The 45669-nt window shown below is 64.7% G+C and carries 39 protein-coding genes and 1 pseudogene; 20 read left to right on the top strand and 20 right to left on the bottom strand.

Annotated features, from left to right (window positions below; genetic code table 11):
• Positions 1-85: 85 nt before the first annotated feature.
• Positions 86-886 carry an SDR family NAD(P)-dependent oxidoreductase gene (locus SE92_RS14525; protein WP_063203525.1) on the bottom strand — a complete coding sequence of 267 codons (801 nt, stop codon included), beginning with the start codon at positions 884-886 and terminating at the stop codon, positions 86-88.
• A gap of 254 nt (positions 887-1140) precedes the next feature.
• Here SE92_RS14525 and SE92_RS14520 point away from each other — a divergent pair, with 254 nt between their 5' ends.
• Genes SE92_RS14520 through cyoD form a run of 4 tightly spaced genes read left to right on the top strand, consistent with a single transcriptional unit; the run spans position 1141 to position 4988 of the window.
• On the top strand, positions 1141-1974 hold the full coding sequence (locus SE92_RS14520; RefSeq protein ID WP_063196397.1) for a cytochrome ubiquinol oxidase subunit II family protein: 834 nt from the start codon (positions 1141-1143) through the stop codon (positions 1972-1974).
• Complete coding sequence (gene cyoB, locus SE92_RS14515; protein WP_063203524.1) at positions 1964-3964, top strand: cytochrome o ubiquinol oxidase subunit I; 2001 nt, start codon at positions 1964-1966, stop codon at positions 3962-3964. Before SE92_RS14520 ends, cyoB begins: the two co-directional genes overlap by 11 nt.
• Positions 3964-4605 carry a cytochrome (ubi)quinol oxidase subunit III gene (locus tag SE92_RS14510; protein ID WP_063196396.1) on the top strand — a complete coding sequence of 214 codons (642 nt, stop codon included), beginning with the start codon at positions 3964-3966 and terminating at the stop codon, positions 4603-4605. Before cyoB ends, SE92_RS14510 begins: the two co-directional genes overlap by 1 nt.
• Positions 4602-4988, top strand: a complete 387-nt coding sequence (gene cyoD / locus SE92_RS14505) for a cytochrome o ubiquinol oxidase subunit IV (protein WP_063196395.1) — start codon at positions 4602-4604, stop codon at positions 4986-4988. The genes SE92_RS14510 and cyoD overlap by 4 nt, the downstream gene beginning before the upstream one ends.
• Positions 4989-5209: 221 nt before the next feature.
• Here the strand turns inward: cyoD and SE92_RS14500 are convergent, their stop codons facing one another.
• Entirely contained in the window at positions 5210-5998 is a 789-nt protein-coding gene (locus tag SE92_RS14500; RefSeq protein WP_063196394.1) for a thermonuclease family protein, read from the bottom strand.
• A gap of 199 nt (positions 5999-6197) precedes the next feature.
• On the opposite strand from SE92_RS14500, the gene SE92_RS14495 reads away from it, so the two are divergent.
• The 4 genes from SE92_RS14495 (at position 6198) to SE92_RS14480 (ending at position 11138) form a co-directional block, all read left to right on the top strand.
• Entirely contained in the window at positions 6198-7796 is a 1599-nt protein-coding gene (locus SE92_RS14495) for a GMC family oxidoreductase (RefSeq protein ID WP_063196393.1), read from the top strand.
• A 7-nt stretch (positions 7797-7803) separates the two neighbouring features.
• The gene (locus SE92_RS14490) at positions 7804-8253 is read left to right on the top strand and encodes a hypothetical protein (protein ID WP_063196392.1); all 450 of its coding nucleotides are present in this window, start codon (positions 7804-7806) and stop codon (positions 8251-8253) included.
• Positions 8254-8334: 81 nt separating this feature from the next.
• Positions 8335-9354, top strand: a complete 1020-nt coding sequence (locus tag SE92_RS14485) for a S1C family serine protease (RefSeq protein ID WP_063196391.1) — start codon at positions 8335-8337, stop codon at positions 9352-9354.
• A 59-nt stretch (positions 9355-9413) separates the two neighbouring features.
• Complete coding sequence (locus tag SE92_RS14480) at positions 9414-11138, top strand: FAD-dependent oxidoreductase (RefSeq protein ID WP_063196390.1); 1725 nt, start codon at positions 9414-9416, stop codon at positions 11136-11138.
• A 131-nt stretch (positions 11139-11269) separates the two neighbouring features.
• Here SE92_RS14480 and SE92_RS14475 read toward each other — a convergent pair whose 3' ends face one another.
• Positions 11270-14746, bottom strand: coding sequence for an indolepyruvate ferredoxin oxidoreductase family protein (locus tag SE92_RS14475; RefSeq protein ID WP_063196389.1), 3477 nt, complete (start codon positions 14744-14746; stop codon positions 11270-11272).
• A gap of 163 nt (positions 14747-14909) precedes the next feature.
• On the opposite strand from SE92_RS14475, the gene SE92_RS14470 reads away from it, so the two are divergent.
• The 3 genes from SE92_RS14470 (at position 14910) to SE92_RS14460 (ending at position 18533) form a co-directional block, all read left to right on the top strand.
• Entirely contained in the window at positions 14910-15863 is a 954-nt protein-coding gene (locus SE92_RS14470; RefSeq protein WP_063196388.1) for a hypothetical protein, read from the top strand.
• Positions 15864-16156: 293 nt separating this feature from the next.
• Entirely contained in the window at positions 16157-16855 is a 699-nt protein-coding gene (locus tag SE92_RS14465; RefSeq protein ID WP_063196387.1) for a cysteine hydrolase family protein, read from the top strand.
• A gap of 10 nt (positions 16856-16865) precedes the next feature.
• Positions 16866-18533, top strand: coding sequence for a hypothetical protein (locus SE92_RS14460; RefSeq protein WP_063196386.1), 1668 nt, complete (start codon positions 16866-16868; stop codon positions 18531-18533).
• A gap of 52 nt (positions 18534-18585) precedes the next feature.
• On the opposite strand, the gene soxA is transcribed toward SE92_RS14460, so the two are convergent.
• The 7 genes from soxA to SE92_RS14425 all read right to left on the bottom strand — a co-directional run bounded on the left by soxA (position 18586) and on the right by SE92_RS14425 (position 24768).
• Entirely contained in the window at positions 18586-19365 is a 780-nt protein-coding gene (soxA, locus tag SE92_RS14455) for a sulfur oxidation c-type cytochrome SoxA (RefSeq protein WP_063196385.1), read from the bottom strand.
• Positions 19362-19679, bottom strand: coding sequence for a thiosulfate oxidation carrier complex protein SoxZ (gene soxZ / locus SE92_RS14450; protein ID WP_063196384.1), 318 nt, complete (start codon positions 19677-19679; stop codon positions 19362-19364). The genes soxA and soxZ overlap by 4 nt, the downstream gene beginning before the upstream one ends.
• Positions 19679-20146 (bottom strand): SoxY-related AACIE arm protein, encoded by a 468-nt coding sequence (locus SE92_RS14445; RefSeq protein WP_063196383.1) that lies wholly within the window; start codon positions 20144-20146, stop codon positions 19679-19681. The genes soxZ and SE92_RS14445 overlap by 1 nt, the downstream gene beginning before the upstream one ends.
• 8 nt (positions 20147-20154) lie before the next feature.
• Positions 20155-20595: a sulfur oxidation c-type cytochrome SoxX gene (gene soxX, locus SE92_RS14440; protein ID WP_157095882.1), complete on the bottom strand. Its 441-nt coding sequence runs from the start codon at positions 20593-20595 to the stop codon at positions 20155-20157.
• A 193-nt stretch (positions 20596-20788) separates the two neighbouring features.
• Positions 20789-22060 (bottom strand): NAD(P)/FAD-dependent oxidoreductase, encoded by a 1272-nt coding sequence (locus SE92_RS14435; protein WP_198172928.1) that lies wholly within the window; start codon positions 22058-22060, stop codon positions 20789-20791.
• A 60-nt stretch (positions 22061-22120) separates the two neighbouring features.
• Positions 22121-24307: a xanthine dehydrogenase family protein molybdopterin-binding subunit gene (locus tag SE92_RS14430; protein ID WP_063196382.1), complete on the bottom strand. Its 2187-nt coding sequence runs from the start codon at positions 24305-24307 to the stop codon at positions 22121-22123.
• A gap of 11 nt (positions 24308-24318) precedes the next feature.
• Entirely contained in the window at positions 24319-24768 is a 450-nt protein-coding gene (locus tag SE92_RS14425; RefSeq protein WP_063196381.1) for a (2Fe-2S)-binding protein, read from the bottom strand.
• Between the two features lie 299 nt (positions 24769-25067).
• Between SE92_RS14425 and SE92_RS14420 the strand changes: the two genes are divergently transcribed.
• Positions 25068-26669, top strand: a complete 1602-nt coding sequence (locus SE92_RS14420) for a B12-binding domain-containing radical SAM protein (RefSeq protein ID WP_063196380.1) — start codon at positions 25068-25070, stop codon at positions 26667-26669.
• Between the two features lie 4 nt (positions 26670-26673).
• Here the strand turns inward: SE92_RS14420 and SE92_RS14415 are convergent, their stop codons facing one another.
• Complete coding sequence (locus SE92_RS14415; protein WP_063203521.1) at positions 26674-28062, bottom strand: MFS transporter; 1389 nt, start codon at positions 28060-28062, stop codon at positions 26674-26676.
• 445 nt (positions 28063-28507) lie between these two features.
• Between SE92_RS14415 and cax the strand changes: the two genes are divergently transcribed.
• On the top strand, positions 28508-29608 hold the full coding sequence (gene cax, locus SE92_RS14410; protein ID WP_063196379.1) for a calcium/proton exchanger: 1101 nt from the start codon (positions 28508-28510) through the stop codon (positions 29606-29608).
• A 120-nt stretch (positions 29609-29728) separates the two neighbouring features.
• Here cax and SE92_RS14405 read toward each other — a convergent pair whose 3' ends face one another.
• The 5 genes from SE92_RS14405 to SE92_RS14385 form a co-directional block, all read right to left on the bottom strand.
• The gene (locus SE92_RS14405) at positions 29729-31456 is read right to left on the bottom strand and encodes a SulP family inorganic anion transporter (protein WP_198172638.1); all 1728 of its coding nucleotides are present in this window, start codon (positions 31454-31456) and stop codon (positions 29729-29731) included.
• 398 nt (positions 31457-31854) lie between these two features.
• Positions 31855-32766, bottom strand: a complete 912-nt coding sequence (locus SE92_RS14400) for an MBL fold metallo-hydrolase (protein ID WP_063196377.1) — start codon at positions 32764-32766, stop codon at positions 31855-31857.
• Between the two features lie 32 nt (positions 32767-32798).
• Entirely contained in the window at positions 32799-34004 is a 1206-nt protein-coding gene (locus tag SE92_RS14395) for an NAD(P)/FAD-dependent oxidoreductase (RefSeq protein WP_063196376.1), read from the bottom strand.
• A 142-nt stretch (positions 34005-34146) separates the two neighbouring features.
• On the bottom strand, positions 34147-35136 hold the full coding sequence (locus tag SE92_RS14390; RefSeq protein ID WP_084251810.1) for an alpha/beta fold hydrolase: 990 nt from the start codon (positions 35134-35136) through the stop codon (positions 34147-34149).
• 99 nt (positions 35137-35235) lie between these two features.
• Positions 35236-36180, bottom strand: coding sequence for a helix-turn-helix domain-containing protein (locus SE92_RS14385; RefSeq protein WP_063196375.1), 945 nt, complete (start codon positions 36178-36180; stop codon positions 35236-35238).
• Positions 36181-36428: 248 nt separating this feature from the next.
• On the opposite strand from SE92_RS14385, the gene SE92_RS14380 reads away from it, so the two are divergent.
• Positions 36429-37607, top strand: coding sequence for a helix-turn-helix domain-containing protein (locus tag SE92_RS14380; protein WP_349510037.1), 1179 nt, complete (start codon positions 36429-36431; stop codon positions 37605-37607).
• A gap of 20 nt (positions 37608-37627) precedes the next feature.
• Here SE92_RS14380 and SE92_RS14375 read toward each other — a convergent pair whose 3' ends face one another.
• From SE92_RS14375 to SE92_RS14365, 4 genes are all read right to left on the bottom strand, one after another.
• Entirely contained in the window at positions 37628-37903 is a 276-nt protein-coding gene (locus SE92_RS14375) for a hypothetical protein (protein WP_063196373.1), read from the bottom strand.
• A gap of 14 nt (positions 37904-37917) precedes the next feature.
• Positions 37918-38349 (bottom strand): pyridoxamine 5'-phosphate oxidase family protein, encoded by a 432-nt coding sequence (locus SE92_RS14370; protein WP_063196372.1) that lies wholly within the window; start codon positions 38347-38349, stop codon positions 37918-37920.
• 231 nt (positions 38350-38580) lie between these two features.
• On the bottom strand, positions 38581-38757 hold the full coding sequence (locus tag SE92_RS36645) for a hypothetical protein (protein ID WP_018322718.1): 177 nt from the start codon (positions 38755-38757) through the stop codon (positions 38581-38583).
• An 85-nt stretch (positions 38758-38842) separates the two neighbouring features.
• On the bottom strand, positions 38843-39586 hold the full coding sequence (locus SE92_RS14365; protein ID WP_063196371.1) for an SDR family NAD(P)-dependent oxidoreductase: 744 nt from the start codon (positions 39584-39586) through the stop codon (positions 38843-38845).
• 139 nt (positions 39587-39725) lie between these two features.
• Here SE92_RS14365 and SE92_RS14360 point away from each other — a divergent pair, with 139 nt between their 5' ends.
• From SE92_RS14360 to SE92_RS14340, 6 genes and pseudogenes are all read left to right on the top strand, one after another.
• Positions 39726-40496, top strand: a complete 771-nt coding sequence (locus SE92_RS14360; protein ID WP_063196370.1) for a methyltransferase domain-containing protein — start codon at positions 39726-39728, stop codon at positions 40494-40496.
• A gap of 195 nt (positions 40497-40691) precedes the next feature.
• The gene (locus tag SE92_RS14355) at positions 40692-41693 is read left to right on the top strand and encodes a TRAP transporter substrate-binding protein (RefSeq protein ID WP_063203519.1); all 1002 of its coding nucleotides are present in this window, start codon (positions 40692-40694) and stop codon (positions 41691-41693) included.
• Positions 41694-41847: 154 nt separating this feature from the next.
• Positions 41848-42327 (top strand): annotated as a pseudogene (locus SE92_RS37470) (TRAP transporter small permease); the annotation flags it as partial.
• A 216-nt stretch (positions 42328-42543) separates the two neighbouring features.
• Positions 42544-43824 (top strand): TRAP transporter large permease, encoded by a 1281-nt coding sequence (locus SE92_RS37465; RefSeq protein ID WP_245324807.1) that lies wholly within the window; start codon positions 42544-42546, stop codon positions 43822-43824.
• Between the two features lie 122 nt (positions 43825-43946).
• On the top strand, positions 43947-45095 hold the full coding sequence (locus SE92_RS14345) for a GGDEF domain-containing protein (protein ID WP_063196369.1): 1149 nt from the start codon (positions 43947-43949) through the stop codon (positions 45093-45095).
• Between the two features lie 100 nt (positions 45096-45195).
• Positions 45196-45669: MBL fold metallo-hydrolase (locus tag SE92_RS14340; protein ID WP_157095881.1), on the top strand; the 474-nt coding region annotated here is incomplete at its 3' end.

Raw genomic sequence — 45669 nt, 5'->3', positions numbered from 1 at the left:
TCTCCGCGAGTCCGTCTGTCACCGTCCTTGTGGTGACTCCCCCTCACCCCAACCCTCTCCCCGCAAACGGGGCGAGGGAGAAGACCTACCCCCGTCTCACGCTCGCGCCGCCATCCACCGGCAGCGTCACGCCCGTGATGAAGTTTGCCTCATCGCTCGCCAAAAACAGCGCGGCGTTGGCGACGTCCCAGCCGGTGCCCATCTTCTTGCGGAGCGGCACCTTGCCGTCGCGTTCGGCTTCGACCTCGGCGCGGGTCTTGTGCCATTCGCGGGCGCGGGTGTCGACGGCCATCGGCGTGTTCATCAGGCCGGGCAGGATGACGTTGGCGCGGATGCCGTATTCGGCGTTCTGATAGGCGAGCTGTTCGGTGAAGGCGATCATCGCCGACTTCGTCGCCTTGTAGGCGACGTAAGGATAGGTCGTGATCGCGGCCATCGATGAGATATTGATGATGGCGCCGCTTCGCTGCGCACGCATGATCGGGATCACCTCTTTCGCGGCGAGGATGCAGCTCTTCAGATTGATGGCGACGACACGGTCGAACGCTTGTTCAGTCAGTTGCAGCAGCTCGGCGTCGCCGCCGGCAAGACTGACGCCGACATTGTTGTGCAGCACGTCGATCCGGCCCCAGCGCGCCTGCGCGTCCTGGACCATCGCCTTGATGTCGGACAACTTCGTCACGTCGGCCTTGAACGCTGTGGCGGTGCCTTGCGCTGCCGCGATCATCGCAACCGTTTCCTGCGCGGACTCCAGATGATGATCGACGCACAAGACCTTCGCGCCTTCGCGGGCGAAGGTCAGCGCGGTGGCGCGGCCGTTGCCCATGCCTTCGCCGGGGCTCTGGCCGGCGCCGACGACGATCGCAACCTTATCCTTCAAACGCATCATTTCGCTCCCCGGTCCGCTTCCCGTTCATTGCTTTATTTTCGTGCAGATTAGCAACGGCCTTGCGTGGAGAGAAGGGCGCCACTCCCGCGTTCATGTCATTGACATCACATGGAATTGCATGTTGCGGCCGGCCGATCGCGCATGGATGCCCCTTGCTGCTCCGGAACCGTTCCGAGGTCGCGGCGTTTGTTGCGGAGCCTGTCCCGCGCTAGGCTCTGTCCCGGGGCTTCCGAACCGCCAGTGGCTTGCCGATGAATCTGCTCGATCCGCAAGGGCCCGTGGCTGCGGCCAACAGCACGATCCTGGTCGATTCCGTCTTCATCATGCTCGTGATCGTGGTGCCGACCATTGTCGCGATCCTGGCCTTTGCGTTCTGGTTTCGCGCCTCCAACACCAAGGCGCGCTACCAGCCTGACTTCGTCTACTCCGGCCGCGTCGAGATGGTGGTGTGGTCGATCCCGGCGCTGACCGTGATCCTGCTCGGCGGCGTCGCCTGGATCGGCTCGCACCAGCTCGATCCCGCAGTGCCCGTGCCGGGCACCGGCAGCCCGGTGCGAATCCAGGCCGTCTCGCTCGACTGGAAATGGCTGTTCATCTATCCGGACCAGCGCATCGCCACCGTCAACACGTTGACGGTGCCGGCCGGCGCCGAGCTGAACTTCCAGCTGACGTCGTCGAGCGTGATGAACACGTTCTTCATCCCGCAGCTCGGCAGCATGATCTACACCATGAACGGCATGGTGACGAAGCTGAACCTGCGCGCCGACAACGAAGGCAAGCTGCAGGGGCTGTCGGCGCATTTCTCCGGCGACGGCTTTCCCGACATGATGTTCGACGTCAACGTGGTCTCGCCGCTCGCCTTTCCGGATTGGGTGGCGACCACGGCGAGGTCCGATGCCGTGCTGAACGAGGAGAGCTACAAGAAGCTGATGCAGCAGGGCATCGAGAAGGGCAGGCCGACCTATCGGCTCGAAGACCCCAGGCTGTTCGACCTTATCGCGACCCAGCACATTCCGCCAGGGCCCGGGCCGGAGCTGATCTCCGATGCCGGCCGCCCTCACAGTGGAGGCCACGATGCTCGGTAAGCTCGATTGGTCGGCCATCCCGTTCGACCAGCCGATTCCGCTCATCGCCGGCGCGGTGGTGCTGGTCGCGATCCTCGCGGTGCTGATCTGGGTCGTGGTGAAGGGACATCTGCCCTATCTCTGGCATGAATGGATCACCAGCGTCGATCACAAGCGGATCGGCGTGATGTACATCCTGCTGGCGTCGGTCATGCTGCTGCGCGGCGGGAGCGACGCCATCATGATGCGGATTCAGCAGGCCATCGCCTATCAGTCGCAGGGCTATCTGCCGCCGGAGCACTACAACCAGATCTTCTCGGCGCACGGCACCATCATGATCTTTTTCGTGGCGATGCCGTTCGTGATCGGGCTGATGAACCTCATCGTGCCGCTCCAGCTCGGCGTGCGCGACGTCGCGTTCCCGACGCTCAATTCGGTCGGGTTCTGGCTGACTGCGACCGGCGCGCTGCTGGTCAATCTCTCGCTCGTCATCGGCGAATTCGCGCGCACCGGCTGGCTCGCCTTTCCGCCGCTGTCGGGATTGTCCTATTCACCGGGTGTCGGCGTCGATTACTACGCCTGGTCGCTGCAGATCTCCGGCGTCGGCACGCTGGTGGCCGGGATCAATCTCGTCACCACGGTCCTGAAGCTGCGCACCAAGGGCATGAACTATCTGCGCATGCCGATGTTCTGCTGGACCACGCTGGCCTCCAACCTCCTCATCGTCGCGGCGTTCCCGATCCTCACCGCCACGCTCGCGATGCTCCTGCTCGACCGCTATCTCGGCTTCCACTTCTTCACCAACGAGGCCGGCGGCAACGTCATGATGTTCATGAACTTGATCTGGGCCTGGGGGCATCCGGAGGTCTACATCCTGGTGCTGCCGGCCTTCGGCATCTTCTCCGAGGTGGTTTCGACGTTTTCCGGCAAGGCGCTGTTCGGCTATCGTTCGATGGTGCTCGCGACCATGGCCATCTGTGTCGTCTCCTTCATGGTCTGGCTGCATCATTTCTTCACGATGGGGGCAGGCCCCAACGTCAACGCCATCTTCGGCATCGCAAGCATGATCATCGCGATACCGACAGGCGTGAAGATCTACAACTGGCTGTTCACGATGTATGGCGGTCGCATCCGCTTTGCGACGCCGATGCTGTGGTCGATCGGCTTCATGGTCACGTTCATCATCGGCGGATTGACGGGCGTGCTGCTCGCGGTGCCGCCGGCCGACTTCATGCTTCACAACAGCATGTTCCTGGTCGCGCATTTCCACAACGTCATCATCGGCGGCGTGCTGTTCGGCGCCTTCGCAGGTTACGAATATTGGTTCCCGAAGGCGTTTGGCTTCCGACTCGACGAGCGCTGGGGCAAGGCCGGGTTCTGGTTCACCTTCCTCGGCTTCTTCATCACCTTCATTCCGCTCTACGTCGCCGGCATGCTCGGCATGACGCGACGGATGCAGCATTATGATGTCGCCGCGTGGCGGCCCTGGATGATCGTTGCGGCCGTCGGCATGGCCGTGCTGACGATCGGCGTGATCTGCCAGATCGTGCAGCTCGTGGTCAGCATCCGCAATCGCGAGACGCTGCGCGACCGCACTGGCGATCCCTGGGACGGTCGCTCGCTGGAATGGGCGACCTCGTCGCCCCCGCCCGTGTTCAATTTTGCCTTCAATCCGGATGTGCGCGGCGAGGACGCCTATTGGGACATGAAGGTCCAAGCTCAGCAGCAATCGCTCGAACGCGACGGGCCGGAATATCGGGACATCGAGATGCCCAGGAATTCCCCGACCGGCTTCGTCTGCGCGTTCTTCGCCACCATCATGGGCTTTGCGCTGATCTGGCATATCTGGTGGATGGTGATTCTGGGCGGCCTCGGCGCATGGGCGACCTTCGTCGTGTTCGCCTGGCGCGACCATGACGAATACGTCATTCCGGCCGAGGAGGTCGCAGCGATCGACCGCGTCAATCTCGAGGAACGTCGCAGCCTCGTCAGCATGGCGGGGACGGCCTGATGACGATGACCGCAACCGCAAGCCAGGCGCACGCCGATCCCCATCATATCGGGCTCGTGGTCGAACATCCCGGACCCGCATCGAAGCGGATCGTGACCGCCTACGGCTTCTGGATATTCCTGCTCTCGGACATCGTGATGTTCTCCTGCTTCTTCGCGGCCTATGCGGTGCTGTCCGGTCAGACCGCGGACGGCCCGAAGGGCTCGGAGATTTTCGAGCAGAGGAATGTCGCGATCGAGACGGTCTGCCTGCTGCTGTCGAGCTTCACCTGCGGCATGGCCAGCATCGCCGCCGATATGCGCAACCGGTTCTGGTTCTATCTCGGCATGACCGTGACCTGCGTGCTCGGGCTGATATTCCTCGCCATCGAGTTCCGCGAGTTCGCCGATCTCGTCGCGCGCGGCTACGGCCCGTCCCGCAGCGCGTTCCTGACCGCGTTCTTCTCGCTGGTCGGCTGCCACGGCCTGCATGTCTCCGCCGGCGTCTTGTGGCTGCTCACCATGATGGCCCAGGTGTTCGCCAAGGGTTTTCGCGCCGATGTCCTGCGCCGGATGATGTGCTTTGCGCTGTTCTGGCATGCGCTCGATATCGTCTGGGTCGGAGTGTTCTCAGTTGTCTATCTGCTTGGGAGTGGCGCATGAGCGATCAGACGCATATGCCGGCCGGGCACGATCTCGCGCCGGGTGACGAAGAGCAACACAGTGTCGGTGCCCGCATCCTCGGCTACGTCGTTGGCCTTGTGCTGGCGCTCCTGCTCACCGCGACGTCGTTCTTCATCGCCGGCACCGATCTGGTCTGGCAGCCGTCGATCCCTGTCGCGCTGATCGTGCTCGCCATCGCGCAGATGGGGGTGCACCTGGTGTTCTTCCTGCACATCACCACAGGCCCTGATAACACCAACAACGTGCTGGCGCTGGCCTTCGGATTGATGGTGGTGTTTCTCGTGGTCGGCGGCACAGTCTGGATCATGGCGAATCTGAACGCCAACATGCCGCCGATGGACCAGATCATGCGGATGCAGTGAGATAAAGACCTGCCCAAAAAAGAAGAGCCGCTTGTGGTGACAAGCGGCCCAAGTCTAGGGAGGAAACGCCCAAGCAAGGACAATCCGAGGAGGATCGTCTGCCAAGGAAACGCCCGCGCAAGCGCTTGCGTACGCATAGAGATGCAGCAACTTTCGACTTTGTTCAATTCCGGATCAATACGGACCAGGACTACCACTCACGGGTGCGTGAACGGCTATGTTCACTTCGGGCGGCGGCAGTTGTAGGCCTTGCGAAAGCCGGCCGCCTGGGCGTCGTCCTCCGAGCAGAACCAGCGGTCCGGCTTGGTGGTCGCCGGGTAGCTCGGGCAGCCCCGCAGATGATAGATGCCGATATTGCCGGTGACGCGGGCACGCACCGCGAGCTTGCCCTTGATGCTGCAGCTCGGCGGCATCGTCAGCTCGTCCGGGAACAGTACCGCGCGGATTTCCTTGTCGCGGTCCTGGCGGCAGGCTGCGCCTAGGAGGGCGCCGTCCTTCTTGCCGTTGCGGAAGTCTTGCGGTGCAACAAAGCAACCCTTCCAGATGCCGGCCGAGGCGGTCTTGGCTTCGCCCGCCGCCGGCTTGACGTTCGCCTTGATCGGCTCCCGCGCCACGGCAAAACCGAGCTTGACCAGTTGCTCGTTCAAGCTCGCCTTGTCGCCCTCGGCGGTGCAGATGGCGCGGTGCCGCTTGCCAAAGCTCTTCTCCGGCCCGACATCGTCGCAGCGCACGGAGCGCTTGTTGATCAGCTTGGCCAGCTGGTCGCGCGCCTCGATACCGCAGGTCCAGGGGTCGGCGTGATCGTCGATACAGACCTGGTCGAGCTCGGGCGCGTCGACGCCGTCGAGCCGGTAGGTGACGTCGCCAAGCTGGATGGAGTTGCCGTCGCGGACCGTCGCGGCGCCGGTCAGCGCGGAAGCCGGCTCGGAGGACGCCAGGAATCCGGACAAAGCGAAAAACCCAACGAGCGCAAAAGCGCGGGCGGCGGCAAAAACATTTCGGAAGGACATACGGTCTCGCTATCGATTGGCTCGGTCGCCTGTTCCTAGCACCCGGATGTGGCGATACCAATGGTCTGCATCCTGCGAGGTGCGACATTCCGGCCTCGCGGCTTTACTCCCCGCCCGCTCTGATCCTATCGTTCGCCGGCTTGCGAACCGTGCAGGCCGAATCGCCCGAGAAGCGGCGAGGGCGGAGGAAAAGGTTGCGATGAAAGAGCCCGTGGACGTCCTGATCATCGGCGCCGGCGCATCAGGCGCTGCGGTGGCGTGGTCGCTGGCCGAGACCAAGATGCACATCCTCTGCCTGGAGCAGGGCGGCTGGATGAACCCGGCGGAATATCCGAGCACGGGCCGGGATTGGGAGGCCAAGTTCTTCGGCGAGTGGTCGTCGAGTCCGAATGTCCGCGGCCGGCCCGAGGACTATCCGATCAATGACGACAATTCGCCGATCAAGGTCGTGAACTATAACGCGGTCGGCGGCTCGACCGTGATGTACACCGCGCATTGGCCGCGGCTGCATCCCTCCGATTTCAAGGTGAAGACGCTCGACGGCGTCGCCGACGACTGGCCGATCGACTACGACGCGCTGACCCCGTTTTTCGAAGAGAACGACCGCATGATGGGCACCTCAGGCCTTTCAGGGGATCCGCTCTCACCGCTGACGCATCCGCCGATGCCACAGCAGCCGCTCGGCCTGTCCGGCGCCATCATCGGCAAGGCCATGAACAAGCTCGGCTGGCACTGGTGGCCGTCGGACACGACGGTCGCGACGATGGACTACGAGGGCCGCGCGCGCTGCATCAATCTCGGCCATTGCACGCCGGCCTGCGCGCAGGGCGCGAAGTCGTCGACCGACATCACCTATTGGCCGCATGCGATCCGAGCCGGTGTCGAACTGCGCACCCATTGCCGGGTCCGCGAGATCACGACCGACGAGAACGGCATGGCTTCGGGCGTGGTCTATTACGACAAGGATGGCGTCGAGCAGTTTCAGCCGGCGCATGTCGTCATCATCGCCTGCAACGGCGTCGGCACGCCGCGGCTGCTGCTGAACTCGGCGTCCTCGCGCTTCCCGAACGGGCTTGCCAATTCGTCCGGCCTCGTCGGCAAGAATTTGATGTTCCACCCCTATGCGCAAATCTACGGTTATGTAAAAGAGCCGACGGATAGCAACCGCGCGCCGCCGACCTGCCTCTGGAGCAAGGAGTGGTACGACACCGACCTGTCGCGCGGCTTCGTGCGCGGCTATGGCGTGCAGTTCGTGCGCGGGGCGGGGCCGGTGTTCGAGGCCGTCATCAGCGAGCAGAAGGGCATTCTGCCCTGGGGTGAGGATCACCACCGCGTCTTCCGCAAGCTGAACGGCCACCGTCTCGGATTTTCCGCGATCTGCGAGGATCTGCCGGAGGAGCACAATCAGGTCACGCTCGATCCCGTGCTCAGGGATAGCCACGGCATTCCCGCGCCGAAGATCGACTACAAGCTCAGCGAGAACAGCCGGAAGATGATGGCGCATGCGCTGGCCCGCGGGCGGGAGATTCTCGAGACGGCCGGGGCGACCGACATCTGCGTCAACTCGCCAATCCCGTGGGGCGGCTGGCACCTGCTCGGCACTGCGCGGATGGGCACCGATCCCGAGCGCTCGGTCGTGAACGAATGGGGCCGCACGCACGATGTGAAGAATCTCTTCATTGTCGACGGTAGCATCTTTGTCACATCAGGCGGCGTGAACCCGACCTCCACCATCCAGGCCCTCGCGCTCTACATCGCCGACCAGATGAAGCAGCGCCTGGCTAATTTGTTCGATTGAGGCCGTCATGTCCGCAGACAATCAACTCACGCCGCGGCAGCGCGATGATCTCCGCGTCATTGCGGCGATGATCATTCCCGCCAGCGACGAATACAAGGTGCCCGGTGCCGACGATCCCGCGATCCAGGCCGACATCCTGGCGACGCTCGGCCGTGACACGAAACCAATGACGGCTGCGCTGGATCATCTGGCGCGGCTTGCGGGAATGCCGCTCGCCGACCTTACGCCCGAGGCCCGCGACAGCGTCGCGCAAGAGTTCCGCAAGCACGGCGACGCGCCGGCCGCGACGCTCGTCCGCGTGGTGCTGCAATGCTACTACCGCGACGATCGCGTGCTGCGCTCGCTCGGGCTCGAGCTGCGCGCGCCGTTCCCCAAGGGCCATGTGCTTCCGGACGGCGACTGGTCGTTGCTCGACCCGGTCAGGGCGAGACCCGTTAGCCTGAGGCGAGCGCCCTAGCCATCTGGGCAGTCCAGCCCTGCGCATCTTGCGCGGCAGGGAGCAGGCCACCATCTGTGTGAGCCTTCAAGGACTCTTGCCATGCTGGACTTCACCTCAGATATCGCCGATGACGCGCCGTCATCGCGAACGGCGGCGGCTGCTCCGGTCGATGACGGAGCGCTGCTGGACGCCTATTCCAATGCCGTGATCGACGTGACCGACCGCGTCGGCCCCGCGGTCGTGCGGGTCGAGACCGGGCCCAAGGTGCCTGATAGACGCGAGCGCGGCGGGCTCGGCTCGGGCATCGTGATCTCGCCTGATGGCCTCGTGCTCACCAACAGCCACGTGGTCGGCACGTCCAAGGAGATCCGGCTGCGCGACGTCGAGGGCCATGTCGGCGATGCACAGGTGCTCGGCGTCGATCCCGACACGGATCTGGCGCTGCTGCGCGCCAACGGCGTGCGCCATCTGCCTTATGCTGCGCTCGGCAACTCCAAGACGTTGCGTCGCGGCCAGCTGGTGATCGCGATCGGCAATCCGCTCGGTTTCGAATCGACCGTCACCGCCGGCGTGATCTCGGCGCTCGGCCGCTCGATCCGCTCGGTCAGCGGGCGCACCATCGAGGACGTGATCCAGACCGATGCCGCGCTCAACCCCGGCAATTCTGGCGGCCCGCTGGTGTCCTCGCATGCCGAGGTGATCGGCATCAACACCGCCATTATCAACGGCGCGCAAGGCATCTGCTTTGCAGTCGCCAGCAACACCGCGCAATTCGTGCTGGCGGAGATCATCCGTCACGGCTATGTCCGCCGCGCCTATATCGGCGTTGCCGGACAGACCGCGCCGATCCCGCGACGTCACGCGGTGCTGGCCGGCATCGAAAACAAGATGGGCGCGCTGCTGGCGCAGATCGAGCCGGATGGCCCGGCGGCGAAGGCGGGCCTGCTCCCCGGCGACGTCGTGATCCGGCTCGACGGCGTCGAGATCAACGGCGTCGACGATCTGATCCGCGTGCTCGACCGCGACCGGATCGGCCGGCGGATCGCCATGGACGTGCTGCGGCTGGGCCGGCTGCGGGCGATCGACATCGACCCGATCGAGCGCAAGCCGCAACGCTAGCGCTCGATGGTCGAGGCGGAGTATGACGGTGTCATGCCTCGCTTCCCGATCCTCGCCGCATGATGCCGGCGCACGAGACCTACGACGTCATTGTCATCGGCGCCGGTGCCGGCGGCATGACGGCGGCGGCCGTGGCCGCTGCTGAAGGCTTGCGCGTGCTGGTGATCGAGAAGACCGCGTTCGTCGGCGGCACCACCGCCTGGTCCGACGGCATGGTCTGGATCCCCGCCAATGCCAGGATGAGGGAGGCGGGGCTCTCCGACAGCGTCGCGGACGCCGTGCAGTATCTGTCTAGCACTGTGCCCGAGCCCGCCAATGCCGGCCTGCGCGCCGCCTTCCTCGCGCGCGGGCCAGAGGCCGTCGCCTGGCTGGAAGCCAACACCGAGGTGCGGCTTCAGCCGGTGAAAGCCTGTCCTGATTGTTATCCGGAACGGCTGGGCGCGACGTCCGGCGGCCGTGTGCTGGAGCCGGTGGCGTTCGATGGCACGCGGCTGGGAGCTGCCTTGGCGCGATTGCGGCCGCCGCTGCCGGAGGTCACGCTGTTCGGCGGGATGATGGTCGGTCGTCTCGATAGTCCGCACCTGCGGAAGGTGGGAAGATCGCTGCGCTCGACCCTGCGCTCAGCGCGGCTGATTGCCGAATATGCATTGCAGCGTCTGCGCAGCCCGCGCGGAACGTCGCTGCATCTCGGCAACGCGCTCGCTGCGGGATTGTACGCCTCGCTGCTGGCGCGGCAGGTTGAAATTCTGTTCAGCGCCGACGTCGAGGATCTCTCGATGCAAGGTAACCGCGTCAGCGGCGTGGTGATCCGGCACGGCTCGCGCGACCGGCAGATCGCAGCGCGCCGCGGCGTGGTGCTGGCGACCGGCGGCTTTTCGCACGATGCGAGCTTGCGCAAACGCTTCTTCCCGGCCGGCGCCGGCTTTATCTCCGCGACCGCCCCATCCGTGACAGGCGATGGACTTCGGCTCGCGGCCACAGCCGGTGCCGCACTCAATACGGACGCGACTAGCCCGGCCTATTGGGTGCCGGCCTCGCTGTTCATCCGCACTGACGGTAGCCGCGGCGTATTCCCGCATATCGCGACCGACCGCGCCAAGCCCGGCGTGATCGCCGTCAATGCGGCAGGGCGGCGCTTCGACAACGAGGCGCTGTCGCACCACGAATTCGTGCGTGCCATGCTCCGCGACGGCAATGGCAAAGCGGACACGCCGTTCTATTTGATTTGCGACCGTGCGTTCCTGTGGGCCTACGGCCTCGGCCGCATCAAGCCGTTGACGCGTGGTGTACGGCGTTACGTGGCGCGTGGCGAGTTGGTCGCGGCGCCTGATCTCGCGCAGCTCGCAGCCAGGATCGGCATCAAGCCCTCCGTGCTGACGGCAACGGTTGTGAGCTACAACGAGGGCGCGAAGGAGGGCCGCGATCCCGAATTCGGCCGCGGCAGCACGATCTATCAGCGCCATCTCGGCGATATCAGCCACAAGCCCAATCCCTGCGTCGCGCCGGTCCTTCGCGCGCCGTTCTTCGCCATGCGGATCTATCCCGCCGATCTCGGCACAGCGATCGGCATGAAGGTCGACGCCCAGGCCCGCGTGCTGCGCACGGACGGCACGCCGATCGCGGGTCTCTACGCCTGCGGCAACGACATGGGCTCGATCATGAACGGCAACTATCCGGCGCCTGGCATCATGCTGGGACCGGCCCTGACGTTCGGGTATATCGCGGGACGGCATCTGGCGGTGGGGGCGATGGCGGCGCCGGCTGACGCGAAGACCGCTGTCTGAATGTCGTCTCCGCGATATCCACGCCATTGCGAGCGCAGCGAAGCAATCCAGGAATCTTTCTGTGGAGGCAGTCTGGATTGCTTGGTCGCAAGGGCTCCTCGCACTGACGTGGAGAGAGCTGGCCCCAGTTTCTACTCCGCTGCCGCGGCAAAGCGGCTGTTCTCGAGCTCCGCTTCCAGCCGCGCCGTCTCGGCCGCCGCGAGCTTGACGTTGGCCTCCTTGACGTGGCCGAAGCCGCGGATCTTTTCCGGCACGCGCGCAAGGCGCGCCAGCAGCGGAATCTGCTCTGCCTTCAGCCCGGCCATCCGCTGATCGATCATCGCGAGATAATCCGCGACCAGCTTCCGCTCGGTCCGGCGCTCCTCGGTACGGCCGAACGGATCGAGCGCGCCGCCGCGCAAAAACTTCAGTCTGGCCAGCACGCGGAAGGCGTGGAGCATCCAGCCCCCGAACTCCTGCTTCTGCAGCCGGCCCGTCGCCTTGTCGCGCTTGGCGAAGATCGGCGGAGCGAGGTGGTACTTCAGCGTGAAGTCGCCGTCGAACTTTTCGGACACTTTCTTCGCAAAGCTGCCGTCGGTGTAGAGCCGCGCGACCTCGTATTCGTCCTTGTAGGACATCAGCTTGAACAGGTTTTTCGCGACCGCCTCGGTCAGCTCCGTGGACGCCGGCGACGCCGCGCCCTCGGCCTTGCGCACCTTGGCAACGGCCGCAAGGTAACGGTCGGCATAGGCCTTGTCCTGATAACCGGTCAGGAATTCGGCGCGCGTCGCGATGATGTCGTCGAGCGACTTGGTCGGCGCGGCGGCGCGGGCCTTGAATTGCAGCACGCTGCGCACCCGCGACATGTCGTGGGCGGCAAGGCGCCCCCAGGTGAAGGCGAGCTTGTTCATCTCGATCGCCGCGCCGTTGATCTCGATGGCGCGGAGCAGGGCCTCCAGCGACAGCGGGATCGCGCCCTTCTGGAACGCGAAGCCGAGCATGAAGGGATTGGTGGCGATGCTGTCGCCCATCAGCGCCGCGGCGATGCCGGTGGCGTCGATGATGTCGAGGTTGTTGTCGCCGATGGCGTCGCACAGCACGGTCTGCATCGTGCCCATCTCGAAATCGAGATCGGGGTTTTGCACGAAGCTCGCGGTCGGCTGCAAATCGGCGTTGATATAGGCCTTGGTCACGCCGCGCTCGGCACGGCTGAGCGCGGAGGGGCCTGCCGAGACGATCATGTCGCAGCCGAGGATGACGTCGGCGCCTCCGGTGGTGATGCGGACCGCGGAGATGTCCTCCGGCTTCGGTGCAATGCGCACATGGCTCATCACCGCGCCGTTCTTCTGCGATAGGCCGGTGAAGTCGAGCGCCGAGCAGCCGCGGCCGTCGACATGGGCGGCCATGCCGAGCAGCGCGCCGATGGTGATGACGCCGGTTCCGCCGATGCCGGTGACGAGGATGTTGTAGGGGCCGTCAAGCTCGCGCGCCGGCGGCAGCGGCAGATCGGCGAACAGTTGGCCGGAATCCACCGCCGATGTCTTCATGCGCTTCAGGCTGCCGCCATGCACGGTCACGAAGCTGGGGCAAAAGCCTTCGACGCAGGAGAAGTCCTTGTTGCAGTTCGACTGGTCGATCTGGCGCTTGCGGCCGAACTCGGTTTCCAGCGGTTGCACCGAGACGCAGTTGGAGGCCTGCGAGCAATCGCCGCAGCCCTCGCAGACGAGCTCGTTGATGAAGGCGCGCTTGGCGGGATCGGGATAGAGCCCGCGCTTGCGGCGGCGGCGCTTTTCCGCGGCGCAGGTCTGATCGTAGATCACGACCGTGAGGCCCTTGATGTCGCGCAGCTCGCGCTGCACGGCATCGAGCTCGCGGCGATGATGGATGGTCGCACCTTGGGGGAAGTAATTGCCTTGCGGGTACTTGCCGGGATCGTCGGAGACGATCGCGAGCCGCTTGACGCCTTCGGCCCAGACCTGGTGCGCGATCTGCGCGACGTTGAAGGCGCCTTCGGCGGGTTGGCCGCCGGTCATCGCGACCGCGTCGTTGTAGAGGATCTTGTAGGTGATGTTGATGCCTGCGGCTGAAGCCGCGCGAAGGGCAAGAAGCCCGGAATGGGTGTAGGTGCCGTCGCCGAGATTCTGGAAAATGTGCTGCTCGGTGGTGAAGGGCGACTGGCCGATCCAGTTCACGCCCTCGGCGCCCATATGCGAGATCAGATCGGTGCGGCGGGTCGGCATGCTCAGGGCCATGCCGTGACAGCCGATGCCGGCCATGGCGCGGCTGCCCTCGGGCACGCGCGTCGAGGTGTTGTGCGGGCAGCCCGAGCAGAAGAACGGCGTGCGCGCGAGCTTGATCTGCGTGCTTGTAGTGACGGGATTGTCAAGGGCCTCGAGCCGGGCGAGACGCTGCTCCAGCACCGGGCTATGATGGCCGAGCTTGCGCAAGCGCGCCACCAGCGCGCCCGCGACGATCGTCGGCGTCAGCTCGCCCTCGCTCGGCAAGAGCGGCGCGCCAGTCTCGTCGCGCTTGCCGGTAACCGTCGGGCGCCTTGATGCATCGATGTTGTAGAGGATGCGCATCAGCTGGTCTTCGATGAAGCCGCGCTTTTCTTCGACCACGAGCACGTCCTGCAGACCTTCAGCGAAGCGCTTCGCGCCGCTCTCCTCAAGCGGCCAGGTCAACGCGACCTTGTAGATGCGCAGGCCGAGATCCTGGGCGTCCTTGTCGGTAATCCCTAAGTCGGCCAGCGCCTGGCGCAAATCGAGATAGGCCTTGCCGGTGGCGACGATGCCGAGCCTTGCGGGCTTGGAATCGAGCACGATGCGGTCGAGCTGGTTGGCCCGGGCAAAAGCCTGCACGGCCGCCATCTTCGGCCCGAACAGGCGCTTCTCCGCTTCCAGCGGCGGATCGGGCCAGCGGATGTTGAGACCGCCGGGCGGCATCTCGAAATCGTCGGGGAGCACGATCTTGATACGTTCGGGATCGCTGTCGATCGAGGCCGAGCTCTCGACGGTCTCGCTGATCGCCTTGAAGCCGACCCAGCAGCCGGAGAAGCGCGACAGCGCGAAGCCGTAGAGGCCGAGGTCGAGATAATCCTGCAGGGTCGCGGGATTGATCACCGGGATCAGCGCCGCCGCGAACACCTGCTCGCTCTGATGCGCCAGCGTCGAGGATTGGCAGCCATGGTCGTCGCCGGCGAGCGCCAGCACGCCGCCATTGCGGGAGGTGCCGGCGGCGTTGGCATGCTTGAGCGCGTCGACGGAGCGGTCGACGCCGGGGCCCTTGCCGTACCAGATGCCGAATACGCCATCGACCTTGGCGCCGGGAAACAGCCCGACCTGCTGGCTGCCCCAAACGGCGGTCGCGGCCAGATCCTCGTTCAGGCCCGGAACGAAGGCGATGTCGTGCTGCTGGAGGTGCGACTTCGCGCGCCACAGCGCGTGGTCGTACATGCCGAGCGGGGAACCGCGATAGCCCGAGATGAAGCCGCCGGTGTTGAGACCCTGGAGCCGGTCGCGTTCGCGCTGCAACATCGGCAAGCGGACCAGGGCCTGTGTGCCGGACAGGAAGATCCGCTTCGATTCGAGCCGGTATTTGTCGTCCAGCTCGACCTGCAACAGCGTCATTTCGGAAGTCCTCGTCTCGATTCGGCGTGGGGTTTGCGCTGCGGGAGGGATGGGCGGCTGCGCGACACGAATTGTGACAGTCAAGAGCATGGGCCGGCGAAGTCAATACGGCTAGCCGCATCCGTGGCGCTCCTGCTAGTCATGGCTTCCAGTGGAGAGCACCATGACGGCACATGCATTCGACACCGAGATCACGGAAACGGCCGAGACGCTGATCGGGCCGTGGCGTCAGCCGCGCCAGATGCTGCAGGCGCAGACCTATGATGCGCACGCCTCGATCCACGACGATGCCACCGCACAGAAGCTCGGTTTCAAGGGCGGCACCATCGAGGGGCCAACCCATTTCAGCCAATTCGCACCGCTCGGCGAACGGCTATGGGGACGAGCCTGGTTCGAGACGGGATGTCTGTCCGCGCACTACCGCAGTGTCTGTTATGAAGGCGAGGAGGTGCAGGCGATCCTGTCGAAGCCACTGCCCGGGACCAGCCAGTGCCAGATCCAGATGGTCAAGCGCGACGGCACCGAGGTGCTGCGTGGCACGGCCTCGGTTGGTGAGCCTCACGCTGCGACCGCACTCGAGGCGCGCCTGAGCGAACTGAAGCCGCTCGCTGACCCCGTGATCCTGCGCGATGTGAAGGTCGCGCACACGAGCAAGCGGCAGACGGTGCGGATGGCGTTCGACCAGATCATGGGCGATCTCTACCCGTTCTCCCTCCGGCAGAAGCTCGCGGTCATCACCGAGAACTCGCCTTATTATTCCGGCGTCGACAATCCGTGGGGCAGGGCCATCATCCCGATGGAGATGCTGAGCGTGCTGGTCCAGTACCGCTCCAAGGACGATCCGCTGCCAACCAAAGGCCCGGCCGTCGGCCTGTTCGCCGATCAGGAGATCCGCCTGCTGAAGGGGCCGCTCTTCGAGGGCGAAGCGTACGAGGTCGAACGCGAGGTGGTTGCGCTGTCCGGCAGCCGCCGCACCGAGAGCGCCTGGGCCAGGACGCGCGTGTTCGACAAGGCGGGCACGATGGTGGCGACCATGCTGCTCAACATGGCGACGCTGAAGGAGTCTTATGCGCCGTACGAGGAAGAGTATCGGCAGTTGTATGGGGCCGGGCGATAGAGGCTGGGCGTCGCCACACACTCTCCTCGTCATTCCGGGGCGGGCCTAGCGAGAGCTCTGATGCGCAATTGCGGATCAGACGCGTCGCCCCGGAATGACCTGGGATTGCCGCCCATCCTTTGAGCAAATGCACGTCGCAAAGCCGTCGCACAGGGAATAAGCAGCTGCCGATCACCGACGTAACCTTCTGAGCATACTGCGAATTCTTTCGCGCTCCACGCGTCACCGCAATTGTACACAATGGCATGGCGCTTGCAGAACTCCTGGCAGGGTTCTCGCGAGGGGCGGGCGTCATGCTGAGTTCGAGCAAGTCGACATTGGGCGTCATCAGCGCCGAGCCTGAGCCGATCAAGCTCGACTGGGCCACCACCGCCCTTCTCATCATCGACATGCAACGCGACTTCATGGAGCCCGGCGGCTTCGGCGAGACGCTCGGCAACGACGTCAGCCAGCTCGCGCGCGCGGTGAAGCCGATCGGCGCGCTGCTGAACGCGGCGCGCGATACCGGCATGCTCGTGATCCACACCCGCGAGGGCCATCTGCCAGATCTCTCCGATGCGCCGGCGGCGAAGGTCGAGCGCGGCGCGCCGTCCTTGCGCATCGGCGATCCCGGCCCGATGGGCCGCATCCTCATCCGCGGCGAAGCCGGTCACGACATCATCCCCGAGCTCTATCCGCTCGACAGCGAAATCGTGATCGACAAGCCCGGCAAGGGCGCATTCTACGCCACCGAGCTTGCCGACGTGCTGGAGAAATACGGCATCGAGAATCTGCTGGTGTGCGGCGTCACCACCGAGGTCTGCGTCAACACCACCGTGCGCGAGGCCAATGACCGCGGCTACCGCTGCGTCGTCATGTCGGACGGCTGCGCGTCCTACTTCCCCGAGTTTCACGAGATGGGCCTGAAGATGATCAAGGCCCAGGGCGGCATCTTCGGCTGGGTCGCGAGCTCAGCCGCGGTACTGGAGGCGATGAAGGTTTCGATCACATAGGGGTAACATCATGAGCACATTGACGGGGACGGCCGGCAAGCCTGAACTGAACAAGTCCGAGTTCAAGCCGGTACTATGGACATCAGGCGACTGGAACGCGTTCTTCGGCTTCGGCACCAATATCCTCGTCAACATGTTGGTGCTCACGGGCCTGTTGCGCTTCGTCTTGAAGATGCCTGACAGTCTGGTGTTCGGCCGCATCCTGCCCGCGCTCGGGCTGATGATGTGCCTCTCGACCTTCTATTACGCCTACCTCGCTTATCGCCTGGCCCAGAAGACCGGCCGCACCGACGTCTGCGCGCTGCCCTCGGGCGTCAGCGTGCCGCACATGTTCATCGTCACCTTCGTCATCATGTTGCCGATCACGATCAAGACCGGCGACCCGCTCAAGGGCTGGTCCGCGGGACTGGTCTGGGTCTTCTTCCAGAGCTTCATTCTCATGATCGGCGGGTTCATCGCGCCGTTCATCCGCAAGATCACGCCGCGCGCGGCGCTGCTCGGCACGCTCGCCGGCGTCTCTGTCACCTTCATCTCGATGCGGCCGGCGCTGGAGATGTACATGACGCCGCAGATCGGTCTGGTCTGCTTCGCCATCATCCTGGTGAGCTGGTTCGGCGGCGTGAAATACTGGCGCGGCATTCCCGCCGGCCTCGTCGCCATCGCCGTCGGCATGATCATCGCATGGGGTTCGAACCTGTTCGGGCTCGGCCTCGGCGGATTGAGCGTGAAGGGCGTAGGCGATGCCTTTGCCAATTTCGGCTTCTCGGTGCCGATTCCTGCCGTGGGCTACGTCTTCTCCGGCTTCGAGTTTCTCGGCATCATCCTCGTCACTGCCATTCCGTTCGGCATCTACGACCTCGTCGAGGCCATGGACAATGTCGAGAGCGCGGAAGCGGCCGGCGACGAATATCCGACCACGCGGGTGCTCACGGCCGACGGCGTCGTCAGCCTGATCGGCTGCCTGATGGGCAATCCCTTCATCAACGCGGTCTATATCGGCCATCCCGGCTGGAAGGCGATGGGCGGCCGCATCGGTTACTCCGCCGCAACCGGCATCATGGTGATCGTGCTGGCCTGGTTCGGCATCATCTCGGTGCTGCTGGCATTGGTGCCCGTGGTCGCGATCTCGCCGATCCTGCTCTACATCGGCATGCTCATCGGCGCGCAGGCGTTCCAGACCACCCCGATCAAGCACGCGCCCGCGATCGTGCTGGCGCTGACGCCGCACCTGGCCGCCTGGGCCAAGCTGCAGATCGACACGATGCTGGGCTCGACCATGAACGCGGCGGCAAGCGTCGGCGGCATGGCCGCCGACAAGGCCGATGCCGTGAAAGCCGCAGCTATCGCCGCGCTGCCGCAGCAGGGCGTGTTCTACCACGGCCTCGAAGTCATGGGCGGCGGCTCCATCCTCGGCGGCCTCATCCTGGGCGCGATCGGCGTCTTCATCATCGAGCGCGACTTCGAGAAGGCGTCAGCCTTTGCGCTGGTTGGTGCGGTCCTGACCTATTTCGGCTTCATGCACGGCGAGGCCGTCGGCATTGGTGGCGGATTTGGCGTCACGCCCGCCGTCGCGTTCGCCTATGCCGTGATGGCGGCCGGGCTTTTCGCCGCCAGCAAGCTCGGCGCCAGCGAACACTATGCCGCGCATCCCGAGATGTCGGCCGCGCCGGCGGAGTAGGCAATAGCGCAAGACTCAGCGAAGCGGCCGGCCTGTGCCGGCCGCTTTCATTTCAGGGCCGCACCGCCGGTGTCTCCATCGACAGGCCGCGTGCCCGCGACATCAGATAGAGCTCAAGCGCGACCAGCTCGGGCGAGCCGTAATCATAAGCCTGGGCGCGCACGCCGCTCATGCAGCTGCGTAAGCGCCGCTCCAGCGATCCCAGCGTTTGCCATTCCAGCCGGTAGAGCGGATAGCCGGTCGGCTGTCCCTGCGTGATCGGCGCGCCGGCGAGGCGCTTGTCGAAATTGTCGTCGTGGCAGTTGGTGCAGGCGAGGTTGAGCTGGCCCTCGCGCTGCATGAAGAGCTCGCGGCCTTGCTCCACGAAGGGTTTTGCCTGCGGATCGTCGCCGGCGGTGATCGCGACACCGCGCGATTGATGGGCGACGAAAGCGGAGAGCGCCAGGAGGTCGCGGCCCTCGTAGGGCAGCGGCGCGGCCTGCTGATGATTGGCACGGCAGAGATTGATGCGCTGGTCGAGCGTGATGGGGCGGCCAAGCGCTTTGTCGAAGGCGGGATAGCGCGCGGCGACGCCCTTCATGCTGCTGCGCGCGTCGCCATGGCAATCGGCGCAGGCCTTCTCCGCGCTGCCGGTCTTCTTCGCCCACAGCGCCTCGCCCTCGAGCACGAACAGCATGCCGGGATTGGAGGTGTCGTCATCCTGCATCGCACGCGTATCGGGCCCCATGAATGAATAACCGGACCGGCGCGCGTCGGGCGGGATTTCACCGGCGAGCAGGGCAGGGGCCGCGGCGAACAAGGCCGCCGCTGCGATCGCGCGCCAGACGCTCATTCGACAATGATCGATGCCGAGGCGGTTGACGAATAGCCGTTGTCACCGATCCATTCGAACTCGAACTTGCCGCTTTCCCTGGCGACCGTGAAGAACGACAAATAGGGATTGGCCGCGATCGCCGGAAACAGGTCGGCGCGGAAGATCTCGGCGCCGTTGTAGCGGCAACTGAAGCTCGTGATGATGTCGCGCGGCACCAGCTTGCCATCGGCGGTATGGCGGAAGCCCGTTTCCATGATGTGCGAGGTCAGCGTGCGGATCTCGATGACCTCGCCGCGCCTTGCCTTGGGCGGGACATTGATGAGCGCGGGCATCAGTTCATCTCCTCGGTGCAGGCGGCGAGCGTCACGACGACGTCTGCGGCAATCTGCCAAAACGTATCGTCGGAGAGACGGGCGATCGCCACCACCTTCTGGGTGTCTGCGAGGCGTATTCGCGTCGCGACCTGCGCGCGGCCGGAGGAGGGGGTGAGGTAGAAATTGCCGATGTTGGGCTGCGGGTTCTTCTCGTTGAACACGTGGATGCTCTTGACGTAGTCGGTCGCCGTCATCGGGCTCGCGACACTGACCGTCATCGGCACGGTGTTTCCGTTCTCGACCAGCGGAGGAATATCGAGCTTCACCTTGCCGGTGCGAATGGGTGCTTCGCCGACGACGTTACGGATCGCGGTGTTGAGCATGGCCGGCGTCGCCTCGATCGGCCGCAGCGTGACGACCGGCATGACCCCGGCGGTCGTGATGCCGCCTGCAAGGCTTAGAAATTGTCGTCGCGTGGTCGGCATGCTCTGTCCTAGTTCCGAAGCGTTGCAAGAAAGGCCACGATGTCCTCGATCTCCACGGCCGACAAGATCGGCTTGCCCGCGAAATTGCGTCCGACGCGCACGAGTCCGTCGTTGCGATAATAGGACGGCATGATGGTCTGCGCGTTGAAACGCGACGCATCGACCAGTCGAAGCCGCAACTGGCTCCCCGTCCATCGGTTCCCGGCACCGCCGAGGTCGGGCGCGAGGTCTCCCTGGAACCGCGTTTCAGGAAAGGGGCCGGAATGGCAGAGGATGCAGGTCGTGGTGCGCGCGAGCACCAGTGTGCGCCCGCGGGCGGCATCGCCGGGGGAGCCCGTGAGCGAAGCGGGAATGCCGTCGCCGACGATCGCGTAGGGGACGAGTTCGTCCGCTTTGGTCTGCGGGGAGAGGGCCAGGCTCGCCGCGATGAATGCAGCGATCGCAGATATCGGAGGGCGTGCACGGCGCTGCCGCGAGCTCCACTTACCTCTCCCGCTTGCGGGAGAGGTCGAGCCGAAGGCGAGGGTGAGGGCTCTCTCCTCTTGGGGGGTCTCGCGAGTGGAGACACCCTCTCCCCAACCCTTCCCCGCAAGCGGGGGAGGGAGCGCACCGACTTCATCGCAGGCTCGTCCCATCATTGCTCTAACCAAACGTCTCTGCCGTGATGGTTTGAAACCAACGCTCCGCCTCCGCAGCCTCGCGCGTGCGCAGCTCGCGCGGCGCGTCGACCGGGCTGGTCGCGCCGCCTTCGACCTCGGCGAAGATGTCGCCTTTGGGCTGGTAATTGCCGGCGAGCGAGAAGCCGTAAGCGGGGGCAACGATGTTGTAGCAGACCCCGGTGAGCCGCGGCGATTCCAGCGCGCGGCCGGCGAGCAGGTTGACGATGGCGGTTGCGCAAGCCTTGCCTTGCGTGCTTGCGGCCGACGCGGATTTGGGAATGCCGCCGCCAAGGCAGGCATCGCCGATGACGTGGATGTTCGGGACGAGTTTCGACTCGAAGCTCACGGGATCGATCGGACACCAGCCGGTCGCATCGGTAGCGCCCGCGGTCTCGGCGATGTGGCCCGCACGCTGCGGCGGGATGACGTTGGCGACGTCGGGCGTGTAGTTGCCGAACTCGGTGACGATCGTCATGTTCGAAGGGTCGACCGAGGTCACGCGGCCGCCTTGCGACAGGCCGATGCGTTCGATCATGTCGCCATAAAGTTCCTTCCATGCCCGCTCGAACAGCCGCTGCTGGGAGAAGCTGTCCTTGGCATCGAGGATCAGGACTTTTGAACGGGGCTTGTTGGCCTTGAGGTAGTGCGCGATCAGGCTGGCGCGCTCGTAAGGGGCCGGCGGGCAGCGCGAGGGATTGGCCGGGATCGCAATGGCGACCGTGCCGCCGTCGGCCATCGCTTCCAATTGCCGGCGCAGCAGCAATGTCTGAGCGCCGGCCTTCCAGGCGTGCGGCATTTTTTGCGATGCGGCCTCGTCATAGCCGGGCATGGCTTCAAAGTGGAAGTCGATGCCGGGCGAGAGCACGAGGCGGTCATAGGGCAGGGCGACGCCGTCGGCGGTCACGACGCTGCGTCGTTCCGGGTCGATCGTGGTCACGGCCTGCCCGATCACGGTGACGCCATCGGCGGCGATCTTGTCGTAGCCGAATTGCTGCGCTTCGATGTCGCGCAGGCCTGCAATCACCGCGTTGCTGAACGGGCAGGAGGTGAAGACCGCGTTGGGTTCGATCAGGATGACGTGCAGGCTTTCCTGCGCACGCTTCAGCGCGCGGGCGCAAGCCGCGCCGCCGAAGCCGCCGCCGACCACGACGACACGTCCCGTGGATTGCGCACGCAAGATCGATGGCCGCGCCAGCGTTGCGGCCGCCATGGTGATGCCGAACACGGCATTCCGCCGTGTCACCGGGCGCTTGATCATCAGGGACATTCGAAAAGGGGCCGCGGCGGCAATCTTTCGCCGCCGCAGCATGTTGCTTCAAGCAAAGGTGATGTTCTGGTCGCGCAGCGGCACGGAGCGGATACGCTTGCCGGTTGCCGCGAAATACGCGTTGAGCACCGCCGGCGCCGCGACGCCGATGGTCGGCTCGCCGACGCCGCCCCAGAATCCGCCGCTCGGCACCATCACCGATTCCACCTTCGGCATCTCGTTGATGCGCATCGAATTGTAGGTGTCGAAGTTGGTTTGCTCGATCTTGCCGTCCTTGACGGTACAGCCGCCATAGAACAGCGCGGAGAGGCCATAGACGAAGGAGCCCGCGATCTGCCGCTCCACCTGCGCCGGATTGACGACGTAGCCGGGGTCGGTGGAGGCGACGATGCGATGCACCTTGATCTTGTTGCCGTCGGTCACCGAGATCTCGGCGGCGCCGGCGACATAGCTGCCATAGCCCATCACCTGGGCAATGCCGCGGTAGATGCCCTGCGGCGCCGGCGTGCTCCAGCCGATCTTCTCCGCGACCGCATTGAGCACCGCCAGATGCTTGGGGTGATTGCCCATCAGCTTGCGGCGGAACTCGAGCGGGTCCTGGCCTGCGGCCTGGGCCAGCTCGTCCATGAAGCATTCCATGTAGATCGCGTTGTGATTGACGTTGACGCCGCGCCAGAAGCCGGGCGGAACGTGCGGGTTGCGCATCGCGTGCTCGACCAAGAGGTTCGGCACCGAATAGCCGAACGCGGCTTCGCCGGATTGAGCGACGCCCTGGAAGGCCGCCGGGTCCATGCCGTTCTGCAGCGCTTCAGGGCGGAGCGAGAACAGGATCGATTGCCCGGACAGGCGGTAGTGCAGCGCGACCAGATTGTTGTTGGCGTCGAACGCGCCGGTCATCTTGCACTGGGTGATCGGGTGATACCTGCCGTGCGCCATGTCCTCTTCGCGCGACCATAGCAGCTTGACCGGCGTGCCCGGCATTTCCTTGGCGATCAGGACCGCCTGACGGACATAGTCGGTCTGGCCGCGTCGGCCGAAGCCGCCTCCCAACATCACCTTGTGCACGTCGCACTTGTCCGCCGGCAGGCCCGACGCCTCCAGCACGGCCGCGAACGCCGCCTCGCCATTCTGCGTGCCGCACCAGACCTCGCATTTGTCCGCGGTGTAGAGCGCCGTGGCGTTCATCGGCTCCATCGTGGCGTGGTTCTGATAGGGATAGGAGTAGACGGCTTCGACCTTCTTTGCCGCGCTCGCAATGGCCGCCTTGGCATCACCGTTCTTGTTGCCGACATAGGCCGGCTGGTCGTTGTTGAGGCCTTCGGCCAGCCATTTCGCAATCGACTCGCTGGAGACCTTGGCGTTGTCGCCTTCGTCCCAGACGATGGGCAGCGCCTCCAGCGCGGTCTTGGCGTGCCACCAGGTGTCGGCGACCACAGCGACCGCGGTATCGCCGACCTTGACGACCTTCTTGACGCCTTTCATGCCGGCGATCTTGGCTTCGTCAAAACTCTTCAGCTTGCCGCCGAACACCGGGCAGTCCTTGATCGCAGCGTTCAGCATGCCCGGCAGCTTGACGTCGGCGCCGTAGATCATGGCGCCGGTGGTCTTGTCGACGGTGTCGAGCCGCTTCACGCCCTTGCCGATCAGCTTCCAGTCCTTCGGATCCTTCAGCTTGACGTCAGACGGCGGCGTCAGCTTCGCCGCGGCCTCGGCGACCTTACCGTAGGTCGTGGTCTTGCCTGTCGGCGTGTGGGTAATGACGCTGTTGTCCGCCTTGCATTCGGAGACCGGCACCTTCCATCCGTTGGCGGCGGCCTGGATCAGCATCACGCGCGCGGTGGCGCCGCCCTTGCGGACATAGTCTTGCGAGGAACGGATGCCGCGGCTGCCGCCGGTCGAGAAATCGCCCCAGACGCGCTTGCGCGCGACGCTCTGGCCCGGCGTCGGGTATTCGGTCGTGACCTTGGTCCAGTCGCATTCGAGCTCCTCGGCGACGAGTTGGGCGAGGCCTGTCAACGAGCCCTGGCCCATCTCGGAGCGGGCGATGCGAATCACGACGGTGTCATCGGGCCTGACCACGACCCAGGCGCCGATCTCCGGCGAGCCGTCGGCGGCGCGGACCACGGCGGGCCCGCCGAAGGGAAGGTCGAGGCCGATCGCAAGGCCGGCGCCCAGCGTGGCGCTGCCGATCACGAAGGCGCGACGGTTCATTTTGGGAGAAACATGCTTGTTCATGGGGCGGCTCCTTACGCGCTTGCGATCAGGTGGATCGCTTCGCGCACCTGCTGGAAGGTGCCGCAGCGGCAGATATTGGTGATGGCCTCGTCGATATCGGCGTCGGTCGGTTTCGGCTTCTCGCTCAGCAGCGCTGCCACCGCCATGATCATGCCGCTTTGGCAATAGCCGCATTGCGGAACATCCTGGGCGATCCAGGCCTCCTGCACCTTGTGCAGCGTGCCGCCCGAGGCGAGCCCTTCGATCGTGGTGATCCTCTTGCCCGCGGCCTCGCTGACCGAAACGCCGCAGGAGCGCATCGCCACGCCGTCGACGTGAACGGTGCAGGCGCCGCATTGTGCGATGCCGCAACCATATTTGGTGCCGGTCAGGCCGGCATTCTCGCGAATCGCCCACAGCAGCGGCGTATCCGGCTCGACGTCGAGGGTGAGTGTTTTTCCGTTGATTGTTAGGTTTGCCATCGCAGTCCCCTGATTGGCCAATCCACCGATTGAACTCCGGGCGGCACTGTGTCCGGCAAACTGGAACCATTCAAATCAACAGTCCGCGGGTTGGCTGCCGAAGCTTGCCGTGGTCGCAGGAAGATTGAGGGGATGGCGGTGTTGCTGGTCTCCGGCGGGTGCTCTCCAAACGCCGGCCTGGGGGCTGGGGCGACGGCCGGGAACGAGAGCTGGCGACAGTTTGTCTCTTTGGTGGGGGTGCAAGACGGCGATGCAATGGTACACTGCAGCCAAGCTGTGGGGTTTTTCTTAGGAGTTCCATGATCGTGCAGAGCCAATGCCGCGTGCTGATGCTCTATCCGCTGTTCTCGGCCGAGTCGTTTTGGAGCTTTGGGGAGTCCTGCAAAGTGATGGGCGTCAAGCGCCCTGCCGCCCCTTTGGGCCTGATCACCGTTGCCGCGATGTTGCCCGAGAGCTGGACCGTTCGGCTGATCGATTGCAACACCGCGTCCTTCAGCGACGACGATCTCGCCTGGGCCGACGTCGTGTTCACCGGCGGCATGTTGCCGCAGCAGGCCGACACGCTGCGCCTGATCGAAGTGTGTCGTGACGCAGGCAAGCCGGTGGTCGTCGGCGGTCCCGATCCGACCTCCAGCCCGCACGTCTATGAGCGGGCGGACTTCCGGGTGCTCGGCGAGGCCGAGAGCGTCATCGACGAGTTCATTGCGGCCTGGGAGGGCGGGGCGCGCTCCGGCGTCTTCACCGCGCCGAAATTCCAGGCCGACGTCACCAAGACCCCGGTGCCGCGTTTCGACCTGCTGAAGTTCGAGGACTATCTCTATCTCGGTGTGCAGTATTCCCGCGGCTGTCCGTTCACCTGCGAGTTCTGCGACATCATCGAGCTCTACGGCCGCGTGCCCAGAACCAAGACTGTCGAGCAGATGTTCGTCGAGCTCGAGACGCTCTACAACATGGGCTATCGAGGCCATCTCGACTTCGTCGATGACAATTTCATCGGCAACAAGAAGTCGCTCCGGCAATTCCTGCCGCGGCTCGCCGAGTGGCAGCGCGCCCATGGTTATCCGTTCGAGCTGTCGACCGAGGCGTCGGTCAATCTCGCCGACGACCCTGAATTGCTCGAGCTGATGGGCCGGGCCAATTTCTTCGGCATCTTCGTCGGCATCGAGAGCCCGGATCCCGCGACACTGGTCGCGATGCGCAAGAAGCAGAACACCCGCCGCAACATCGCCGAGAGCATCCACAAGATCTACGCGGCGGGCATGCTGGTCACCGCCGGCTTCATCGTCGGCTTCGACAACGAGAAGGTCTCGATGGCCGATGCGATGATCGACTTCATCGACGAGGCCGCGATCCCGGTCGCCATGGTCGGCCTGCTCTATGCGTTGCCGAACACGCAGCTCACCCGGCGGCTGGAGCGCGAAGGCCGGCTGCATCCGGGCCACGATGTGGCGCCGACCATCGGTGCCGATCAATGCACGGCCGGCATCAACTTCGACCCGGTGCGCCCGCTGCGCGACATCCTGACGGACTACAAGCGGGTGCTCGAGCACATCTACAGCCCTGCGGCCTATGCCGGACGGGTCGACCGGCTGATGACGTTGCTGGATCGCTCCAGGCAGCGATCCGAACTCGCCGAAGGCGACATCCGTTCCAAGCTCGGCGCGATGGAGACGGTGCACAAGGTGGTCACGGCTCTTCCGGAGGCGAGGGGACCGCTGTGGCAGACCTTCATGAACTGCGCCAAGCGTGACACCTCATCGGCCCGCATCGCGGTGCAGATGATCGCGGCCTATGCGCATCTCGGGCCGTACTCGCGCAAGGTCATCGCGGCCATCGACACCCGCCTGGCGGCTCTGGACCACGAAACCACACCGGCGACGGTCGATGTGACCGCTGCTTGAGAGCTTACTTCACCGCCAATCGCAAGAAGCTCATCACGCTGCCGAGCGCGGCAAAGCCGGCGCCGAGGGCCAGGGCCACCGTCGCGCCGTCGTGACCGGCGAGCGCGAAGCAGAGAGCGGCGAGCGCTGCCCCCGTCGTCTGTCCGGTGAGGCGCGCGGTCGCGACGATGCCGGAGGCGCTGCCGCTGCGATGCGGCGGCGCGCTCGACATCACCGCCTTCATGTTCGGTGCCTGGAAGAAGCCGAATCCCATGCCGCAGATCACCATCCGCCAGATGATGTCGGCAATGGCGGGGCTGGCGGGAAGCGTCGCGAGCAGCGCCATGCCGATGCCGAGCAGAACGAGGCCGATGCCGCCGAGCAGGCCGACCGCATGGCGATCGGACAACCGTCCTGCGATCGGCGCCATGATGCCGACCACCAGCGGCCACGGCGTCATGAAGAAGCCGGTCTCGACCTGCGAGCGACCCAGCACGTCCTCGAAATAGAACGGCAGCGAGACGAAGGCGAGTCCTTGCACGGTGAAGGAGCAGACCGCGGTCGCGGCCGACAGCGCGAACATCGGCCGGCCGAACAGGTCGATCGGCAGCATCGGGGCGGGATGGTCGGCGTGGCGGCGCGTCAGGACGAAGCCGAGCGCGAGCGCCGAGACCAGCTCGACGCCCACGACCACCGGCGACAGATTGTGCGCGGCGCTGCCGATGCCGGTGATGAACAGGCCGAGGCAGGCCGATGCCAGCATCGCGCCGAGGAAATCGAAGCCGTGATCGGCGCGCGGCGTCTTGGGTAGCATCGCAAAGCCGATGCCGATCGCGATCAGACCAAAGGGGATGTTGACGGCGAACAGCCACGGCCATGGGCCGATCGCCAGGATCGCCGATGCGATCGTGGGCCCGAAGGTGAAGGCGGTCGCGACCACCAGCGCGTTGTGGCCCAGGCCGCGGCCGAGCATCCGTCCGGGATAGACGAAGCGCACCAGCGCCGTGTTGACGCTCATGATGCCGCTGGCGCCGAGGCCCTGCAGCGTGCGCGCGACCAGGAGGCTATCGAGCGACCACGCCACCGCGCAGAACAGCGAGGCGATGGTGAACAGGATCAGGCCTCCGAGATAGATGCGCTGGTGCCCGACGATCTCGCCGAGCGCCCCGAGCGGCAGCAGCGTCGCCACCAGCGCGATCTGGTAGACGTTGACGACCCAGACCGACTGCTCCGGTGAGACATGCAGATCGGCGGCAATGGCGGGCAGGGCGATGTTGGCGATCGCGGTGTCGAGCGAGGCCAGCGCCAGCGCAGTGAAGATCGCGGCAATCGCCCAGCGCCGCTGTGCGGCGGGCAGGCCATCGGCGATGGGGTGGTCGGGCTCGTGCGCAGCGGCGGGTAACGTGATTGTCATTGCGTTCGCGCGTGGCTCCGGCGGCGTGGCCATGGGGACTTCGGCATGTACTACGGTGGAGCTGCCGGCCACAGGCATATGCTTGCATGCTGTGTATGCACGAAGGCTGGGCGATCCTCTGCTGAGCCATTTTTTGGAGAGCCAAACCAAAAAGTCGCAAAACAACCCCATGCACAGTAGAACGCCCTTTGATCGGAAAGGGGTTTTCCAGCGGTGTCGCGACGACATTCACGACCGCGATCAAGTTGACCCGTCGGGCAAAACACCGGCAGGATGAGATGCTGGCAGAGGAGACCGCGCCCTGGCTGGCTCCCGTCACCCGCGATCCCCATGTCAGACCGCAGGGCGGCGGCGCATCTGCCGGCTCTTCCGTTGAGCCAGATCAATACTCCCCTAGCAGACCCGCCGGACCTTTCCACGAGCGCATCGATGGAGGGGGGGCCGCATGCAAATTCTGTTCAGGGAGATCCGTAGCACCCCTTTGCTCTGGATGCTGGCGTTCGTGCCGATCGTGCTTGTGGCCGAGAAGGCGGCTCCGCATTCCCACACGCTGCTGTTCGTGCTGGCCGTGCTTGCCATCGTGCCGCTGGCGGCGCTGCTCAGTCATGCCACCGAAGCCGTCGCCGCGAAGACCGGTGATGCCGTGGGCGGGCTGCTCAATGCCACGCTCGGCAATCTGACGGAATTGATCATCGCCATCACGGCACTGCGTGCGGGCCAATACATGCTGGTGAAGGCATCCATTGCGGGCGCGATCGTCACCAACGCGGTGTTCATGCTGGGAGCTTGCCTGCTGCTTGGCGGCCTGCGCTACCACGTTCAGGAGTACAACCGCGCCGGTGCGCGGCTCTCATCGGGCCTGTTGCTGATGGCCACCGTGGCCCTGCTCGCGCCTTCGGCGGTCGCCGATCTCGATCACCTGCCGCAGGGCGGGGGCATCCTGAACAAGCTCAGCCTCGGCATTTCAGTCCTGCTGATCGCCGCTTACGCGCTCGGCCTGTTGTTCTCGCTCGTGACGCACAAGGAATTGTTCGCAAGCGCCGATCACGGCGACGACAACGAGGCGCACTGGCCGATCGGGCTGGCCGTGGGCACGCTGCTGGTCGTCACGGTGCTGGTCGCGCTGGTCAGCGAAATCTTCGTGGAATCGGTGCAGAAGGCCGCGGAAACCTTCGGGATGAGCCCGGCCTTTGTCGGCTTCATCGTCGTCTCGCTGGTCGGCGCCGCCGCCGAATTTGCGGTGGCCTTCGCCGCGGCACGCAAGGACAGGCTCGACATGGCCGTCAGCATCGCACTCGGCAGCGCCTCGCAGATCGCGCTGTTCGTTGCGCCCGCGCTGGTGCTGCTCAGCTATGTCGTGGGACCGAGGCCGATGGACCTGCAGTTCTGGCCGGGCGCCGTCACCATGGTGATGATTGCGACGGTCACGTCGGCCTTCATCACCGCCAGCGGCCGCTCGGCATGGTTCGTCGGCGCGCTGATGATCTTCATCTATGCGGTCTTCGCGCTGACGCTCTATGTCGTGCCGCCGGCGGGCCAGGGATGAGTTGCACCGGTTTGCCGGTATGAAGTGGCTCATCGCAAGCCATCCTCCGGCGAGGCAAATTCGTTTCCGCAAGTAGCTCCAGTCACTGCAGGTGAGCGGCAAATTCGGCGCTCTAACCCGCTACGGGCTGACCTTGACCTGGTCCTCCCAGTCCTCCCACGCGACGTTATTGATCTCCAGATAGCTCGAAACGGCCGAGCCGATGGTCGGAAAGAACTGGGCTTCGCCAAGCTGAGCATACAACCCAAAACGCTTCAGCTTGTCCTTCACGGGATCCTTGAGCTCGGCAAAGCAGAGTTCAATGCCCCTGGCCTTGAGCGCCTCGTCCAGTTCGGCAACAGTATCGCAGGCGGTGACGTCTACGCTCGTGACGGGCTCGGCGGCAACGACCAGCCAGCGCACAGGTGTTGGCGATGTCTCGACCGCTGCCAGAATTCGCTCCTTGAAGAACTCGGCATTGGCAAAGAACAGCGGCGCATCCCAGCGGAACAGCACCAGTCCGGGGATCAAACGGGCATCGGGATATCTCGTGATGTCGTGATAGCCCTTGACGCCGTATGCCCGCCCGAGAATTGCGGAGTGCGGACGCCAGCCGTCCCACAGGAATTCCGCAATGGCCACCGCGATGGCGAGGCCGATTCCCGGAATTGGGCCGAACACGGCCACGCCCACGAAGCACAGCACGGTCAACCAGAACTCCCACCGCTGGATCCGGTAGATCCGCTTGAGATCGTTGATCTCGATCAGGCCGATCGCGGCTGCGATCACCACTGCCGCCAATGCGGCATTCGGCAGGTGCTGCAACAGATTGGGCGCAAGCAGCAGCAGGAACGCGATCGCGAGCGCGCCGACGACATTCGTCAGCTGGGTGCGCGCGCCGGCGGTTTCGGCAACGGGCGTACGCGACGAGCTGCTGCTGATCGGGAAGCCCTGAAAGAAGCCGGTTGCCAGGTTGGCCGCGCCAAGACCCACCATCTCCTGGTTCGGATCGACCTTGTCGCCCAAACGGGCAGCATAGGTTCGCGACAAGACGCTGGTGTCGGCGAATGAGACCAGGGCGATGGCGGATCCGCCGGCCAGCACCGGGATCAGATCGCTGTATCCGATCTCCGGAATGGCGAAAGCCGGCAGACCTTGCGGAAGCGGGCCCAAGACTTTCACACCATGACCGGTTGCCAGATCAAGCAGCGCCACGACGAGGGTTGCTGCGACGACGGCGATCAGGACTCCCGGCAGTCGTTTGCTGCCCTTGAGCAGCAGGATGACGATCAGCGTGCCAAGCCCGACTGCGAATGCGGCCCAGTTCATCTTGCCGTCGTTGATCCCGTTGGCGATCGCCCAAAGGTCTCTCAGCGGGCCCGCGCTGTCGATCGAGAAGCCGAGCAGCTTTGGCAGTTGGCTGATCAAGACAGTCAGCGCAATGCCGTTCATGTAGCCATAGCGTATCGGCTTGGACAGAAGCTCAGTCACAAACCCCAATCGCGCGATGCCCGCCACAATGAGCACAGTTCCTGAAACGAGCGCCATCATGGCGGCAAGCATTGCCGCGCGCCCCGGATCACCCCCGGACAAGGGCGCGATAACACCGAGGATCACAGCAGCCAGCGCCGAATCGGGGCCGAGCACGATGATGCGGCTCGGACCGAACATCGCGTAGACAAGAAGAGGGACGATGGTCGCATACAGCCCGTGGATGCCCGGCAGGCCCGACGCAGCGGCATAAGCAATTCCGACCGGTACGAGCATGGCCGCCAGCACGAGGCCCGCGAAAACATCGTGCCGAAGCCAACCAGCTTCGTAGTGGCGAAGCATATCGATTCCGGGGACCCAACGCGTCCAATCGCTCACGGAGCTTACTCCAAAGGCCGGCCGCCATGCGGGCTATGGCCAATGCCGGCGGCAGTCTGGCGTCGGCTCGCCGATCGCGCGCAAGGATCTCGCAACGCCTCGAACGTTCCCTTGACGCAAATCAACGTTGTCGCCGCCTCGACGCTTCCGCGGCGTAGCAACGTTCAGGACGCGGGGCAAGAACTTGCGCTTCCAGTATTGATACCGTCGCCGGGATAACAAGGGATTTTCGAACGTGTCGCGACGACGTTCGCGGCCGCGATCACGTTGACCCGCCGGGCAAAACACTGGCGGAATGCTGACACGCCGTTCGGTACTACGGCCGCCGTGACGCGTGTAACCCGGCGAGCGCGCTCGAGCATCCGGGCGCGCACTCCGGTCCGGCCTGTTCCTCGCGGTCAGTAGTCCCAGAACACCGGGACCCAGCGGAAGGCATCGCCCGCCGCCGCGACGTGACCAACCGACGGGAACGGCATGTGCGTGGCCACCAGCAACTCGCCGCTCTCCGCGAGTTCCCGCAAAAGCCGGATGCGAACGCGTGCCGCCTCCTCGGGGTCGTGCTCGAAGCCGTTGTGCCATTCGGGCTGGTCGAACCCGACCGCAAACACGGCGTCGCCGGCAAATGTCAGCGCCTCACCGCCGGACGCCACGCGGACCACACTATGTCCTGGTGTGTGACCGCCGGTGCGGCGGACGATGACACCAGGTGCAACCTCGCACTGCTCGTCGAACGGCCGGATCTGGCTGCCGTACATGTTCACGAATTGCTTGGCGGCCGCCCGAAGCGCATCGGGAAAGCCTTGCGGCATGTTCGTGTGGGTGAAGTCGGGCGCCTCCCAGAACTTCACCTCGGCGGCTGCGACGTGGATCCGCAGGTCCTTGTGGAGCCGTTCCTTCACGCCGTCGACCAAGAGCCCGCCGACGTGATCCATGTGCATGTGGGTGAGGATCAAGTCGGTCACGGACGAAAGGTCGATCCCGGCGGCCTCCAGGCGCCTGATCAACTGTCCAGCCCGCGGCAGATGCAGGTCAGGATCGGACCCCAGTCCGGCGTCGATGAGGATCGTCTTGTCCCCACTTCGCACCATCACCGCATTCAATGCCCAGTCGAATGCATCCTGAGGCAGGAACATCTCGTTCAGCCAGGCAGCCCGGACGCCCGGGTCTGCGTTGTGTGCCAGCATGGTGGTCGGGAGCGGCAGCACGCCGTCACTGACGACCAGCACGTCGATGTCGCCGATGCGCACCGCGTAGCGCGACGGCACGAGCTCTTCGGGTTTCGCGGCAATGGAAGCGTTGTGCAGATTCATCTTGGTCTTCTTTTCGAGGTTGGGGGTCGGTGTTAGAGCGCGGTGACGCGCTCGGGGTCGGCGGAGGCGAGCGCCGCGGCACGCTCGGCCTTGGGCGGGTAGATCCAGACCGTGTTGATCTCCTGCTTGGTCTTCTTGGCGACGTCGCCAACCATCTCGACCGTGCGCTCCCAGCCGCGGGTGAACAGCGCGCCGGCTTCGCCGAGGTCGAGGCAGGTGACGTAGGCTTTCTGGTGATAGGGTCTGGTCGGAACGCCCAGCAGCTCGGCTGCGGCATTGTTGCCGGCGAAGGCGCCCATCCGGGTCGCGTGCTGACACGACATCAGCGCGTAATTGCCGACATCGTCACACGCGGCTCGTGCGGCATCGCCGGTGGCGAAGACGCCGCTCACCGACGGCACGCGGAGTTCGCGGTCGACGAGCAGCCGGCCAAACTGGTCGCGCTCGGCAGGGATCTGTGCCGTCAAAGGCGCCGCGCGCATGCCGGCGGCCCAGATCACAGTCTGGCATTCGATCCGCTCGCCGTCGGAAAGCGTGACGCCGGACTTGTCGAGCGAGGCCACACCGACACCGAGCCTGGTCTCGATACCGAGCTTGCGCAGCGCGTCCTCGATGACGGGGCGGGGGCCCGCGCCCATGTCCGGGGCGATCGCCTCGTTGCGGTCGACAATCACCACGCGCAGCTGGGCGTCCTTGCCGAGAATCTTGCGGAGGCGTGACGGCACCTCGGTGGCCGCTTCGATGCCGGTGAATCCGCCGCCTGCGACGACGACGCTGTTGCGTGCCTTCGAGGCCGGGCGGCTCGACAACCCGTGCAGGTGACGATCGAGCGCGACGGCGTCATCGAGCTGGTCGACGCTGAAACCGTGCTCGGCAAGGCCAGGGACGTTCGGGCGAAACAGCCGGCTGCCGGTGGCGACCACCAGCCGATCGTAGGGCAGCTTCTTCCGCGCGCCTTGAGCGGCAGCGATTTCGACCACCTTGGACCTGGTATCGATGGCCTCGGCATGGCCCCTGACATAGATGACGTCGATCGCCTTGAGGACGTCCTGCAGCGGTGCTGTCAGGGTCTCGGGTTTCGGCTCGTACAGGCGCGGGCGAACCACGAGCGTCGGCTCGGGCGCGACCAGCGCGATCTCGAGCTTGTCGGGCGAAGCGCCCTGGATGTCGCGCAGGCGGGCGGCTGAAAGGGCGGCATACATGCCGGCGAAGCCGGCGCCGATGATGACGATGCGCATGTTGACTGGTCCTTGATTGATGCGATTGCGATGAGGCAGGGCCAAAGCGCGATGAGATTTGGATGAATTGTCATCGCGCTTCAGGTTGTTGCTTGCGCATGATCTTTTCGGAAAACCGCTTCGCACTTTTCCGGATCATGCTTTAGGCCGTCACGAACCTGAGCAAGTCGGCATTGACGATGTCGGGATGCGTCGTGCAGAGGCCATGCGGCAGCAGGTCGTAGACCTTCAATGTGCCGCGCTTCAGCAGCCGGACCGACAGCTGTGCCGAGTCGGCAACGGGAACGATCTGGTCGTCGCCGCCATGCAGGACGAGCGTCGGCACCGCAATGTTCTTCAGGTCTTCGCTGAAGTCGGTTTCGGAGAAGGCTTTGATGCCGTCGTAATGGGCCTTGCTGCTGCCCGTCATGCCCTGGCGCCACCAGTTCCAGATGGCGGCCTGTGAGGCCTCGGCGCCGGGGCGATTGTAGCCGTAGAAGGGACCGCTCGCGAACTCGAAATAGAATTGCGACCGGTTGGCGGCGAGCCGCCGGCGCAAGCCATCGAACACCTCAAGCGGCAGTCCGCCAGGGTTGGACTCCGTCCTCAGCATCAGGGGCGGCACGGCGCCGATGAGCACGAGCTTGGCGACGCGATCCCGGCCGTGACGCGCCACATATCGCGTCGCCTCGCCGCCCCCTGTCGAATGGCCGACGTGAATGGCGTTGCGAAGATCGAGATGCTCGGCGAGGGCGGCGATGTCGGCGGCATAATGATCCATGTCGTGACCATCGCTGACCTGGCTCGAGCGGCCATGGCCGCGGCGGTCATGCGCGATCACGCGAAAACCCTTGCCGAGGAAGAACAGCATCTGGGCATCCCAGTCGTCGGCGCTGAGCGGCCAGCCGTGATGGAAGACGATCGGCTGCGCGGATCTCGGTCCCCAATCCTTGTAGAAGATCTGGACGCCGTCGCTGGTGGTGACGAAGGTTGCACCGTCGTTCTTGCCGATCGAGAAGGCGGCGGTCTTGGCGTCGCGGCCTATCGCCGAGGTGGAGCGGACCGTCAACGACGCCGTGTACAGAAGTGTCGTTGCGAGGATGTTTCGCCGCGAGGCGCTCGCGAGCCGGCCGACGGATGTGATGAAGGGCATTTGCTGCTTCCATTGCAGGTGTGGGGGCACCATGAATGTCTAGCGAACCGGATTTGCTCGTGCCCCAGCGCGATTGCCGCGTTTGCAGCGCGATTGCTGCTATCGCGCGCGTCGCCGCCAATCGCTCGGAGTTTCCCCGGTCAGCTTTCGAAACGCCGCGGCAAAGGCGGTCTGCGAGGAATAGCCAAGGGCGGCGGCGATCGAGACGACCGACTCGTCGGTGTCGCGCAGCATGTTCATGGCTTGCTCGAGCCGGTGCTGGCGCAGCCAGGCATGCGGAGAAAGCCCGGTGCTGTCCTTGAACGCGCGGCAGAAGTGAAAGCGCGACAAGCCGGCCTCGGCTGCAAGCGCTGCTAGAGATACGTCGGAATCACTGTCGGAGCGCAATCGCTCGATCGCCCGAAGCAAGGTCTTCGGCGCAAGCCCGCCCCTGGTCGGCGCGATCGTGCTTGGCGAGCCGGTGTGGGCAGCCAACAGACGGGTCGCCAGCAGGTCCATGAGTTGCTGCCTGAACAGCGTATCCAGCGCCTCGTGTCCTTCCAGCACGTCCGCCGCGCTCAGCAGCAGGCGGGACGTGACGGGATCCGGATGCGCGGTTCGCTCCAGGAGTTCGGCCCGTGCGCCGGCCCCGGCTTCGTCCGCAACGCGCTTCAGCGTCGTCTGCGGAAGGTAGAGCTGAACGACGTCGACGGGTTTCGGAATGTCCCACCGGGAGCTCGATCCCTCGGGGATGATGATCACGGCTCCCGGGCGAAACGTCCCGATTGCGACGGATTTTCCGGACCGCCGCTCCATGCGTTGCACCGCGCCGTTGTAAGCCATGATGACGTGGTGGCTCATGGGCGCGACGACGTCGTGCAACGGCTCGTGCTTCCAGTGAGCAATGCCGGCGCCGGAGGAATCCAGTGCCATGCGGAAAGGCACCGTGCCGAGCACGCGGGCCATCTCCACATCGGCAGCGGGCCGATCTCCTGCCGGGTCGCGCCGCATTTGAGACGCGGCAGGGATTTCGCTCAGAGATTCGCGCAGGACGACTTTGCTCATGGCGTTGCTCGTGTGGCGGCGCGTCGCGGATGCGCGACAAGATTGATCGTTGTTTCAGCCGCCGCAGAGCGGGGCCGAACGGCAGGTCTGGTGATGTTGCTCAAAGGGATGGATCGGGTCCGAAGGCGGTCCGTCGAGGTTCCGATGCCGTCGATCTACGGGGTACTAGTCGGCGCGAAGACCTGTGTCTTTCCTGATCCTGCCGCGCAGTGCCTGATCCTGCTTCGCCCACGCCATGGACGCGCCGCTTGCGTGCGTTTGTGAAAAGTCGTGATGTCCACGTCGCGGTTCGACCGCCCCTCACGCCGTCGGGGCATCGATCGATCGGTTTGAAATGTTTGGCGAATTCCGATGAGAGGCGATCCGGGGCGAAGCACCTGGGCCCCTCTAGGTGCGACGTCGACGGTCGTGGACAGCGGTGGGTGAATACCCATATACGACTCTCGAAATGGCAGGTTGCTATGGCCTGCTCGTCGACGTCACCGAAGAGACATGGGATGACCAGGACAGGTGCATACGGTGACCGGCTCCGAGCATTCCTCCGCCTCGAGGAAGTGCCGCCCACGCTGATGACCCGGTCGCTGCGCAATGCCGAGATCGCAGTCACGGAAACGCGAAACGACAATCCTGTGCCGGGCCTGTCCGGTTCGTTTGCCGCCGAAGATGCCTATCTCGTCAGCCTGAAATTGCGCGACTATCCGGAGTGCGAGATCTGGGAGCAGGGGCGTCACCTCACGAAGGCCGATGTCCATGCCGGGACGACCTATCTGTACGATCTCAAGGCCGACCCCCGCTACGTCATCGACAAGCCGTTTCACTCTCTGCATTTCTACGTGCCGCGTCCGGCGCTCGATGGTCTCGCCGATCAATCGGGCGCACGGCGCATCGATGCGCTCGACTGCAGCCCCGTCGGGCACGATGATGCCATCGTCCGTCATATCGGTGCCTCCTTGCGCGAGGGGCTGCGCCGGCCGGACGAGGTCAACCAGCTCTTCGTCGATCACATGATGCTGGCGCTCACCGCTCATGTCGCGCAGACCTACGGAGGCTTTCGCCACAAGGCCGAGGCCAGCCGCGGTGCGCTTGCGCCATGGCAGGTCGCGCGCGCATGCGACAAACTTGAGGCGGATCTCGGCGGCAAGGTGCCGTTGCAGGCGATCGCTGCGGAGCTCGGCCTCTCCGTCAGCCATTTCTCGCGTGCGTTTCGCGCTGCGACCGGCCTTCCGCCATATCGCTGGCTTCTGCATCATCGCGTGAGAACCGCAAAGCGGCTGCTGAGCGAGCGCGGTCCATCACTGTCCGACGTTGCCATCACGGCCGGCTTCGCCAACCAGAGCCACTTCACGCGGGTCTTCTCCGCGATAGCCGGCGTCAGTCCGGGTGCATGGCGGCGCGATGCGCTGGGAAAAGCAGCCTACGAAGGTTAGGCGCGCTTCGTCGAGCCATCTTACGGCACAAGCGTGATCAACTCGTAGACCACGACGGCGGCGCCGAGACAGCGCCGCCAGGGATTCACGCCGCGGAAGATCTCGTCAGCGCCCCAGATGATGAGGCCGCCTTTCACGGCGATCGTCAGGGCGACGCTGGCCTTGCCTGCGGAAGGCCAGATCCAAAGCAGAACGCCCGCGACGATCACGATCCAGAGAATGAAATTGGGCCATTGCGCGATGGTGATGGCACCGGTTTCGCGGCTCCGGAAGAACCATTGAAGGAATCGCCGCACGATGAGTTCGCCGATCAGAGCTCGATCTCACCCTCGTCACGTCCCCTCCAATAGGTCACGCGGTTGGCTCTGACCTTGATCAGGACGATGCCCGGCGTATCGATGCCATTCTCGAACCATTTGTCGAGATCGCTGGTCCAGTGCCGTTGGAAGGCCGCCTTGTCGCGGATCAGCTCGGCGGTCCCTTCGACGGCGACGTAGATGCCCTTTGAGAACAAGCCTGCCTCTGACGAAAAGCCAAGCGCGACTTTCGGGTTTCGCTGGATATCGGATACGGTCCGAGTCCGCTCATAGGCAAAATAGTAGGACGTGCCGTCGTAGGCGACATCGCCGTTGTTGCTCATGGGACGATTGGCGATTTCGCCGTTCCCGGTGTGGGTCGAAAGAATGGCGATGTCGATGCCGGCCATTTCCTTCGCGATCTCGGCGAGCGATGTCTTGGACATGAACTTCCCTCCAGTGAGGCTGAAGCAACGGCGGGATCGGACTCATGTTCCTCGAAGGGGGCACGGGAGATGCATCGCGCTTCCGGCATGCCATCGCAGACTGCTTTCGGCAGGTCTGTCTTGGCATGTTTGCGGGGAGGGCCGTGGGCGCGGGTTTGGTCCACGCGTGTCTTGCTTCAAAATGAAACCGCCCCCGACATCAAGTCGGAGGCGGTTTGAATTGATTCCGGGTCAGTGGCCGGTGCCGGGCTTGGTGGTCTTCGGGGGCTTGCCGTCTTCCATGCGACCCTCGTTGCGAAGATCGCGTCCCTCCTGAGCCTTGCGCTGGCTCTCGGGGTCCTTGCCGTGCTCGTTCATCTCTTCCTTGATGTAACCGGCGCCTTCCTTGATCTTGCCTTCAACGCTCATGATGTTCTCCTTCTATATGGGAGACAACGCGTTGGCGGAGCGACCGTTCCGGCATCGGTCCGCACCGAACTGTGAGGGAACCAAGCTAAAACTGATACCGCCGCAATCCCCCATCCACCGGGATCACTGTCCCCGTGATGTACCGCGCCACAGGCGAGGCCAGGAACACCGCGAGTGCCGCCAGATCCTCGGGCTCGCCCCAATAGCCGACCGGGATCTCTTCCTCGGCAAAACGCTCGCGATAATCGGGCGCGTAGTTGCGGCGGATCTGCTCGCTCATGATGCGGCCGGGCGGGATGCAATTGACGGTGATGCCGTGCTCGCCGATCTCGCGCGACAGGCCCTTGGCCCAGGCGTGCACGGCCGCCTTGGCGGCAAACGCCGCGTTGAGGCCTTCCGGCTCGGACTTGCCGGTGATGTTGACGATGCGGCCCCATTTGCGCTCGATCATCTGCGGCAGCAGCGCGTGTGCGATGCGGCGGTAGCTGGTGAAGTTCAGCGCGATCGCCTCGTCCCATTTGCTGTCGGGCGCATCGACCGGCAGCGGCCGGCTGCCGCCGGCATTGTTGACGAGGATGTCGACATGGCCGAGCTCCTTGAGCGCGAAGGCTGCGATCCTCTCCGCGGCGTCCTTGGCCATGACGTCCTGCTCGAACGGCGTGATTAGCCCGCCGCCGACGTCCTGCACCAGCTCGGCAAGCAGATCGGTCCGCCGCGCCACGCCGACGACGCGCACGCCTTCGGCCGCCAGGCCCTTGGCGATGGCGCGGCCGATGCCGATGCTGGCGCCGGTGACAACAGCGGTTTTCGATTTGAGCCCGAGGTCCATGGTCACACGCTCTCTTGTTGGTTTTTTGCGCCGTTCGTTTCCTGCCCGTCCCGCGGGCCTTGAATTGCTTCCGCGGGACGAGCAGTGGTAACCAAGAGTGACGTTGAAGGAAACACGAAAAAGAAAAGGCACCTGAGCGATGGCCTGGGATCCGCAGCAATATCTGAAATTCTCCGGCCACCGGCTCCGGCCCGCGGTCGACCTCTTGATGCGGATTCCGGATTTCGGCCCGCGCGAGATTGCCGATCTCGGCGCAGGCGCCGGCAATGTCACCAAGCTCATCAAGGAGGGCTGGCCGGCCGCGGCGGTGACGGGGGTCGAGGGCTCGGCCGAGATGGTCGCCGCGGGCCGCAAGGCCGCACCCGACGTGGAATGGTCGCATGAGGACCTCGGCCAGTGGCGTCCCGCCAGGCAATACGACTTGATCTATTCCAATGCCGCACTGCACTGGCTGCCCAATCATGCGGCACTGTTTCCGTCGGTGCTGGAGAAGGTGAAACCTGGCGGCATGCTTGCGGTGCAGATGCCGCGCAACTTTCTGGCGCCGTCGCATGTGCTGATCGGCGAGACCGCGCTCGATGGTCCGTGGCGGTCCAAGGTCGAGCATCTCGTCACGCCGCCGCCGGTCGAGGGGCCGGCCTTCTATCACGATCTTCTCGCGCCGATGTCTGATAACATCGACATCTGGGAGACCGAGTATCTGCAAGTGCTCGAAGGCGAGAACCCCGTGAAGGAATGGACCAAGGGGACATGGCTGACGCGCTATCTCGACGTGCTCGCAGGTGAGGAGAAGATCGCGTTCGAAGAGGCCTATGGGATGCGCGTTGCGAAGGCCTATCCGAAGAATGCGGCGGGGCAGACCCTGTTCCCGTTCCGCCGTCTCTTCATGGTGGTCCAGCGCAAAGGCTGATGCACTGCCGCAATGCGACATAACCGCTCGTTCCCAGCAGCGGCGCGGGTGCCGGGTTGCGCAGACCGCAGCCGTCAAGATAGCTTGGCTGCGGCAAATTGGGCTTAGGTCTAGTTGTTCGGCCTGCGGATTGCTGCCACTACTGACCTGCAAAACAAGAAGAACCCGATTTTCGAGGTTGCTGGGGAGGTCTTCATGCGCAAACTGCTTCTCGCGGTCGCTGCGGCCGCGCTCGTTCTGGCCCCGTTCGTCGCGCGGGCCCAGACTCCGATCGTCATCAAATTCAGCCACGTCGTCGCCAACGACACCCCGAAGGGGAAGGGCGCGCTGAAGTTCAAGGAGCTCGCCGAGAAATACACCGACGGCAAGGTCAAGGTCGAAGTCTATCCGAATTCCACGCTCTACAAGGACAAGGAGGAGATCGAGGCGCTGCAGCTCGGCTCGGTGCAGATGCTCGCACCCTCGACCGCGAAGTTTGCGCCGCTCGGCGTCAAGGAATTCGAAGCGCTCGACCTGCCCTGGCTCTTCAAGGACGATGCGACCTACGCCAACGCGATGAAGGGCACGATCGGCAAGTGGCTGTTCCAGAAGCTCGAGGCCAAGGGCATCACCGGGCTCGCTTATTGGGACAACGGCTTCCACATGCTCTCCGCCAACCGCCCCTTGCTGAAGCCGACCGACTTCCAGGGTCTCAAATTCCGCATCTCGGGATCGAAGGTCGCCGACCAATATCTCCGCATCATGGGCTCGATCCCGCAGATCATGGCGTTCTCGGAAGTCTACCAGGCGCTGCAGACCGGCGTGGTGGACGGCTGCGAGAACACCGCGTCGAACTATTTGACGCAGAAGTTCTACGAGGTGCAGAAGGACATCACCGTGTCCTATCACGCGCATCTGCAATATGCCGTCATCGTCAATTCGAAGTTCTGGTCCGGCCTGCCGCCGGATATCCGCACGCAGCTCGACAAGGCGATGGCGGAGGCGACCGACTACACCAACTCGATCGCGCGCCAGGAGAACGAAGACGCGCTGGCCGAGATCAAGAAGACGGGCAAGACCACGTTGCATACCCTCACCGACGCCGACCGCAAGGCCTGGCAGGAAGCGATGCAGCCGACGTATAAATGGGCAAAGGGCAGGGTCGGGCAGGAGGTGCTCGATCTCGTCGCCAAGGAACTCGACGTCAAGATGAACTGACGGCCGCGGCCCAATAACAACAACACCAACGGTCGGGGGTGATCGCACTCCCGGCCGTTTCGCTCTTGAACGACGAGCCGACGCTGGGGGGACCAAGTTGCTGCGTGTGCTGAATCGTTTTCTCGATCATCTCGAGGAATGGCTGATCGCGACGATGATCGCGGCCGCGACGTCGCTGATCTTCGTCGCCGTGCTGCATCGTTACGGCGCCGGGCTGTCGATCGACATCGCCAAATGGGCGGAAGCCCGCAACCTGACCTTCCTCGCTGTCCCCATGCGAGCTGCGTTCGTCTGGCTCGCCGCGCTCGATCTGTCCTGGGCGCAGGAACTCTGCATCTACATGTTCATCTGGATGGCGAAGTTCGGCGCCGCCTATGGCGTGCGGACCGGCATCCATGTCGGCGTCGATGTGCTCGTCAATATCCTCCCCGGCGGATCGCGACGCCGCGTCATCACTTTCGGCCTGCTGTGCGGCGCGCTCTTCACGGCCATCGTCGCCTATTTCGGGGCCGCCTTCGTCGGCCAGATGTGGCAGACCGGCCAGCAGTCCAACGATCTGGAAGCGCCGATGTGGATGGTGTATCTCACCATCCCGCTCGGCTCCGGCTTGATGTGCTTCCGCTTCCTGCAGGTCGCCTGGTCGTTCTACCGCACCGGCGAACTGCCGCATCACGACATGGCCGGCGTCGAAGGCGTCGAGGTCGACCCGGTGCATCCGGCGCCGGTGACGCCGACCCAGGTGGTCCGGGACGAGCGCAGCCCGCTCGGCTGGATCCTGATGCTGCTGCCGGTGCTGATCGTCGCCATCTGCTTCGCGCATGCAGGCCACGTCATCACGCTGCCGCAAGGCTTGCGCGTCGCGATCGTGTTCGCACTGCTGCTCTCCTTGATGCTGACGGGCATGCCGATCTCGATCGCGCTCGGTCTCACCGTGCTCAGCTTCATGTTCACGCTGACCGACGTGCGAACCGAATCGGTGGCGCTGAAGCTGTTCACCGGCATCGAGAATTTCGAGATCATGGCGATCCCGTTCTTCATCCTCGCCGGCAACTTCCTGACCCACGGCGGCGTCGCGCGGAGGATGATCAATTTCGCAACCTCGCTGGTTGGCCATTGGTACGGCGGTCTCGCTTTGTCGGGCGTGGTCGCCTGCGCATTGTTTGCCGCGATCTCCGGCTCCTCGCCGGCGACCGTGGTGGCGATCGGCTCGGTGATCCTGCCGGCGATGGTCGCACAAGGCTTCCCGAAGCGGTTCGGCGCCGGCGTCATCACGACGTCGGGCTCGCTCGGAATCCTGATTCCGCCGTCGATCCCAATGGTGCTCTATGCGGTCTCGACCAACAGCTCGGTGGGCAAATTGTTCATCGCCGGCATCGTGCCGGGCCTCGTGCTGGCCTCGCTGCTCGGCGCCACGACGTTCTATGGGGCCTGGCGCAACGACTATCCGCGGATGCCCAAGGCCACCTTCATGGAGCGCCTCGACGCGTTCCGCAAATCGATCTGGGGCATCCTGCTGATCGTGATCGTGATCGGCGGCATCTACAGCGGCCTGTTCACGCCGACCGAAGCTGCGGCCGTCAGCGCGGTCTACGCCTTCATCGTCGCGGTTTTCATCTACAAGGACCTGAAGCTGCGCGACGTGCCGCGGGTGCTGCTGTCGTCGGCCAACCTTTCGGCGATGCTGCTCTACATCATCACCAACGCCGTGCTGTTCTCGTTCCTGATGACCTACGAGAACGTGCCGCAGGCGCTGGCGCAATGGATGATCGACCAGGGCCTGGGGTGGATCGGCTTCCTGCTGCTGGTCAACCTGCTGCTGCTGGTGGCGGGCAACGTGATGGAGCCGTCCTCGATCATCCTGATCATGGCGCCGATCCTGTTTCCGGTCGCGGTCAAGCTCGGCATCGATCCCATTCATTTCGGCATCCTGATGACGGTCAACATGGAGGTCGGCCTGTGCCATCCGCCTGTCGGCCTCAACCTCTACGTCGCCTCGGGCATCGCCAAGATGGGGATCACCGAGCTCACGGTCGCGGTGTGGCCGTGGCTGCTCACCATGCTAGGATTCCTCGTGGTGGTGACCTATTGGCCCGGTCTGTCGCTATGGCTGCCGAGACTGCTCGGGATGTAACGTGGGCGAAGGACCACGTATGGCTAACGCGCGGTTAACCTGCGCGCTAAAATGCCACCGTGGTGCGACGCACGCATTTTTACGGATGTGAGGTAGGACCATGCCAGCAGATGGGAGCTGGCATGTTCTTCGACAGAATGGAAAACGGACGGGCATCGATCTCCGACGCCGTCTATCTGGAAGTCATCACGGGCCTTCACGGCACGACGATGCCGAACATTCTTGCGGCCGCCTGCCTCGCCATGGTCGGCGCCATCACGACCTACGAGACCGGGGACATGGTGACGGCGATCCTGACGGTCGCCGGTGTCGTGGTGGCGATCGTCCGTCTGTTTGAGATTTTTGCTTTCCGTCGACGTCTGGCGCGTTCACCGCAACTCGATCGGGCCGAGGCCGTGACCTGGGAGCGGCGCTATGTTGCCGGCACCGTTGCGACCGCGTTGGTGCTTGGCGTGTTCGCCGCACGCAGCATCATGCTGGGCGATGCGCTCTGCTCCGTGATGGCGATCGGGATCGGATTCGGCTTCGGCGCCGGCGTGGTCGCGCGGCTGGCGCTGCGTCCCGTCGCGGCGCTGCTCGATCTGGTCGCGATCGCCGGGCCCACCGCGATCGTCACCTTCATGCAGCCGGATCTGCGCCATTTCGGCCTCGGGCTCCTCATCCTGATGTACGTGGTCGCGAGTTTCGAGATGGTGCGGCTGAGCTTCAACGCCTCGATCAGCCAGATCACGCTGAAACGGAAATTCGAGCAGCTCGCGCGCTCGGATTCGATGACCGGGGTATCCAACCGCTCGGTGCTGGCGACGGACCTGCCCCTGATGCTGTCAGCCGGGATGGTTGCCGTCCATACGCTCGATCTCGACCGTTTCAAGGAGGCCAACGACCGGTTCGGCCATCCTGCCGGTGACGCGCTGCTGAAACAGGTCGCAGGAAGGCTCACGGCGCTCACGACGCAAGATGACCTGTTGATCCGCATGGGCGGCGACGAATTCGTCCTGGTCCAGAGTGCGGCGGCCGATGCGGAGGCGATGGCGCGGCGCATCGTGCAGTCGATCAGCGCGCCCTACGACGTCGACGGACAGGTGATCGAGCTCGGCGTCAGCGTCGGCGTTGCCGTCGCGCCGGATGACGGGCGCACGGCGGAGGCGCTGCTGTCGCGCTCCGACAAGGCGCTGTACCGGGCCAAGCAACATCGCGGCGGCTATGTGCTGGCGCGGGAATTGCGGGGGGCGGAAGCAGCAAAGGCGGTGACCGAAGGGTTGGCGGCGTAAGCGCGCATAAGGCCATCTTCCCCACGAGGGAAAAGCGAAGAAGGATCCAAGGTCCTCTCGCTTCCGCCGGCAATGGCATTCGCCCGCGAGATGCGGTTAGATGCCCGCGACAGGCCGGGAGGACACAAACGTGACAGACGCCAGCAACGAGCCGAAAGACGCGACGCCCTCCGTCATCGCTCAGCAAGCGGCAATGCTGAACGCGCTGCCATTTTCCGACACGCGGGATTTCGACGATGCCGCGCGCGGTTTCCTCGGCACGATCGAGAACGCGGAGATCACCAACCCGCAGGGGCGGACGGTCTGGAGCCTCGCGCCTTACGGCTTCCTCTCCACTGATGAGGCGCCGTCCACGGTCAATCCGAGCCTGTGGCGGCAGTCGCGGCTCAACATGCAGCACGGGCTGTTCGAGGTCGTGCCCGGCGTCTACCAGGTGCGCGGGCTCGACATCGCCAACATGACGCTGATCGAGGGCGACAACGGCGTCATCGTGGTGGACACCCTGACCTCGATCGAGGGCGCCCGCGCCGCGCTCGATCTCTACTTCAGGCATCGCGGCTTGAAGCCGGTCTCG

This window comes from Bradyrhizobium sp. AT1, from assembly GCF_001590795.1.
Lineage (GTDB): Bacteria > Pseudomonadota > Alphaproteobacteria > Rhizobiales > Xanthobacteraceae > Bradyrhizobium.
The sequence above is the reverse complement of the archived record's forward strand: the minus strand, read 5'-3'. Positions and strand labels throughout refer to the sequence as shown.

What these genes read in the sequence shown, in the direction of transcription:
- SE92_RS14525 (WP_063203525.1), bottom strand. Translation starts at nt 886, where the DNA reads ATGCGTTTGAAGGATAAGGTTGCGATCGTCGTCGGCGCCGGCCAGAGC.
- SE92_RS14520 (WP_063196397.1), top strand. Translation starts at nt 1,141, where the DNA reads ATGAATCTGCTCGATCCGCAAGGGCCCGTGGCTGCGGCCAACAGCACG.
- cyoB (WP_063203524.1), top strand. Translation starts at nt 1,964, where the DNA reads ATGCTCGGTAAGCTCGATTGGTCGGCCATCCCGTTCGACCAGCCGATT.
- SE92_RS14510 (WP_063196396.1), top strand. Translation starts at nt 3,964, where the DNA reads ATGACGATGACCGCAACCGCAAGCCAGGCGCACGCCGATCCCCATCAT.
- cyoD (WP_063196395.1), top strand. Translation starts at nt 4,602, where the DNA reads ATGAGCGATCAGACGCATATGCCGGCCGGGCACGATCTCGCGCCGGGT.
- SE92_RS14500 (WP_063196394.1), bottom strand. Translation starts at nt 5,998, where the DNA reads ATGTCCTTCCGAAATGTTTTTGCCGCCGCCCGCGCTTTTGCGCTCGTT.
- SE92_RS14495 (WP_063196393.1), top strand. Translation starts at nt 6,198, where the DNA reads ATGAAAGAGCCCGTGGACGTCCTGATCATCGGCGCCGGCGCATCAGGC.
- SE92_RS14490 (WP_063196392.1), top strand. Translation starts at nt 7,804, where the DNA reads ATGTCCGCAGACAATCAACTCACGCCGCGGCAGCGCGATGATCTCCGC.
- SE92_RS14485 (WP_063196391.1), top strand. Translation starts at nt 8,335, where the DNA reads ATGCTGGACTTCACCTCAGATATCGCCGATGACGCGCCGTCATCGCGA.
- SE92_RS14480 (WP_063196390.1), top strand. Translation starts at nt 9,414, where the DNA reads ATGATGCCGGCGCACGAGACCTACGACGTCATTGTCATCGGCGCCGGT.
- SE92_RS14475 (WP_063196389.1), bottom strand. Translation starts at nt 14,746, where the DNA reads ATGACGCTGTTGCAGGTCGAGCTGGACGACAAATACCGGCTCGAATCG.
- SE92_RS14470 (WP_063196388.1), top strand. Translation starts at nt 14,910, where the DNA reads ATGACGGCACATGCATTCGACACCGAGATCACGGAAACGGCCGAGACG.
- SE92_RS14465 (WP_063196387.1), top strand. Translation starts at nt 16,157, where the DNA reads ATGCTGAGTTCGAGCAAGTCGACATTGGGCGTCATCAGCGCCGAGCCT.
- SE92_RS14460 (WP_063196386.1), top strand. Translation starts at nt 16,866, where the DNA reads ATGAGCACATTGACGGGGACGGCCGGCAAGCCTGAACTGAACAAGTCC.
- soxA (WP_063196385.1), bottom strand. Translation starts at nt 19,365, where the DNA reads ATGAGCGTCTGGCGCGCGATCGCAGCGGCGGCCTTGTTCGCCGCGGCC.
- soxZ (WP_063196384.1), bottom strand. Translation starts at nt 19,679, where the DNA reads ATGCCCGCGCTCATCAATGTCCCGCCCAAGGCAAGGCGCGGCGAGGTC.
- SE92_RS14445 (WP_063196383.1), bottom strand. Translation starts at nt 20,146, where the DNA reads ATGCCGACCACGCGACGACAATTTCTAAGCCTTGCAGGCGGCATCACG.
- SE92_RS14430 (WP_063196382.1), bottom strand. Translation starts at nt 24,307, where the DNA reads ATGAACAAGCATGTTTCTCCCAAAATGAACCGTCGCGCCTTCGTGATC.
- SE92_RS14425 (WP_063196381.1), bottom strand. Translation starts at nt 24,768, where the DNA reads ATGGCAAACCTAACAATCAACGGAAAAACACTCACCCTCGACGTCGAG.
- SE92_RS14420 (WP_063196380.1), top strand. Translation starts at nt 25,068, where the DNA reads ATGATCGTGCAGAGCCAATGCCGCGTGCTGATGCTCTATCCGCTGTTC.
- SE92_RS14415 (WP_063203521.1), bottom strand. Translation starts at nt 28,062, where the DNA reads ATGACAATCACGTTACCCGCCGCTGCGCACGAGCCCGACCACCCCATC.
- cax (WP_063196379.1), top strand. Translation starts at nt 28,508, where the DNA reads ATGCAAATTCTGTTCAGGGAGATCCGTAGCACCCCTTTGCTCTGGATG.
- SE92_RS14400 (WP_063196377.1), bottom strand. Translation starts at nt 32,766, where the DNA reads ATGAATCTGCACAACGCTTCCATTGCCGCGAAACCCGAAGAGCTCGTG.
- SE92_RS14395 (WP_063196376.1), bottom strand. Translation starts at nt 34,004, where the DNA reads ATGCGCATCGTCATCATCGGCGCCGGCTTCGCCGGCATGTATGCCGCC.
- SE92_RS14390 (WP_084251810.1), bottom strand. Translation starts at nt 35,136, where the DNA reads ATGCCCTTCATCACATCCGTCGGCCGGCTCGCGAGCGCCTCGCGGCGA.
- SE92_RS14385 (WP_063196375.1), bottom strand. Translation starts at nt 36,180, where the DNA reads ATGAGCAAAGTCGTCCTGCGCGAATCTCTGAGCGAAATCCCTGCCGCG.
- SE92_RS14370 (WP_063196372.1), bottom strand. Translation starts at nt 38,349, where the DNA reads ATGTCCAAGACATCGCTCGCCGAGATCGCGAAGGAAATGGCCGGCATC.
- SE92_RS36645 (WP_018322718.1), bottom strand. Translation starts at nt 38,757, where the DNA reads ATGAGCGTTGAAGGCAAGATCAAGGAAGGCGCCGGTTACATCAAGGAA.
- SE92_RS14365 (WP_063196371.1), bottom strand. Translation starts at nt 39,586, where the DNA reads ATGGACCTCGGGCTCAAATCGAAAACCGCTGTTGTCACCGGCGCCAGC.
- SE92_RS14360 (WP_063196370.1), top strand. Translation starts at nt 39,726, where the DNA reads ATGGCCTGGGATCCGCAGCAATATCTGAAATTCTCCGGCCACCGGCTC.
- SE92_RS14355 (WP_063203519.1), top strand. Translation starts at nt 40,692, where the DNA reads ATGCGCAAACTGCTTCTCGCGGTCGCTGCGGCCGCGCTCGTTCTGGCC.
- SE92_RS14345 (WP_063196369.1), top strand. Translation starts at nt 43,947, where the DNA reads ATGTTCTTCGACAGAATGGAAAACGGACGGGCATCGATCTCCGACGCC.